This window comes from Aporhodopirellula aestuarii (assembly GCF_023701485.1).
GTDB lineage: Bacteria > Planctomycetota > Planctomycetia > Pirellulales > Pirellulaceae > Rhodopirellula > Rhodopirellula aestuarii.
The window spans coordinates 57,672-106,202 of record NZ_JAMQBK010000017.1; the positions used below are offsets into that span (position 1 = coordinate 57,672).

A 48,531-nucleotide genomic window follows, 5' to 3' on the forward strand; every position below is an offset into this window, starting at 1 on the left:
AAAGTTTACTAGACAGAAGACATGGCCATGAGGGTTGCTGGAACCGGAGGGCTCGCGCCTTGCCGCGAAAAAACTTAGCGGAACGGCGCGAGCCGTCCGGTGTCACCCTGAGTCTTAAAGTTTACTAGACGGAAGGCATGGCCATGAGGGTTGCTGGAACCGGAGGGCTCGCGTCCTGCCGCGAAAAAACTTAGCGGAACGGCGCGAGCCGTCCGGTGTCACCCTGAGTCTTAAAGTTTACTAGACGGAAGGCATGGCCATGAGGGTTGCTGGAACCGGAGGGCTCGCGTCCTGCCGCTAAAAAACTTAGCGGAACGGCGCGAGCCGTCCGGTTTCACGCCAACTTTTTACGTTGAACACGACTAGAACGTGACTGGGAATTCGTATGCGAGTGCGGCGGTGTAGTAGGCGCGGGCGACGAAGTATTCGAGCTTAGCGTCGACCAGATCGCTGGCCGCTTCAATCGCGATCTGTTCTCTCAGGAAAACGGCCAACAAATCGCTCTCGCCGAGCTCGAACTTTCGCCGTTCGATCTGAGCCAAGTTGTTAGAGATTTGGACGGCATCGGCAATTTGATTGACGCGTCGATAGGCGGCGTCGATCGCGGCAACCGCGGTTTGAACTTCGACCGCGATCTTCTCGATCGTGAAATCGCGTTTGACCGTGATCTGGTTCAATTTAGCCCGAGCCGACCGCATTTTGCCGAACCCTTTGCGTCTCTGGACCGGCATTTCGAACTCGAATCCGAGTTCGAGTTCGAGTTCTGATTTGTCACGTTTGGAACTGGTCGGTTCCCCGACATCTTGTGACACGTTCGAGAACGCATCAAGGACCGGCAATGTCTGATTGCATGCCTCGGCATAGTCGACTTGGACGCGTCTGTATTCGGTGTTGAGGGCCGTCAATTCCGGGCGCATTCTAGCTGCGTACTGGATGTCCGCGTTGAGCTGCGACAGCTCATAGGGAACGACTTCAGGAAAGTTTGGCAATTCGTTGTCGGAGGGGATGCGTGGCTCGGACATCCCGTCTCGCAGGAACAGCGAAAGCTTGGCAGCGGTTTGTGTTCGCTTCCGCGTTAGGTCGATCAGTTTGCCTTGACGCTGCATGATCGCGCGTTGGTTATCGGCGAGGTCGGGATCGCCGAGATCACCTTCCTCGACGCGACGTGCGACTTGGCGGTTGCGGCGTTCGGCGAGTTGTAACGCAGATTCTCCGATTTGAACTTGGTTGCCGGCGGCGACCCATACCCAATATGCGATCGTCGCGTCGCGGATAGTTTCGATGACGGCCGAGCGGATTCTGGGTTCGGCGAGTTGGCGATCGTAGGTGGCTCGCCATAGTTCCGCCCGCCGAGCGTCAATCTCTCTGTCACGCAGGAGAGGCAATTGAAATCCCGCCTTGAATTCTCCTCCTTCGTTGGTTTGTCGCTCGCCATACCAGGGTTCAAAAACACCACGACCGATCCGATAACCACTGTAAACCTCGCCGCCCCGGTACAACGGTTGGTTCACACCGGCAGCGTTTTGATAGTTTTCGTAGTAGCCGAGTGGTTGGCTTTCGGAACGCGCCTTGAGCTTGGTGTCGAACTCTCCCCAGGCGGCGAGTTGATCTCCCGAGGTGCGGTCTCGCTCGAGGTAGGCAACCTGCACCGTGGGGAAGTAGCTCTGCACGGATCCGACGACATCCTGTAGTGGCAACCCCGACGTGATTTCAACGGCTGCCGGAAGTGCTGGCTGCAGAGGTGGCGCGGTCGATTGCACAGAGCCGTCATTGTCGGTCGCTCGCGGATCCGCGGGATTTTCCGGTGTTGCATTCGAGCCGGAAACGGCGGGGGCATCGAGATCGGTGGACTCACTCCGGGCCGATACCAGGCGAACGACGCTCGTGTCCGACGCTGTGGCGAGTTCTTCGGCCGAGCCCGGTTCGATCGCGGTCGCAGGCGCGGCGACCGAAACCGCTTCGCTCTTGGGGACATTCGAATCCGCCATCCGCAAGCGTCCATCGGTGGCGCAGCCTAATGCGACGACGCCACCGAGGCAAATGATCCACCCACGGGAAATCATCTTGAGCTCCGTTTCTGCCGTTCGGTGTTGCCGGAATGGTCGTTGCTGACGTTGCATACTCGAGTCAATTGGTTTCTCACGATTCTGTCACCGGACGCGGGGAAGACGCACCAAGTGATGAGGACGGGTGCGGATGACCCGCATGGCCCTCACGCTCGTCATGTTCGCGGCGTCCGGAAGCACGGGGATCCGTGTTGCAACCGGTACAACTGGCTTCGGCTGAATCGTGCAAGAAATTGCAGTTTGCTCCCGCGTTTACCGCCGACTACGTATCTTGCAGACGGGTTTTACAGCTGGTGCGGGCTGGGTAATTCTAAAAAGGTCTACCGATTAGCTAGGGAATTACTTACTATTTCGACTTGTCCGCCCGATACATGAGGGTAAAGTAAGTAATGTAATTCACGACATTTACTTCGTGAGAAAAGTTGCAGACACCAGTGTGAGAAGGCCAAAGCCGCTGATGCGGTACGCAAGATGCTCTCCCGCATGGGCTTATTAGGTTGCCTGACGCGGTTGCGAGCGGTGAATGAGTTACTTGAGGCCAGATTCGGGTCGGTATATTGGACGTGGACAAAAGAACAGAGTCTTCTAGGAATCGGTACCACACATGATCACTCCTGACGATCGGGCGACGCCACCGATTGGTCCGGCTGCCCAGCAAAGGCTCGCCGGTGAAGGGGCCGCTACGTTGGAACGTTTGGTCCGTGACCGCGTGAAGATGGAGCGGACGACTGTTCTTCGCACCTTTCATCTAACTCTTGAGAGCCACGAGGGAACGCTCCCTGATCAGTGGTGGCAGATTTTCACTGACGCCGCGTCTGGGTTGCAGCTGCGACCCGCTGTGCTGGATTGTTCAGTGGATCAGGTGGTCCGTCTGATTTCCGACGGCGCCGACGTGGTTGCGTTCTCACGCGGAAAGTTGGAGCCGTTGTCTGCGGACGTCACCGCGGAGGGGCAGGCATCGTGCGTCGAATTTCCGCGATGGTTCCTGATTCATCAAAATGCGAAGTCTCGGACCGTTATTTGGGAATCGAATCACGATAAGGAAGAAACCGTCTCCGAACGCGAACTCAGGCGGCGTCTCGAACCGTTAGCGGAGGATGAGCGGATCCGCTGCATCGCGTTTGATTGGCGCGAGTTATCGATTTCGGGCGGGGAACATGGCTCAGCGGCACCGATGAAGCCGCTCACTCGGTTGGTGCATTTGGTCCGTCCGGAATGGACTGACATTTGGCTGGTGATCGTCTTCGCCTTCGTCGTCGGCTTGTTCACGTTGGCGACACCGATTGCGGTGGAGGCGTTGGTGAATACGGTTGCCTTCGGGCGGTTTGTGCAACCGATCGTGGTGCTGGCGTTGATCTTATTGTTCTTTCTAAGCGTTTCCGCCGCGATGCTGGCGTTACAAACGTACATCGTCGAAATCATCCAGCAACGATTGTTTGCGCGTGTAGCCGGGGATCTCGCTCACCGGTTGCCGCGAGTTTCGACTGAGGGTGTCGAGGATCAATATTTGCCTGAGTTGACCAATCGTTTCTTCGACGTGGTCACGGTGCAGAAGGCGACCGCGTCCATCTTGCTTGACGGCATCGCGCTGGTGATGAGTGCCGCGATTGGGATGATCGTGCTCGGCTTTTACCACCCATTCCTATTGGGGTTCGACGCGCTCCTGGTAGCCTCGATTGTGTTTCTGATCATCGTCCTGGGACGCGGCGCGGTGAAGACCGCGGTGAAAGAATCCAAGAGCAAGTACTACATGGCGGCTTGGTTAGAGGATGTTTCGCGGTGCCATACGACTTTTCAATCCGCCGCCGGTAAACGTCTTTCGGCAAGTCGTTCGGATCGGTTGGTGTATGACTACCTGGTCAATCGAAAGCGGCATTTCCGTGTGCTGTTGCGGCAAATCTTGTTTGCCCTTGGGTTGCAAGCGATCGCGAGCACGGCATTGCTGGGTTTGGGCGGATATCTTGTCATTGCCGGTGAACTCACGCTCGGGCAGTTGGTGGCCGCCGAGTTGATCGTGGCGGTCATCGTCGGTGCGTTCGCAAAGATGGGCAAGCACCTCGAAGGATTTTACGACTTACTTGCGTCCGTCGATAAACTGGGCGTGCTCTTTGATCTTCCCATGGCTCGGCAAGGCACCGGGCTGCACATGACATCGGACGAACCGGTTGCCGTTGAACTCGATAACGTTACTTACCATCGTGCGGGGACCAAGAACATCTTCGCACCGGTGACGGCGCACCTGCCCGCGGGCAGTTCCACGGCCGTCGTCGGACGTTCGGGGGCGGGTAAATCGACAATGCTCGACCTGATCCACGGCGTACGCAGGCCCACTGCGGGAATCGTTTTAGTCGATTCGTCGCAGCCCAGCGATTTTCAATCCGATGATTTTTGGAATCGTGTCGAATTGGTTCGTGATGGAGAGGTGTTTTCGGCGAGCGTGGAGGAGAACGTGCACGTGCAGCGTACTGACGTTTCCGGTCAAGATGTCGAGGATGCTTTGCAGGCGGTTGGAATTGCCGATACCCTGAATGCGTTGCCCGACGGGATGCAGACGCATCTGGCTAGCAGCGGAGCACCATTGGCTTCCAACCAGGTTCGCTTGGTGTTGCTCGCACGGGCGATCGCGAGTCGTCCGAATCTGATGTTGATTGATGGTTTGCTCGATTCATTGAGCGACGAGGAGGCGGAACGAATCCTCAACCATTTGCTCGCCCCGGAGCGGCCTTGGACGATTATCATCGCGACCGGGCGACAATGGATTGCAAATCGATGTGATCATACGATTGAGTTACGTTCTTCGCGGATCGGAAAACAGCTCGATACCTACGCAAGCACAACGGCGGAGAAGGTCTGATGAACACCATTACAGATTCACAACCGAAGCCCGCTGATTCACCCGAAACCACGACTCGGAAATCGTCTGTTCAAGCAGATCCGAAACGGCGCCGTCGTCGGGCAATGATTTTGCCGGAAGCGTATGACGAGCGCGCTATGCCGTCGTTGAAACTGACGCGTTCGTCTAAGAAGGCGCGAATGATCGGACGCACGTTGGTGGTTCTGATCGTGATCGGCTTTATCGTTGTCGCGATTGCGCCGTGGCAACAATCGGTGAAAGGTAGCGGATCGGTGATCGCCTTTTCGCCACGTGATCGAACGCAGACGATTGAGTCACCGACGAAAGGGCGAATCGTGTCGTTCGGGGAAGGCATCTACGAGAACGCCCACGTCACCGAGGGCGAAGTGATTGTCGAGATTCGAGATCTCGATGAGTCGTATTACGGCCGCTTGCAATCGCAGCTCAATGCCGGTCAAGAACAAATCAGGTCGCTCGAGAGCGTCGTCGCGGCGGGACGTCGGAACCTGGTCAACGCCGAAACCATGGTCGAGACGCTGCAAGCACAACTGCGTTCCTACGAGAGCGTGAAAGAGCAGATCATCGCATCGGCCGACGCGAGTGTTGAAGCGTCGATAGCCAAGGTTGTTTCACAGGAACAAAAGCTCGCCGAAGTGAAGGCGACACTGACTCAGGCACGCGCCGACTATGAGCGTCAGCGAACGTTGTTCAACGAACGGATCGCGTCCGAGTTGAAGTTTCAAACTTCGGAACAAAAATTCCGTGAAGCCGAAGCCAAACTCGCTCAAGCCGAAGCCGACTTGGACGCCGCTAAGGCAGCTTTGGACGAGAAGCGTCGGGATCGCAATGCAAAGGAACAGAAGGCACAAGCTGATATCGAATACGCCCGCTCGACGCTGAATAAGGCGCAAAGCGACGTCTCCAAGGCTGAAAGCGACATCGCAAAAGCAACTTCGGAACTGAACAAGTCGCAGAAGGACTTGCTCGATATCGAGACCAAACTCGCTCGACAATCCAATCAAACTATCCGTGCCCCGTTTGACGGATATTTGACGCAAATTGTTCCCAATCTAGGAAGTGCGGTACTCAAGGAAGGCGATCCGATTTGTGTGATCGTTCCCGACACCGCCGATCGTGCGGTGCAAATTTGGTTGGACGGTAACGACGCTCCGTTGGTCAGTCCGGGCCGGCACGTGCGATTGCAGTTCGAAGGCTGGCCGGCGGTTCAATTCGCGGGTTGGCCTAGCGTCGCAGTCGGCACCTTTGGCGGCGAAGTCGTCTCGGTGGATGCGACCGATAACGGCAAAGGAAAATTCCGAGTCTTGGTCCGGCCCGAGGATATGAACAGTTGGCCCGAAGACCGTTATCTGCGTCAGGGCGTTCGCGCTAACGCTTGGGTGCTAATCAACCGCGTGCCGCTGTGGTTCGAAATCTGGCGGAACATGAATGGGTTCCCACCAATGATTGACGATCAAGCGAAAGAGACGACCAAATCAAAACCGCCGAAGGTAAAGATCTAAATAGGTTGGCAGGAATCATTGAGCAGAATCCTGCCGGCCGTTTGGGCGTCTCATTCTTTGCTATGGCGTGGAAACTGAAGTAACCAAGTTTCGTTTCGGTTCTTAGTCGTGATGGGACGTTGATTGCTTTAGTGCTACTTTTAGTGGAACGGCGCAAGCCGTCCCGGTCCCGCGTTAATGGATGGCTTGCACTGTTCCTTTACGCCGTTTAGCAGAAGGACGCGAGTCCTCCGGTTTGGGCAACCCAACATTTTTGGTTAGATGATGCGCTAGCCCAGGTTTGACCTCTCAACCGTGGTTAATGCCAAACGGCTAATATCCCGCAAGACTTTCTTCGACTTGCTCAACGCTCGGGGCGTCATGCGATTGCGGATTCCATCTGCTCACGACGAATCATCAACCCGTTGTCAGATGAACAGCGGATACCGCGTGAGGTCGCCGCGCCGGTCAAAACGATAAACCTCGCTCTTGGTTCGTAACGACACATCCCGTCCATCGCTCGATCGATCGGGCGTTGGTGAGTATCGATGCGTCCGAGAGCACGTGCGCATCGTCGTTAATTTGGTTGAGCAGAACGTGGTCAATGGTCAATCCTGCTGATGCAGCGGCTCGAACGCAGGCGACGCAGTCGTGGATGACGCCCAAGCGATTCGGAGCGACCAAGACAACTCGCATTTCGGGCAGCCTTTCGCGAAGTCGAAGGGCGTAATCGATATTCAACATCGACTCCGATAGTGGGCTAAAAAGCCCGCCGGCGCCTTCAACGATCAACAGGTCTGGCGCGTAATCGATCCAAGGTTCGATGCCGGCCAGGAGTTGATCTTCATCAACCGTCGTGTTCTGCGTTTTGGCCGCTTCGGGTGGCGCGAGTGCTGCCTCGAATCGTTGGGGGCACACGGTGTGCAGGGTTAACGGACCGCCGGCGGATTCCCACAGCATTTTGGCATCGGGAGCCACCATCTCGCCGTCATCCCCGATCGCACAACCGCTGGCCACCGGTTTGTAGACTCCGACGCGGCGGCCCTGTGCAAGACTCGTTTGCGCCAATCGAGACGCACAGTATGTTTTACCGACGTCAGTGCCGGTTCCCGTAAAAAAATAGACATCCATCGCCATGAAATTTCCCACTGTCCAATTATCGCTCGTTCAAATGCGCGACGCTGGCTCGAAAACCGCGTCGATCGCCGCCGCCACTCAATGGATCGAAAAGGCCGCTGCGGAAGGCGGCCAAGTGATTTGTTTGCAAGAACTTTTTGCAACGTGCTATCCCTGTCAGGCGGAAGATCACTGCATGTTCGATCTTGCTGAATCGATTCCCGGCCCGACCACGGACGCCATGTCGGCGCTCGCTCGTCGTTTGCAAGTCGTGATCGTGTGCCCGATTTTCGAAAAACGGGCAGCGGGCGTCTATCACAATACCGTCGCAGTGCTCGATGCCGATGGATCAATCGCCGGCGTGTATCGAAAAATGCACATTCCCGACGACCCGTTGTACTACGAAAAGTTCTATTTCACACCCGGTGATGTCGCGCAGCCCTCGGCTGCCGTCCCAGCGGATCGACCCAATGGTTTCAACGTCATCAAGACGCGATACGCGAAACTCGGCGTTGGGATTTGTTGGGATCAGTGGTACCCGGAAGCGGCTCGTCTCTTTGCCCTCGCCGGAGCGGACATTTTGTTGTACCCGACCGCAATCGGTTGGATCGACGAAGAAAAAGACGAGTTTGGCGCCGGGCAGCTCGACGCGTGGATGACCAGCATGCGGGCGCACGCGATCGCGAACGGCATCTTTGTCGGAGCCCCAAACCGGGTGGGAGTGGAAGGGCGTGTGGAGTTCTGGGGAAATTCCTTCATCGCTTCGCCTCGCGGCGAATTGCTCAGTCGTGCGGACGATCACACCGACGGGGTGATCACCGCCGAATGCTCACTCGAGGAAATGGACGTTGTCCGCACGCATTGGCCGTTCTTGCGAGATCGCCGCGTCGACGCGTACGGGGATCTGACACGACGTTTTATCGATTAAGCGTTGGGGGATCGCCTGATCAGACCACTTCCAGTGTGACGTCCATCCCGAGTTCGTTACCGAGCTGACGGATGCGTTCGTTTGGACGTTCTCCGCAGAGTCCTGAGATGGATTCAGGGATCGAGAGGATGACGGCACCGGCGTCATCCTTTCGCAGAGTTAGTTTCGAGATCACCCCGGGCATGGTGGCGGAAAAGAGATACAGGACGCGGAACATTGCCGCCAACACGCGAGCTTTTTTCTGGACCGCCGGTGATGCGAGTGCGGCGATCGCGGGCGGATTGACTTTGGATCCCAAACCGGTGTAGCGGTAGTAGTTTGCCATTGCGAGGTAGGCGCGGCCCTCGTGAGTGATTCCCACAAATCCCGCGTTGCCGATGATGCCGATGTATTGCTGCGCCCTGAAGTCGGGGTGCGCCCGCCACGCGATGTCTGCGAGGTAACACGATGCGGTGCGATGACGCCGATCGTCTTCGGATTCTTCAATCCCCAACGTCGCGAACGCGGCATCGGTCCATGTTGCCAATTCGAGGCAGTGTTCCGGGTTTCGCGATCGCAGCGTCGAGAGGTCCTGACACGCTTCCAATAGCGAGTCGCCGGACTGCTCTTCCGGTGATAGCATCGAGTACAGCACACCTTCGCGGAGGCCGACCGATGACATGACCACGCGGTCAGCCTTCAATGCGCGAAGCGTTTCTCGCATGACGACTGCACCGATCGGCAGCAGATCACGACGGTTCCTCGAAACCGCTTCGATCCCGGTGACCTTTGACAGATCATCGGTCGCGATCGACTTGCAGAAGTCCATCATTTCGGTGGCCGATAACTCGTAATCATGTACGAGCGGAAGCGGATAGTTCTTGTTGGCGATATGCAGTTTTGCGAGCGACCGCCATGTTCCGCCGATCGCGTAGAAGTTTCGTTCAATGCCCGGCCAATTGAGTGAAACCTCTTTCAGCTTTGCCCGCGCAAGTTTCTTCGCAACGCTCAGCGACCCGCCCGACAATTCTGCCAATTTCAAACCACCGAGTGGCAGCGTGATCCCTTCACCGAGTTCTTTTTCGACGGTGATCAGTTCGAGTGATCCGCCTCCGATATCACCGGCGATACCGGTGGGGCGATGAAATCCACATTGGATACCCATCGCCGAATACCTCGCCTCCATCGGTCCGGTGAGCACTTCAACTTGGCACCCGGTAATCCGCGTGACGGCTTCGATGAACTCTTCGCCGTTCTCCGCATCACGGACCGCAGCGGTCGCGATCACATGGGTTTTTGCAACGTTCAGTTGGTTGGCCAGAGCGCGGAAACGCTTGAGTGCCAAAAACGTTCGTTCGACCCCGCTTTCGTTGAGGCGATTGCTCTTCACCATTCCCCGTCCCAACCCGCAGAGAACCTTCTCGTTGAAGAGAACCGAGGGGGCTGGCGTCAGGCCTTCGTAAATTACCTGACGGACCGAGTTGGAGCCGATATCGATCACGGCAATCGGAACGAGCGTTTGAAGACGTCCTTGGCCGAGTTCCAATGGCGGTGAAGAAGAATCGATCGTTGTCACGCTTTCTACAACATGAAATGGACGACGGGCCCATCGACAAATCGGCCCGACCGGAGTCGAGCCAAAAGCCTAGTGAATCCGTGGCCAAGTGACAACGGTCGTGATTGCACGGAACATCACATCAGGCGTGCGAACGTCACGGCGTGCGAACAACCCGCCCGGAGTGAGATCATCGATCACGCCGCGTAAGAGACGCGACGTCAGAACGCGTCGCGGATCTCCGCGAGACTGACGCCGAGCAAACGTTGCGCGATCGGATCGAGCTGGGATTCAGGGCCTTGGATGTGCCAAGTTCGCTGGACATGCTTCATCGTTTCTCCGGGCTGCAAAGCGGCCGCGGGCGACGACGACTCGAGTTCGTAAAACGGACCAAGTGGTGGCTCGCCCGGCGCCGGTGAACCGTCGTTGTACGAATTCACGACATCGCCCGAGTAAGGATCGTCTTGATGTTCCCACATCGAGTTGACGAAGCCGTTGGGAGCATCCTGAACGTTGTAGGTGAGAATCGTCAGCACTTGACCGTCAGCGTCGTAGCTGCCCGCAATGCCCTTGGACCGTGCCGGGCTGATGCCGATCTTTCCACGTCGGGTTCCATCGCCCTTGAAGAACAGGACGTCCTCTTCGACCTTCAGGTATTCCGCGGGGACTTTGCCAAAATAGGTGTCGTTCACCTTGGGACCGAGTTCCGCCTCATCGCCAGCTTTAAAAGGGATCACCACGGTTGTGTTGGGCGATGGGTTGTACATTCCGAGCATCCAAATGGATAGCAAGCCTTTTTCGGGCGTCCAAGCATCTTCGCCACGATTCGTGATTCGGTTGTCGGTTTCGTAACCGACGAAACGCAGTTCATCGGCCAAGTCTCCGCCGACCAGCGAAGTCGCTGCATCGCGTCCGAGCATCTTGACGGTACGGTGAATCCCCACGTCAAACTGAGTGCCACTAAAATTGACGAGTTCGGCCGTGTGTTCGAAGCTTGCCGTGTCTTCGGAGTTTTCGACGACGCGAAACGCTTCGGTGTCGATGGCAGGCGGCGTCGTCCAGTCTTCGAATTCAAACTTCGACCCTGGTTTGAAGAAGATTGCAAACTGGCCGCCTTCGGGGCCGAGCCAAAAACGTTCCTCTCCGCCGAAGATGTAAATGTGCTCTTCGAGTCGTCCCGCGCGTTCTTCGTCTGACAGTAATCCCTTCTCGATCACAGGCCGGTTGATCCATCCAAAGCTCGGACCGTTTTTCTGATCGAAGGTGCTTGTCATCACGCGTCCCTGATAGGCCGGGGCCACCGCGATTGCGGCATCGCCCTGGCGAAGGATCAAAAGATCGGTGTGAGATTCCATGAATGCCACATCGTCCGCAAAGGGAACGACCTTGGTGGGAGCATCCGTTTCTTGGGCCGACGATTTTCCGGTGATGGTCATAAGCAACAGGAGCGAGATCGCCCACCTTGTGTTAGAAGAAATGGTGCTGTCGTGAAATCTGGGAAGGTTCGTCGTCATCAGTTTCGTTATCTCGTTGTGCGTGAAGCTTGGTGGGGCAACATCAGGCGGTGGGGCGTGGACGCTCGTTTCGTCTGCAGCACGCTGGTCGTGACAATTCATGACACTTTTACCGCACGGTCGCAGGCAAAACACAATCGTGGTAACCGAACGCCGCACTTCCCATCCACGAGCCATCTTTCAGATTGTGATCCTATCACAATAATTTTGGATGCGGGTTGGGCAATGCGATAATGCGGCATTAAGTTGACGTTTTGCGGCAGGTTGAGCCCCGTAAATGCATTTTTGGCGGGTGAACGACTCAGCCGTTTTGCACGCGTGCGAATTCCCGCGACGTTGATTGCGGATGACAAAAAACTTGCTTGTCTGTGCTATCGCAGTTCGATACCCAGCGGCAGTGAGTCTCCAAAGATCGCTTCTTGTTCCTCGTGATCGAATTGTCCGCCTTCCGCTACCAACCGTAAAAAATGGGCCGGTGCGTCGAGGTCCTCAAGTTGCCTTAACACTCGCTGGCGATCCGAGTCGTCGAGGTCGCGGAAACGATCATGACAACGCCGCGAAAGTTGTGTCAATGCGAGCGCCGCGGTCGATCGAATTTGCTCGGGATGCCCCGTCTGTTTGGATGACGTCGCTGCGGGGGTATGGACCGCCGGGCAAGTCAGCAATTTTTGCAGGATGTTCGACGCATCACGCGTCCCAATGACGAGGTTGATTGGACCGTAGGCAGGGATGCGCGTCGCCATGCGCCCGATCGCCCAAAGCAAAGCGGGATAAAGCGCACGGGCGTTCTTGCGTTCGAGCTGTCGCAGCGCCGCGCGGGTCAGGTCGAGCTTGTCCGCGATCGGCAAACGCTCGAGCGATCCCGCCAATCGCCAAGCTTCGAGTGCTTCCGCGGATTCGGGGCGGAGCGTGCCCGACATCAGGTTGCGTTTTAAAACGCTTGCCAATTGAGCTTGCTGACCGTCGGTCAGGCCCCCGGCGATTCGTCGCCACAAGATCAAAGTCTCGGCTCGGGTTTGCGGATCGTCGTGGGCGATTTTACCAAACAGCAACCGCCACGTTTGACTGGTTCGCCAATCGTCGACCGCGACGCCGTAACCCGGACGCAGAGAATAGCCGAGCAGGTTGAGCCAGCGGGATTCGTGAGCGGGAGAACGCCGACGTTGGGGCTCAACTCGCACGAGCGATTCCCAAATGCCTCGCAGCAAGACGGGTGGCCAGTCGTCGCGTTTGAGTTCCAAGCTCGACTGCAATCGTTTCACCAGCTTGGCCGGTTTTTCATCTCCTCGAACGAACACCGATTCGATTTCACGCTCGCACGCTTCGAGCGTTTCTTCATCGACGATCCCTGACGCTTCCCCGCCACCCTGGTGTGCATCACGATCGGTTTCCAAGGTCGCACGGATATCAAAATCGAGTTTCCACCGTCGCTTGCGCTGAGACGGTTTGGCCGAACCATCGGATTCGCCAGTCTCGGTTTTAGACACGCCATCGCCTGCTGCGACACAGTAAACTCCGATCGTCCCGATTTCCGAGAGCTGCGTTTCGATCACAATTTTGAGCGTCGTTTGAGCCTTGCGATTGCGATCTCGCAGCGCGGTATGAATCGGCGGCAACGCGGTCATTTCGGAAGCGTCGATGTCGACCACGTCGCCGGGGCGATCGGCGAGCCGCGTGCTGCTCACCCAGAGAGGGAAACTGACCGGAACCCCAACACGCAGTTCCATTGGCAAGGAATCGATTCGGTAAGTTTGTCCGGCTTGAGCGTCCGCGGGAATCATGCAGACGGCGCGGGGCGGCGACTGCGAAATCTGCATGAAATAGGTGCGTGCGAGGTTGGCAGCGATTCGCACGCCTTCGCCTCGGCGTACCAATGCGTAGTAAGCGGCACCTTGGGCGACGGCCAGGTCCAACCGCGGCGACTGCAACGTCTCGGGACGCCAATGAGAGTCTTCGCCACCAAACCACTTCGCCAAACAGTCGACCAGCCGGTCCTGAATGGCGCCCGATCGCAACACTCCACCGTTAAACAGCACCAGGTCAACGCGGCGTGAGTCGACCGCGTCATCATCGACTCCGGTGTCGCGGTGCGCCCTCAGGAATTCGGCGAGGTGTTTGGTGATGGCAGGGTCAGCGGCGTAAGGCAGCCCGAGTTCTTGGAACCCGCTCTGACCGCCGATGACCGACGCATCCAACGGAACCTCCGGGAAGAACCCGTCCAACAACACCCGATCGACCTGCTCCGCCGTCACCGTCAGTGAGATCGAATCTCCGATCAACGAGGAGCCTTCGCCGGATAGGTGAATCGTCGTCTCGGACGGCCGGCCCGGAGAAAGCATCATCTCTTTGACGCCACGAGCGGCGGCGACGAGTCGTTGCCATCGTCTCGCCGGTAACGCCGAATCGAGTCGCGACTCGGCGTCTTTGGCGATCGCCAAGTCGAGATTGTCTCCGCCTAAGATTAAATGCTTACCCACTGCGATGCGGTGGAACTGCACCGCACCACTTTTTACTTCCACGTCACCCTCTTCACCGCTTTGGCGCGTCGCGGCGGGGCGGACACGGATCAGCGTTAAGTCCGTTGTCCCGCCGCCGATGTCGCAAACCAAAATCAATTGACCAACACGCACCCGGTCGGTCCAGTCGTCGGTGTGACGATCGAGCCAGGCGTAGAACGCGGCTTGGGGCTCTTCGATCAATTGGATCCTAGGTAACCCCGCTTGGGCGGCCGCCGCGACGGTCAACTCCCGTGCGACTTCGTCAAACGAGGCGGGCAGTGTGATCACCACGTCTTGCTGCGCCATCGGATGTTCGGGATGGACTGCATCCCAGGCCGAACGGAGATGAGCGAGATAGGCAGCCGAAGCGGCCATCGGGGACTTCTTAGTGACATCGCCATCGCCGTGCCACGGCAGCAGATCGCTGGATCGATCGACGCCCTCGTGCGACAGCCAGCTTTTTGCTGAGGCGATCAGGCGGCCGGGATGAGAGGATCCGGCGACTCTCGCGTGCTCCCCAACCCGCTCGTTTAAAGGGTCCACCAAAAAATGGGCGAGCTGTCGGTTGGACTTCGCTGCCTCAGCCGCCTTGATTTCCGAATCGGTCAACGTGTAGTGGAACGATGGCAGCGTCGTACGCGATTCGAGGATATCGAGATCCACCCACTGTGGGACCGAAAAAACCTCGACGCGGCGAGATTCCGCGTCCGTGTCGACGTACGCGAGCACACAGTTGGTGGTGCCCAAATCGATGCCGACGCAGTACCGCGGGGGACTGTCGATATCTGTCGAGGAGGAGGTTTCAGGAGAAGACTGGTCAGGTGAAGACATGCAAATTTGCTAGCTGGTGTGAATGATCGAATCCGCATTTTAGACCGAGGCGATCGTCGCCCCCAGAGGGCCAACCGTGCCGCGTGCGGGAGTCTGGCTCGGATTCAAGGAATCTCGGACGACGACGGAGCCCTTGGCGCTAATACGACTTGGACCAACTCGCGACCATCGACCAATCCGTTTCGAGTTGGATGCCGTCGAGATCCTGATAAAGCGTGGGGACAAACTCGACATTCAACAGATGTCCGTTGATCAGCGCGGCGCCGCCGATTCCGAGGTTGAGCCAATATCCGCCGCGGAAACTCTCGACGTTCGTGCTGATTCCCATGTCAGGAGTCATCGGGTCTTCTCCGCCGTAGTTGTTACGCCACAAGTTTTCTACTCGGAGGCTAGTGGAAAGATGGTCTGTGATCAGATGACTGTACCAGTGATTGAGCCGGAACTCATCGCTGACACTGTAGTTGCGATAGTTTCGTCCGATCGGTAGATCCGTTTGAAGCTGCGTGCCAAAAGATCCAAATTCCCAGTAGTGCTTCCACGTTAGTCCCGGCCGCGCGTTGAACGTTCCCGATCCGAGGCGCATCGGATAAGGAAACGCCTGTGATGTCGTACCACCGCTCGGGATTGTCGTTGTCCGAAAAATGTCTCCCGTTGGGATCGAACCTGCGAGATTCAAGATCCAGTCGTCATTCTCGTCGGTGTACAGACGCATGAGGGCGCCCAGGGTTGTGTCACCAAATCCGCTGTTGTGAGTCGTGAACTCGGTGCCCGCTGCGGGGCCAGCCGCTGGCCCGCGAAGATGGTCCATCGTCACGCTCGGCAACATGATCATCGTATAGATGGTGATGTTTTCCGTCATGCCGCGCATGATGTGCAGCATATGCATTTCGTGCGTCATTTGCGTTGGCGTTGCCATCCGATTGGTGACCGGATCGCTGGTGGCACCGTAGGTGATTGCGGCAGCATCAGAGACGGTTTGTGAGCCGATGCGGTTGTCTTCCATGTACATGTTCATGTACTTGTACTCCACCATCCAATCGCCGGGAGCGTGGATGTGGTCGCCCATGAGAAACGCCGGAGCATGCTTGTCCGCTCGTGAACGAACCCCACCGTCGGCCTGCACCGAAGTTGCGCAAAGACACGCACTCAACGCAACCAAGACTGCAACCTGTTTTTGCAACATTTCTTTTTCCGTAAAGTTTTCGACCTTGCGGAATCCCGCTCCTCACGCAAACGGTATCGGAAGCACCATGGCAACAGCGTGGTGAAATGCATTGAAAAAGAGCACGCAGGTTTTATCCAGTTCGCAAAACCGTCATCTCTTCCATAGCCCGCACGGTCATTGACAATCGTCGAAAACTCGCGCGAGTTCCGCGGTTTCAGTGTTGCTGGCGGATACAATGCAAAGCATCAGTTGCTGATGGCGATCGCAAACGTCCGCTGTGCCATTTTCGCTGAAAGTTTCCCCACGCCTATACCTGTCCTTCCATGAACCACGCTCATTCGCAACGGCCCGAATCGACACTTCCCAAACGTGGGCAGCCCATCGCTCCCGATTTTTTTCGGTACATCGCCGAATGCACTTATGACTGGGAAAGTTGGTTGGGTGTCGACGGGAAATTGCTGTGGGTGAACGCGGCGGTCGAGCGATTCACCGGATATTCGGCGGCCGAGTGCATGCAGATGGATGACTACCCGTTCCCTTTGATCGCCTCCGAAGAGCATCCGCGACTGATGGGCTTTATCAAACAGATGTCTGGCGGCAGCACGGCCAATAATGTCGAATTCGAGGCCATTCACCGCGATGGATCACAGCGCTGGATTGCAATGTCTTGGCAACCGATGGTTGACGAGACAGGTAAGTCGCTCGGCGTGCGTGTCAGTGCGCGTGACATTGCCGACAAACGGGCGATGCGCGAACAACTTCGTTTGCACAACGAACATCTCGAACAGATGGTTCAGGAGCGGACCGCTCGGCTTGCAGAGTTGGAACGACACCGCGCGAAGATGGAACAGCTCGCCGCGCTCGGTGAACTCGCCGCAGGAGTGGCTCATGAGATTAACAATCCGCTCGCCGGAATCCGAAACGCACTTTTGCTGATCAAACGTCACCTTCCACCGGAGGTGAAACACTACAACAAATTTGAATTGATCGACCGTGAGATCGATCGGATGAGCGCGATCACCCACCAGATGTATCAGCTCTACCGGCCCAGCCAGCAGAAGGCAGCTTTGTTTTCGATCCGTCGCACGATCGACGAGGTCGTCTCGCTCTCGCTGCCGTTGTCACGCAAGACCAAAGTGAATGTGGAAACACATTTCGGCTCGACGCAAACAAACAACGAGCTACGACCTGACGAAGTCGTCTTGCGGGAAGGGGAATTGAAACAGGTGTTGCTGAATTTGGTTCATAACGCGATGCAGGCGTCCCGGTCGGGCTCTTCCATTCAGATCTCCGCGAACACGGACGATCGCTCTTTGACGCTGCGAGTCGCCGATCAGGGACATGGGATTTCCGAAGGACACCTTCGGCAAGTCTTTGATCCGTTCTTCAGTACCAAAGCATTAGCGGTCGGACAAGGCATGGGACTGGGGCTTTCGGTCAGTCGCAGTCTGGTTGAGGCGATGAAGGGAACGATCGAAGTGAAAAGCGAAGTCGGGGTTGGTACCGAGTTCACGGTGCGATTGCCACGGCGTTTGGAACCGATCGAATAGTTCGAGTTTGCGATCACCGTCATCCGTTTGAGCGGAAGGATTACGCGAACATTTGGGTGACGGTAAGATGTTGATATGAATGACAAAGCACTCCGTATCTTGATCGCCGACGATGAACCGCTGTATCGAAACACCACGGCTGAATTGCTCCGTGACGAAGGATACGAGTGCATTTGCGTCGAAGACGCTCACGATGCGACCGCGGTGCTTCAGGAGCATCCGGTCGATTTGATTCTGACCGATCTCAACATGCCCGGTAATTTGAGGTTGGAACTGCTCAAGGAGGGACGTGCCAAGTACTCACACATCCCAATGATCGTTGTGACGGGCGTTCCATCGGTCCCGACCGCGATCGAAAGCGTTCGGTTGGGAATCGCCGATTATTTGCTCAAACCAGTGAAGTTCGAAGAATTGTTGATCGCCGTCGAGCGTGCGACTCGACCATCGACAAAGATCACTCAGGAGGAACGCGATCAGAAGCCTCCGTCAGATCTACGAACCAAGTACCCCGAAATCATCGGTGAAAGTCCGCCGATGCTGAGCCTGCTCGAAATCGTCGATCGTGTTGCCGCGAGCGACACCAACGTGTTGATTACCGGAGAAAGCGGCACGGGAAAAGAGGTGGTCGCTAAAGCGATTCACCGTCAAAGCCCACGCAGAGAGAATGCGTTTCAGATCATCGATTGCACCGCCATTCCGGAAATGCTGTTCGAATCCGTTCTGTTTGGGCATGTGAAGGGAGCCTTCACGGGGGCGTTGCGAGATCAGAAAGGACTGCTCGAAAGCTGTGATGGTGGCACCGCGTTCCTAGACGAAATTGGTGAACTCCCCGCGGCGGCGCAAGCGAAATTATTACGAGCCATTCAGGAGCAAACCTTCACGCCGGTGGGGGCAACCAAATCGGTAAGCATTGACACCCGTTTCGTCTGCGCGACCAATCGAAATCTGCAATCGGAAGTCGAGTCGGGGCGTTTTCGCCAAGACTTGTTCTATCGCCTTGCCGTGATCCATATCGAGTTGGCTCCGCTTCGCGAACGTGGCGACGATATCCAATTGTTGGCGGAATCGTTTCTTGATCGTCTGCGCACGAAGGAATCCCGCATCACCGGGTTTCGGCCTGAAGTGATCGAGTGTTTTCGACGCTATCGCTGGCCGGGTAACATCCGTGAACTTCGCAATGTGATTGAACGGGCAATTACTCTGGCACAAGGCAACGAGATCGACGTCGTCGATTTGCCGCAGCAACTGTGTGAACCGGAGTCGCGGGCGACAAACGGGCATTCGCTCGCCGAAATATCGAGGGACCAAGCTCTCGATCATGCTGACCGGGAGTATCTCAACGCGCTGTTGCAAAAACACGAGGGCGTCATCGCGTCAGCAGCCCGCCAAGCCGGAATGTCTCGACAGGGGCTCAACAAGTTACTCAGGAGGCACGGTATCAACGCGGACGATTTCCGTTAATCACGCGGCGGAGGACACGTGACCGTTCGGAGTATCCTCGGCAGCCTAGTCCTCCGAGTCAGTCGTCCCCTCGCTGAGGATGACTCCAGGCGAGATGAAGGAAATGCCCTGCTGGCCTTTCGTATCGATCATGACCGTTTCGACGATGGGTTGGTTGACTTCCGTGCCGGCTCGCCACTCGACGATAAAACTCGCGCCGCTGCCTCCGGATTTGTCTTCGCGTTCGATGACAAATTCGGTCGCGGCCAAGGGAGCAAGTTTCAACGGTTTCTTCAACATCGAACGCAGTTCCTTGCCGCCGGTGTCGAAGTAACGCACTGAAGTGACGACAATTTCATCATCCACATCGGTGTTGCGAATGTGGAGGGTGACGGTCAAAAGATGCGGGTCGCCTTCCCGGTGGTAAACATGCGAATAGGCGGGCACGTACAACCGTTGCCCGTCAACCGGATGCCATGGCATGACATCGATTTCCATGCGGGCTTCGTCACGAATACTCGGTTCTTGTGGCGGTACGGCGGCTTCGAAGGAGCGAAATCGAAATTCGATGAAGAGCACCAGCAGGATGATCGGGACGATGACGAACAGAAAGATCAGCAGTTTGAATTGGCGGTACATCAAATCGGTTTGTTCTTCCGGATTTTCGTTCGACATGAGCGGTTTGACTGCGGTGAGAGGGGGCGACCTTCGGTGGCTGACGACATGGTTACGCATTTCTCAGTTTGGGCAAGTCCCGCGGATGCGAAATTGCTGGAGCGAGCGCCGTCTGTGAGTCCGCCCCGCGGATCGTGATCAAAGTAGGCCAGTTTTTAAGTCCAAAATGAAGTAACAGATCGCGGTGATCAGGACGGCACCAGCGAGGTTGAGCACAAATCCGGTTCGAGCCATTTCGCGTACCGTGATTTTTTCGGAGCCGAAAATGATCGCGTTGGGAGGCGTGGCGACGGGCAACATGAAGGCACAGCTCGCCGACAGGGCAGCGGGAATCATCAGTATCGCAGCATCGTAGCCGGCCCCAGCGGATGCTGCGCCGAGTATCGGCATGAGCAGCGTCGTGGTGGCGGTATTGGACGTGAACTCGGTCAGGAACGTCACGGTCAAGCAAACGATCCCGATCAAAAGCACCGGATGAAGGCTGTTGAGGAGTGTCAACTGAAGACCGATCCGTTCTGAAAGTCCAGACAATTCGGCCGCACGGGCTATCGCCAGTCCGCCGCCAAACAGAATCAGGATACCCCAGGGAATGTCGCGGGCGGCTGCCCAATCAAGCAACGTTTCGCCGTGTCCCTTTTCATCAACCTCACCACTGGGAATCAAAAACATCATCACCACGGCGCCCAGCCCGACCGTTGCGTCGTGGACCATGGGGACGTTTAACCAACTGGACCAGCCGCCGAACGGACCCGTGCGGGTAATCCACAGAAACGCGGTTGCCCCAATGATGGCGAGCACGCGACGCTGCGCCGGTGTCCAAGGGCCAAGACTTTGGATCTGAAAGTCCGCCGACCCGCCCAAACCACGTGTTAACCAATAGCCGGTGACCACCAACATGGCGGCCGTGATGGGAACCCCGATTTTGAGCCAGGAGAGAAAGTCAACGGTTTGCGACGTTTGCAGTTCGTAGATCGAGACAAAAACGCCGTTGGGCGGCGTTCCGATGATCGTGGCCATCCCTCCAATACTGGATCCATACGCAACCGCCAGTAGCAAAGGGACATGCAGCTTGGAGTCGCTTTTTTCCTGTAGCAACGCGATCGCGACGGGCAACATGATTAACGCCGTCGCGGTGTTCGATATCCACATGCTGCAGAACGCAGGCGCGAGCATGAATCCGAGCACGATGCGCCGCTGTGAATGGGTACCAAGTATCCGCATCATCCCGTGAGAAACTCGCAGGTGCGTGGACGATTTCTCGGCCGCCCGCGAAATCATGAATCCGGCGAGAAACAGCAATACAAATTTGTCGCCGTAGGCGCCCGCTAACTGAGTATGGTCGAGCACGCCGGTGAATGGAAACAGCACGAACGGAACCAGAGACGTCACCGGAATGGGGACCGCCTCGGTACACCACCACACCCCGCACAGGCAGATCACCGCTGCCGTTACCGATGCCTCGTGAGCGAGCGAGAAACCGAACAGACACACGCCATACATGAAGAGTGCGAGGGCGATTCCGATCGTGATGGAAAGCGCACGGAATTCGGAAAACAAAGCAATGGTCCAATCGGATCGGGCGAATCGGAGTTCGAAAACGCCGATTCTACCCGCTCCGATCGGAGGTGTGTCGACCTGTGCGTTGCGTGACAGAAAATTACCATTGGTACGATTTCTCGATCACGGAACGATGCCTCCTCACAGGTTCAACACGCCGCAACGTTCGGGTTGGAATGAGATGTTCTCAACGCGTTTTTCGGTATCACGGTTGAGGACCCGCAATCGCACAAAGTCCCCCACGCGGCGTCCGAGTAACTCGGCACCGAGCGGCGAAAGAATCGAGAGTTTCCCTTCGGCGATGCAGGCTTCGTCGGGATACACCAACGTGAACGTCTCCGCTTCCTTGCGTGGTACGTCGAGTAGTTTGAACGTCGTGTTCATGGTGATGACTTCGGGCAACATGTCTTTTGAGTCAACCACAGTGGCTCGTTCGATCCGCTCCTTGAGTTCGGTCAGATGAAAACGGCCATTACTGATCGCCTGCGTGAAATTGCTTTCGAGCAGACTCAACAAGCGATCACGATCGAGACGGGTGACATACAGATTTTGGAACATGGTTCGACTGTTGGTGATCATGTTTTGAAAACGGAAAGAGAAGGAGATTGGGGACAGCGTGGTTTTTGTTAGCGGAATGGCGCAAGCCGTCCGGTTTCACATCACGTTCGAATACCGGCTAATCAGTTGTGTATTGCGAAGTATTGATTTGAGTGGGCTCGAACCGGAGGGCTCGCGCCCTGCTGCTAAAAGACTTATCGGAACGGCGCAAGCCGTCCGGTTCCACGTCGGGTTTGAATACCGGCTAATCAGTTGCGTTTTGCGAAGTATTGATTTGAGTGGGCTTGAACCGGAGGGCTTGCGCCCTGCCGCTATCAGGCTTTGCGGAACGGCGCGAGCCCCAAGTTTGAACGCCGTCAACTCGCATTCAAAAATTCACCGAGTCATTTCGGTGACCTGTTTAGTTAAGTGATCGCAATAGCACGGCGATGATGAAACACATGATCAACACGATCTGACCGAGTAGCGTTTCACGCGGGGTGCGAGACTGAACAGGTTCGGCGATTCGCTTTTGGACGTCTTGATCGACGAAGCATTCAGGATTGCGCATCAACATGATCGGGTTCCTTTCAAATCTGGAGTGTTTGGATTCCCCGGGCAGACTTTCAATGAAATCGAAAAGACCATCCAAGCAAACAAGATGCCACCTACATCCATGCGTCGTGAACTGACGGTAGACACGCCTTTTCTGCACCACTCCGTCGGAAAACCGTCGCCCACATCACCTGGACTTCGTCAACGCGGGTTTCCCTTGGTAACCCGCGTTGACACCCGGACGGTGTCGAAACTCATGCGAAACACGACGCGGAGTCACTCGGACCAGAACTTGCTGCGTTATTCCATTCAACAACAGGCTCGCCGCCCTGAAACTTCGGCCCCACCTTATGCCTATGGAAATCAATGCAAACCCTAACCCGTCCCGACGAACAGACGTCGCGCTCCGACGACGCCATCATACCCTTGCTACCTGAACAACCGGTCGATCGGATACTTCGGCCGCTTGCGAGGTTCCTCCACATCGAAGCCGGCGGTGGGATCGTTCTTGTCGTCTGCACGATCATCGCACTCGTTTGTGCCAATTCGTCGCTCGCGGGTGCCTATCTGGCGTTTTGGGAAACCGACGTCGTGTTGGGTTTCGGTGGCTTCGTTTTTCACCACTCGCTGCACCACGTCATCAATGACGGATTAATGGCGATCTTCTTTTTCGTGATCGGATTGGAAGTCAAACGCGAGATCGTGCATGGTTCACTTTCGGATTGGAAGCGTGCTTCATTGCCCATCGCTGCGGCCATCGGGGGCATGGTCATTCCCGCGACGTTGTATCTCTCGCTGCAGTACGGCGAGGCGGGAATGAACGGTTGGGGCATTCCGATGGCAACCGATATCGCGTTCGTGGTCGGATGTTTGGCGTTGCTCGGTCCAAGAGTTCCGAACAGCCTCCGTGTGCTGCTGTTGTCGCTGGCGATTGTCGATGACATCGGCGCGATTTTGGTGATCGCGATCGGATACACCGAATCACTGGACTATGAGTTCCTGATGATGGCGGTCGTTTGCATCGTGATGGTGCAAGTGCTCTCGCGTATCGGTGTCCGCCGTTTCCCACCGTATATCGCTGTGGGGGCATTGGCGTGGTTGATGCTGCACGAATCAGGGGTTCACGCGACGCTGATCGGCGTCATCCTCGGATTGCAAACTCCCGCCCGAGCGGTGCTGGTTCCCGAACGATTCCGTGAGTATCTCAGCCGTCTGAAAGACGTCTTTGAAAACTCGCGGTGGTCGCAGCAACGACATCGCACCAGAGCGGTTCATGAAGTTCAACGGTTGACCCGGGAATTGGTTTCGCCACTCGAGCGTCTTGAGATCTCGCTGCACCCATGGACTGCCTACGTGATCATGCCTTTGTTCGCACTCGCCAATGCCGGTGTGGCGATTGAACTGGCAAACCTAAACGACTCGGTTGCGATCGCTGTCGTGTTAGGGCTTGTCGTTGGCAAACCGCTCGGGATCGTCGCCTTCAGCTGGCTAGCGATCCGGCTTGGTTGGGCGAAACTTCCCGAGGGCATCGGGTGGCCGGTCCTGATCAGCGGCAGTTGCCTAGCGGGGATCGGTTTCACGATGGCCTTGTTCATCGATGGGCTGGCCTTTGGTAGCGACGGCCTGGCAACGGCCAAGACAGGCGTCCTGGTCGGTTCGGCGATGAGTGCGTTACTCGGAATGTCACTACTGATGTGGATCCTGCCGAAGAACCCAACGCAGACCCGATCGACCCAATGATGCGTCATTGGGGCGGTCGGATTGCAAGCGGCAAGCCACGACTGAAAACGCGCTAGACGATTTCTTTGATCGGATCGCCATCGTGGGCGATCGTAAACGGACGTCCGCTTGGTGAGTAGAACTCTTTGCGAATCGGCAAGCCCAACGCGGTGCCGATGGTGGCGTTGAAGTCCTCGACGCTGACGGGATCGCGGTCTGGGTAGAACGCATCGCTATCGGTTTCACCGTAGACTTGTCCCGCTTTGATTCCACCTCCGGCCATAACGCATGAGTAGGCGGCCGGGTGGTGATCGCGTCCGGCGCGCTCGTTCATCTTGGGTTTCCTGCCAAACTCGGTACCGACGACCACGAGGGTGTCCTCGAGCAAGCCACGCTGTTCCAGGTCTTCTAGCAACGCGCTGAGGGCTTGATCGAGCGCGGCTCCACGTTCGCTCATGTTTTGAGCGAGTTCGTTGTGGTGGTCCCAGCTTCCGTAGCCGACTTCGACAAACCGCACACCGTGTTCGATTAATCGGCGGGCCAGCAGGCAGCCCCGGCCGAGTTTGGATTTGCCGTATTTCTCTCGTATCGCTTCAGGCTCCGCCGTGATATCGAACGCGGCAAGATCTTCACTCCGCAGCAGCCCGATCGCCTCGCTATAAAGCTCATCGTAGCCAGAGACCTCGATGTTGCCTGACGTGCGTGCGCGAAACGATTTGTCAAAGACATTGGCCAATTTCATGCGTCGGTCGAACAATGAGTCCGTGACATAAGAGGGCGACTTCGTGTTTTCAATCCCTTTGTCAGGATCGCCGACAGGAACCGGAGCGTACGCGGTGCCCAGGTAGCCCGGACCTTGGCCACCACCAACGTGGACGCTGGCTGGCAGCGAATGGTGGATGCGGCCATGGATCATGTGCATCCAAGATCCCCAACCGGGATGCACCGTCGAAGCGATTTCGCGGTAGTTCGTCCGCATCAGATATTGGCCGGGGCCGTGAGCACCGGTGGAGGAATTCATTGAGCGGATGACCGCCAACTTGTCTGCGGCGGCAGCGAGTTTGGGGAGGTGTTCGCTGAACTGCACCCCAGGGAGCCGCGTTTGAATCACCCCCGTCGGTCCCTGAACGTCGCTATCAGGTTTGGGATCGAACGTGTCGAGTTGGCTCATCGCGCCGTTCATGAACAGATAGATCATCCGTTTGTTGCCCTTGCCGGATCCGCTCGCGGAAGCCGCCATCGCGACTTGATCGAGTCCGCTCAGCAAGGTCACGCCGAGACATGATTTGGCAACCGACTGCATAAAAGCACGTCGGCATTGATCTTCGTTGGTTTGGAATTTCATGGAGGTGTTCCGTAATCGGTTTAGTGAAACCGTGGCGAACGCAAAGGGAAAAACGTGAGGTCCCGAGAAAAGGCTCGGCTATTGCACAAACAAAAACTCGCGGGTGTTGAGCAGCGACCAGATGATGTTTCCATAACCGGCTGTTCTGGATTCACGAATCTCGCTCAACGCGACGGACATTTCCTCCGAGGTCGGCATCCGGCCGAGAACACTGAGGAAGATGATGCGGATCCGATTTGAAATCCCGTCCGCCTGTTCGACTTCGGTGTAGATCACCGATCCGGCTTCGAGCATCATGTGCGTGATCGGACCGTTAAAGAGAGCGAGCAATTGGGGAACTGTGCCTTCGGTCGATCCTTCGGAAATGATCTCGCGATCGCTCTGGCCAAACTGCCGCAAGAAGTGAGCCGCCGGCAACGGTTGAGGAAGTTCGGATGCACGACGCAGGGTCACGCTCTGATACCGCTGGCCGGACTCGGCGACCCGCATCGCTTTTTGAGCTTCGGGGACTTTCGTCAAGAGCGCGAGGATCTCGTCCTGGCTCGCACTGCCATCAAGGTCTAGGGCTTCGATGTATTCCGAGTCATCGGGACGAAGGTACGCTTCAGGCGCCTTGATGCTCAGCGTCAGCAGTGAATCCCAGACTTGTTCGGCGGTCATCCGGCGAAGCACAGGGCCGGGGAAGTAGTACGGCTCGGCGGGGTCGTAGCCGCCATAGGAAACTTGCCGCTGATAGGTACGTGTGTGGTAAATGATTCTCACGAACTCCTTCAGGTCGAAGTCCAGGCGTTTCATCTCCGACTCGAGGAAATCCATCAACTCTTGATTCGACGGCTCCGTGTCGTCAGTGATATTGTCAACCTCATCGATGACGCCGACGCCCATGGTTCGCTTCCACATGCGGTTTGCGATCGTCAACGCGAACCTCGGGTTATCCTTGGACGTTAGCCACAATGCGAACGCTTCCCGGCGTGATTGTCCGGGTTCGAGATCGGGCATCTCGCCGAAGATCACGTTTGCCTTGGCGATTTCGCCCGCCTCCGCGTTGCTGTACGCGTAGTCGAACGGGTATTTCAATTTGGCCTTGGGGTTTTCGTAAACTTGATGTCGGTTCGCACTGACAAATTGACGAAGGCGTTGGCCTTCTTGGGGACTGAGACTTTCTCTCAACGTGTTGATCAATTTGTTGTCAGGAACGTTTTTCGCATTGGGCGGCGCCCCGGTTCGAACGCCGCCTTCGAACGCAGCCAACTCGTAGAACTCTTGCTGAGTCCAACGGTCGAACGGATGGTCGTGGCACTGGGCGCATCCGATTTGAGTCCCCAGGAAGTTTCGAACCGTGTTGTTCAAGTTATCCAGCGGCATGCCGCGGTCGCGGAGTTTGTAACCGACCGCGGGGTTCTCCCACGTCTTACCTTCCGCGGTCAGCATCTCGAACACCATTTGGTCGAACGCCACGTTGTCCTGGAAGCATTCCTTTAACCAATCCCCGTAGGGACGCAGGTACAGACGGTTCGATCCGGTATCGTTGAGCCGTAGGATGCTGGCCCAATAGTTGAACATGTGGCTCGCGTAGCCCGGTTGATTGAGGAGGTGGTCAATCAACAGAGAACGTTTTTCAGGCATCTTGGACGCGAGAAACGTCCACGCTCGGCGTCCTCGGGGAACGCGTCCGGTGATGTCCAAATACACCCGACGCATGAATTGTTCATTACTGGCAGGCGGGTTGGGTTCGATACCGCGTCGGGCGAGATCGGCTTCGATGATCGCGTCGATCTTGGCCGCCGATTTGAGCACATCGGCTTTCGTGTTCGGGTTGACCGGTGCGATCGTGATTTCGACTTCGGGAATCTCTCGCTCGTTTGTCTTGGCGATCTGATTGTTCCTCGCCCGCTCTGCCGCCCGTGCGGCTTCGCGTGCCTTGCGTTCGTTTTCCCGCTTGATCGCTTGTTGGCGTTTGGTCAGTTGCGGACCAACGGCCTGAGCATCGATGCCCCATCCGATGAGAAAGACGCCCAGAAAGAGCCAAATCACGAATCGCTTCATAGATCGTTCGCCTAACGAATGGAAATGAAAACCGCGTTGGTGGTGCGTCAAAATACACCCCCAATGTTACAACGCGTCAGCGGCAGTTATGAACCCACAGGGCTTGCATTAAAGCTGGAGGGCCACCCTTAAGTTAGCAGCGTGCCGCGAATACCGCAAATTCGGGAAGTCTGCGATAAATGAGCGTCACCCGGTCGAGAGTTCGTCAGGGTGCGATTAAGCAGGATAGGCATGAGTCTTCTGGGACGATCGCCTGCCGTCGCCATCGTGACTAAGGCGCGACCAGGTGTCGAAGCGAAACTTGCGCCGTCTCGATTCCGACGTCCTAGCAAAGATGGAGCGGCCCCGACCAACGCCCAAAAGGCAAGTAGGATGCTGCACCGTCATTCCTGCCTAGCGGTTTAGAGACCGGCGTCTTTCATCAGCAATTGCAGATCCGCCCAGGCGGCTTTCTTGGCGTCAGGGTTTCGCAGTAAGTACGCGGGGTGATAGATCACCAACACTTTGCTGCCGTGGTAATCGTGGAACGATTGACGCAATCGCCCAATCGAAAGCTTTGTCTGCAGGAGTGCCTGCGAGCTGACGGCGCCGAGGCAAATGATGTACTCGGGGCGTAGGATGTCGAGTTGAGTCTCAAAGTACTCGCGACAATTGGCGACTTCACCGGGTTCGGGGTTGCGGTTCCCGGGGGGACGACATTTCACCGTGTTGAGGATGTAAACCTCCTCGCGTTTGAGGCGGATCGCTTCGATCATTTTCGTCAGCAATTGCCCCGCCTTGCCGACGAACGGGCGTCCGGTCTTGTCCTCGTCCGCTCCGGGGCCTTCACCGAAAAAGACGAACCGAGGTGCCGGGTTGCCTTCGCCGAAAACGGTTTGCGTCCGGCAACTCGCCAGAGCCTTGCATCGGGTGCATCCGGCGACGGTTTGCGCCATCGCTTCCAATTGAGCGACCCGATCGGCGATCGGCAGCGATTCGCCCCCGTAGGGAGTCGACGTTGCCGACAACGCCCCGGTCGGCATCGCCGCGCGAGGGGGTGGGGAGGCCGGAGGTGCGCTCGTTGTCTCGGTCGACGGTGCGTTCGCCGCTACCGTCGCCGCAGGGGGTGCGGCTGCCTCCGCGACGGCCGCCTGTTCAGGTTCGCTGGCGTCGGTGAACGATTCCGACCACTCCGCCACTCCTGCTTCACTGGGTTGAGGCACAAACCGGATTCCGCTGCGTTGCAGATGGGCGAGTAGTTCGCCCGCGGCCTCAACGATCTCGTCAGTGGAGTGGAACACACCAGGGTGATCGGGGGGGAGGGAGTCGTCGGGGCTGGAATGGCTCAAATTGCTGTTCAAAAGCGAGTTTTCGTCACGTTCGTGCCGCCATGGCATTCTGAAAATGGAGCGCAGAGTCTACCATGTCGCATTGCCGAGTGTCGACTCAAGTGCTCGCGCCACACTCGCCTCTTTCCGAACTCCTCGCTCCTTAGCTCCTCACCCCATGCCCGTTCCTCAAGTTGCCATCGTCGGCCGGCCAAACGTCGGCAAAAGCAGTCTATTTAACTGGTTGGCACGACGCCGTTTAGCAATCGTTGATAATTACGAGGGGGTAACGCGCGACCGGATGACGACGCTGATCGAAACCGATGACCGGTATTTCGAACTGGTCGATACCGGAGGCGTGGGCGTCGTCGACGCGGACGACTTGACCGCCGACGTCAAACGCCAAATCGAGATGGCGATCAACTCGGCCGACGTGATCTTGCTGGTCGTCGATATCAAAACCGGGGTGATGCCTTTGGACACCGAAGTCGTCGAACGATTACGCGGGGTGGAAAGACCCGTGATTTTGGTCGTCAACAAAGCGGACGAGGCTCACCAAGAAATTCATGCGGAAGAATTCCGCTCGCTCGGCCGTGGGATGTTGATTCCGGTCAGCACGATGCAAAACCGCGGTCGGGATGATCTGATGCAGGCGATCGTGGATCGGTTGCCCGCCGATGATGAAACCCTCGCACCCGAATCGGCGATGAAGATCACCATCGTCGGCCGTCGAAACGTCGGTAAAAGCACGTTTGTCAACACGCTCGCCGAATCCGAACGGATGATCGTCAGCGAAGTTGCGGGGACGACGCGGGACAGTGTCGACGTGAACTTTGAGGTCGACGGTCAGACCTTCACCGCGATCGACACTCCGGGATTGCGGAAACGAAAGAGCGTGCGGACCGACTTGGAATGGTATTCCACGCACCGTGCCGCACGCAGCGTTCGACGTGCCGACGTTGTGTTGATGTTCTTCGACGCCACGCAAAAAACGAGCAAAGTCGACAAACAACTCGTCGGCTACGTGATGGAGCATCACAAACCCGTGATCTTTGTCGTTAACAAGTGGGATCTGTATTCGGGCCAGGTACCGACCGAACAGTGGGTGAAGTATCTGCGACACCAATTCACCACGCTTTCTTACGCACCGATCGCGTTCATCACCGGACAATCCGGGAAAAACGTGAAGACGCTGCTCAACCACGCCGCGATGTTGCACAAACAAGCCAAATCACGCGTCTCGACCGGAGAGCTTAATCGCGTGCTCCGCGCGGCGGTCGATCTCCATCCGCCACCGCTGTACCAAAACCGTCGGGCCAAAATTTTCTTCGCAACTCAGGTCTCGACGGAGCCGCCAACCATCGTGCTGATGTGTACCGATCCGAACGCGTTTGGACACGACTATCAGCGTTACATCCTCGGTTGGTTCCGCGATCACCTGCCCTTTGGCGAGGTTCCGATCAAGCTGTACTTCCAAAAACGCACTCGCGCCGAAGAGGAAGCTCAGGAAGGCAAGTCGAAATCACGTTGAGCGGCATGGGCGTTCCGCGTCTAACCCTGTAGAGGCGATTCGTCTTGACCTAGGTTGCCCAGATAGACTATTTGCCAATGCGTCGGGATTCGGATGATCACTCCTTCCTGCTCATTTTACTCATCGAATCGGACTGGCAGTCGCCACCGTGGCGGTGAATGATCTCTGGCGTGTGATTGCGATTTTGCAGCAATGATTGGTTAGGAAGTCAATACAATGCCATGGGCGGCAACATGAGGTCGACTCGATTCGTCACGGTTACGGCGGTACTCAGCCTGGTTTGTTTCACAGGGGCAACGCCGTGGGGCACCAGCGTTCTCGCGCAGGAGGGCGTGGACGTCCAGCCATCGACCAGCCGTCTGCAAGAAAAGAGCGAATATGTCGCTAGCGAACTGCGAATCGCGATGCTGCAGGAGGAGCAGGCCAAACCCTCTGGCTCTTCTGACGGCGAGCCCGAGAATGCATCCAACGCGGACGTCGCCCCCCGCGAAACCACTCAGTCCAATGTTGATTTGCTGAAGCAGATCGATGTTGTGATCGCACAACAAAAGACAGCCAACGCGACACTTCAGGACTTGCAGGCGAGCACCCTCGAACTCGAAGCCAAGCTGAATCGGCTCGACCTCGAAGGTGTGGAGGAAGGTCCCCCGTATTCGATCACGTTGCTAGATGAAATCGGCGACGCGTTAGCGGCATCAAAGGGCAAACGGGATGCGTTGGAGGCCACCATTCTCGCCGCCCGCGAAACCGTCGAACGGGCAAAGCAGCGTGTGGACGCGGCGGAAAAGTCGCGGCGTCAATGGAAGGAATCGGGCGGCACCGATCTTGATCCCAACGCGAGATCGTACGAGCTCGAAGTGCAGCTCGCCAAAGAGACACTTGTTCTCAGTCGCCAGCAACTCGCCATCGAACAGGCATCCGAGAAGAAATTAGCTGTCCAAACGCGAATTGATGAAAAGCGATGGGAATTAGTTCGTCCGCAGGTGCTCTTTTCCAAGCAAACGCTTGACGCCAAGATCGCGGAGTTGAACGTCAAGGAAAAGGAACTCAAGCAACGCTTGGCGTTGATCGCATCCGAGTTGGAGCATGCAAAGCAACGACGTTTTACCGCTCGCCAAGAACTCGATGGTACCTTGGATCCTTCCATGGACCTCGTCGAACGGGTCGAAGCGTTAACCGTTGTCGAACGAACGGTCCAGGTCGAGCAGACGATTGTCAATCAGCGTTTGCAACGATTGCCGATGATCCGAACATCGTGGCAACGACGGTACTTCATCGCGACCGGCCAAGCGAAACGGGACGAAGAGCGGCAATGGCTCGAGGAAGTCAACGAGCAGTTGCAAGAGGTCGCTCGGGAAAAGCAAACCAAGCTGCTCAAGCTGCTCGAAACCCGCGAAACGCAAAGTGCCGTCGCCGCGAGAATTGATGCGCTCGGTAATGGTGATGCCGGGGTGCGACGATGGCTCGACACGAACTATCAATCGTTGTCCAAGCAAGTCGAGTTCTACAACAGCGCCATGCTCGGACTCGACAGTGCGGCGCGTACGCTCGGTCGATTGCGGTTTGATATTGAAGGCGCGCCGTCACGCAGTTTGGGTGAATGGGTCAGCGATGGTTGGGCATGGCTTGGTCGCATCTGGACGTATGAACTCACCAACATCGATGACACATCGATCACGGTCGGCAAGATTGCCAGCAGTTTATTGTTCATCTTGTTCGGCTATTTCGCCGCACGGGTGATCAGCAGTTTGCTGGGCAACCGCCTGCCCAAGTTCGGGGTTGCTGAGGCCGGAGCGGATGCGATCGAGTCGCTCGCGTTCTATTCCTTAATGACGCTCTTTGCGCTCGCGGCGCTCAAATATGCCAACGTTCCGCTGACCGTGTTCACCTTCCTCGGGGGTGCCATTGCGATCGGTGTCGGATTCGGCAGCCAAAACATTTTGAATAATTTTATTAGCGGGCTGATCTTGCTCGCCGAACGTCCGATCCGAGCCGGTGACCTGATCCTGGTCGACGACACCTACGGCAATGTCAAAACGATCGGAGCACGGAGTACCACGATTCGCACGGGCGAGAACCTGGACATCATCATTCCGAACAGCAAGTTTCTCGAAAATAATGTCATCAACCTCACCCGCCGCGACGATCGGCTACGCACCTCGATCAGCGTTGGTGTCGCGTACGGTTCGCCGTTGGAGGAAGTGATGCGGTTGCTTGAATTGGCAGCGGCTGAAAACGACGACGTCAACGATCGCCCCAAGCCGTTCGTTTGGTTCAACGATTTCGGCGACAACGCGCTCGCGTTCCAGTTGCATTTCTGGATCAACGCGAGAACGGTGTCTCAGATGCGTAAGATCGAAACCGAAGTGCGGCTTTCGATCGATCGACTGTTCCGCGAACATGATATCGTGATCGCGTTCCCGCAGCGCGATCTGCATCTGCGATCCCAAAGCCCGATCGAGTTCAAGCTGGTGGGAGATTCCGCGAAGTCGAAATAGCGGATCAGGCCTTGCGAATAAACTCGGCCGCGTAGCTGCGTACTTCGCTGCCGTTGAGTACGTGAACCATCCGCAATTGCTGCACCTCTTGGTCGCTGAACGACGTCAAAGGGACATGAATCAATTGTTTCTTGAAGCGTCGGGCGAGCCGTCTCCACCCGGCCCCCGGAGGCAATCCGCTCATCAACGCGATTTGACGTCCGCGGGAATGCATGCACGCCGCAGCGATCAGACGTTCTTCGAGCGTTTCGGTGAAATTGAGACGCCGGTCCATCCAAATGTCAGGGATTGGAACCGGCGGGTAGAGGAACATGGCACCGCCATAAGTGCCGAGCCCGATCCCCGGTCCTACCATCTCTTTGGTGAAATCGCTGGCGTAGAACGCGAGCGTTGACTCCCACTGATGTTCAGCAAACCATGTCGTTCGCCATGGATAGTCGCGAGGATCCGCTGGTGAATCGAACAGCATCAAACACGCATCGAGTTTACCACGGCTTGGCGGAATGACGCGCACGTAGATCTGTTTCTCGTACCAGTGTCGCAGCGTATCGCGAATGTCGATTCCGTCCTTGACGCTGGTGGTGAACTTTTCCGTTCGCGCGAGGTCTTGGCCCATGATCGCCTGCGCTCGCTCGCAGACCCGGTTGCGAAGCATTTCGATGCGTTCGTCTTCCGGTGGATAACTGCACTGCGAATAGGGATTCCAACTGTATTCCCAACGTTCCCGTTCGTCTTTCGTCGGTCGACGCTGCAACGACAACGTGTGCCACGTCAAAGGCGGTCCCGGCAATCGGCTGACCAAGGAAACGATCTCGCCATCGGGCAATCTTCCCTGGTCAATTCCGAGTGTCACCGTGGGATCTTGGTCGTATTCCCAACTTTCGAATCCAGACGCGCCGTCGGCGTCGGAGGCAAACGGACTATGTTCTTCGTTTGACGCTCCACCATCCGGTATCGCCGTGTCAGTCAACTGTTCGTGGAAAGGGATTTGCGACGAGTCCGTGATCGGACCATTTTCGAGTGGATCGAGTTCCTTGGTAAACGCTGAGGGCTTCAGCGGATACCGGCTCGCTGTTTCCGCCACGTGCAGCGCGTATTGATCACCAAGAATTTGTTGGCACGCGGTGACGATCGTCACCATGTCTGGCGTCATGCGTCGATGCACGAGCGACAAGTTGCGGATGTACTTGAGGCACTTCGACAATAACAGCGGAGTGACTTTCCGGGCGCGGTTCTTAAACTCCTTCATGTAGCTTTGCTTAGCTGCGATCAAGAGTTCTTTGACGCCGTCGATCTGTAGGTTGGAATCCTCCTCGAGTTCACGACGGGCCCGTTCATACAACGCCGTGATAAACGGCAATTCACCGAACAAAAACAGCAACGTTTTGGGGTCGACCGAATACGTTTGGGGAACGGTAACATGATCGTGTTCGAAGGAATGAAGATCAGCGCCTTTGCCTTCCTTGAGCAGCCGGTGGGCTTCGCGAATCCAGGGCCAATCCAGAACACTCGTGACCAGCAACGTCTGATCGTACGTTTGGCTCAGTTCGACAAGCCGCGCCGCCATGTAGGCCATCCGCTCACGCGTTTGCTCGTCGCTTGGTCTGGGAATACTCGGCAACACCGCGGCGGCGAACTTCTCGCACTGAACTTGTCGGACCGCATACGGGTCTGGCATCACGGTAGAGAAGGGTTGAAACCGGTTGGTTTCTAGATCGATGAAAGCACGCGGGATGTGCTCTCCCATCGCCGCCCGGATCGCCATGATGACGCCTTGGCAGGGATCGATCGGAACATAACTCGCTGCGATCTCGTCGAGATCGTCGTCAAAATCATCCGCATCGGATTCGTCGTAACTGCCTTTGAAATCATGCTCGGCGTCGTAGGTGGAGTCAAACGACGGCGCCGGACGTTGAATCACGATCGATGGCTTGGGGAGTTCCAAAACCGCTTGTTCGACCGCTTCGCGGAATGATTCGGGCAATGACACCGCGACGCAATCAAAGCGATGTTCGAGCAAAAACCGACGGGTTAACCACGCAAACTGGCCGCTGCCGTGGATGATCGGGAGGATCGTCGTGTGATCATCGAGCCGCAAGAGCGGCGGGACGTCGGTTTGAGCCGGATTCATGACGTTAAGCTCGGTTCATCACTCGCAGATGCGATCACTTCGGTCGCGTCGCAACAGAGGTAACTTCGCGCGGCGGTTTCGATCGCCTCGATGTCCACACGTCGGTAAGCATCGAGTAGGTCATCGGTGGACAGATACTCTTGGCAGGACAGCCAATGACTTCCCAGTCCGAATAGACGCTGCGATGGACGTTCGGAGGACATGATCACGCCGGCAACGGTTCGGTTGATGACTTGGTCGAGTTCGTCCTGTTTGACGCCTTCGCGGACGACGAGATCGATCGCTTCGTTCATCAATCGGATGTTGGAATCCATTTCATCCGGGGTGCAAACCAGATACGAGAACAGGGCTCCGGTATCGGCGTACTCCTGGGCCCACAACGTGGCAATCTCGGCTCGTCCGGTGTCGATCAGGTCCCAAAACAGACGACTGCCACCGTCGTCACCAATGATCGACGCGAGCAAACGCGTCGCAAACCGGTCAGGGGAGGCCATGGAGGGACCGCCCGAGAGCGTGACCCGATAGGCTTGCGTGGCGTCTGGGATTTCCAACCGCGGGTTCAAATCAACTCCGGCGGGCAAAACGTCTTTGTTATCGGCGGCAAACGCAGACGGAACCGGAAGATCGCTCCACGTCGCGGTGGCTTCGCCAGCCTGTTCGACGAGGTCATCAAAGTTAACATTGCCCGACGCGGCGAGCACCATGTTTTCGGGACGATAACGGGCACTGAAGTAGTCTCGCATCGTGTCGACGTGCATGTTCTCAATCGACTGCGTGGTTCCAAGCACGCGACGACCGAGACCGCGAGGTCCGTAGCAACATTCCATCACGCGTTCAAACGCGCCAAACGGTGGTTGATCTTCGTACTTGGCGATCTCCTCGAGAATCACGCCCCGTTCGGTTTCGAACTCATCCGCATCGAGACGCGGACGCATCATGTCCGAGAGCAGATCGACCATGCGGCGTTGATACTTGGGCAGGACTGCGGCGTAATAAACCGTTTGCTCTTCGCTCGTGTACGCGTTGCTTTGTCCGCCGAGTTCATCGAGTTCGCGGTTGACGTCCGCGGCGCTGCGGGTCGCGGTGCCTTTGAACATCATGTGTTCGAGAAAGTGACTCAGGCCGGATTGGGCATCGTTTTCATCACGCGCTCCCGCCCGAACAAAGTAACCGATCGCGGCCGAGTAGCCTCGGTTATCGATATCTGCGACGACCTGCAATCCGTTTGGCAAGGTGACCGATCGAAACTCACTCATGATTGCTTCCCTCCACGTTGTTGGCTGAATCGTCAAACACGCTGCCACCGGCGAGCGGTTCGGGACCGATCGTCACGATCCGGAACGACTCCGGAGTATGAGATTGGAAATAGTCTTTGATCTGGTCGAGCGTGATCGATTCAATGATTTGTTCGAGTTCTTCGGTCGGCATGACGCGTCCGATCTGAAACATGTCCGAGGCGATCGATCCGGCCCGTGAATTCGCGGATTCCTGTTCCATGATCAGGCTGCTTTGGATGCGAACCTTCCACCGTTCGAGCTCGGATTCCTCCAGGTCATCACAGAGATGTTTGATTTCGTGGAGCGTCAAGTCGAGCGTTTGTTGGGCTCGTTGTGGCGTGGTGCCCGCGTATCCGAAAACGGCTCCTACCGCGGGGATCCGGTTGCCCTCGCGATCCGTGCTTGCCGGGACCGAATGCGTGTTTGCCCACACGCTGTAACACAGCCCGTGCTTCTCGCGAACGCGGTCGAACAAACGGCTGCTCATTCCGTCACTGAGAATACCAATCCCGGCACGCATCACAAAATATTCAGGGTGCCCGTATGGGATGTTGTCGTATGAGAAGCCGATGTGCGTTTGGCTGCTCGGCAACTCGATGTGTTCGTGTCCATCGATCGGGTCGGGAGTCGGCAGTCCGTCCCATGTTCCCGATTTCCAGTCGCCAAATGCGGCGTCGATCGCGTCGTTGATTTGCGATTCGTCGAAGTTACCCGCAATCGCCAAAATACTCTGACCGGCGTGATAGTGCTCGGTGTAGAAGTTGCGAACGTCTTCCATCGTCAGCGATTCCAGACTCAACGGGCTGGCCACACCACTGCGGCCGAGCGCCATGCCGTATTGCCGTTCCCGAAGTCGACGGATCAAACGCTGAGTCGGCTCGTCTTGGTTGGCGAGCATCTCCTGACGGAGCATCATTTTCGCGTCTTCGAACTGGTCGATCGGCAAGTGCGGTCGACGAACGAGATCGGCGAGCAAACCGATCGCGGGCGCGAGCGAGCCGGCGGGCATGGCCGCAGAGAAACCCGTGATGCTGGTCGATGACGACCCGTTGGAGTCGATGCCGAGGTTGTCTTCGGCAGCGACAAATTGACGGCTGCTGTACGGACCCGCACCCCGCTGAACCATTTCGACCGTCAGCGATGCCAATCCACAGCGAGACACCGGATCAACGTCGGACGACAAACCCATGATTTCCGCTGAAATGCCACCGGGCATCCACATCGTGTAGGACGCGGTACGCAACCATGGCATCGGTTGCCAAACCACGGTCATGCCGTTGGTGAGCCGGCGGGTTTGTACGGGCGGGGTCTCGATGGAAAGCATATGGACTGGCGGAACAGGGGGAGAGAGTGTGGGCTGGCCGACAACGAAGGGTGAATGCGCGGCCGTGGAGACTTGCGTCGAAAAAGGATTTCAACAATCGCGACCGGCGGCTGAGTTCTTTTACCGTCGCCATCGTACGGAGTCTTCGCATCATGCGATCACGAGTGAGGCGATCTCCAACTCGTGAGAATGAAACTGTCGGCGAGTTAGAGTCCGATCGACACGAGCTCGACGGTGCGAACGCGTCCGATCAATGTGTGACTGCTGACTTGGTCAACATAGATGTCGAGCAACTGACCCGCTTGTCGGCGGTTGCCGTCAAATACCACGATACGGTCGCAGTGGGTCCGTCCGGTCATTTGAACAACCGCCGCATCAGGGTCCGAAGTGTCGGCCTTCTTGCTCGGTCCTTCGACGAGTACTTCGACAGTCGATCCGATCAGTTTCTCGTTGTCCTCTTTCGAGATCGCGTCTTGGACGGCCAACAATTCATTGTTGCGGGCCGCCTTCACTTCGCGTGGCACGTCGTCGACGAGCCGTTCGGCTGCCTTCGTCCCGCCCCTGACGCTGTACTGGAAGATGAAACTGTTTTTGAAGCGACATCGCTCGATCAGTTTCACCGACTTCTGGAAGTCCTCGTCGGTTTCGCCACAGAAGCCGACGATAAAGTCGCTGCTAACGGCCGCTTCGGGAAGGATCGATTCGATTCGCTCGAACATCTCCATGTACTGGCCGATGGTGTAACCGCGTTTCATCCGCTTGAGCACTTCGTCGCTGCCGCTTTGCGCCGGAACGTGTAGGTAGGGCGAACACTTCGGCAGATCACGCACCGTCGTCAGCAGACGTTCGGTCATGTCCTTGGGATAGTTCGTCACAAACTTCAGCCGGCGGAGGCCTTCGATTTCGTGCAACTGTTCGAGCAACGACGCGAGGTCCGTGTCGCCGTCCTCGCTGCGGTGGCGATAGCTGTTGACGGTTTGGCCCAAGAGCGTGATCTCGAGACAGCCCTGATCGGCGAGCGTGCGAGCTTCGGCGATAATCTCGGCTGGTGATCGACCTTGTTCCGGGCCGCGGGTGTTGGGAACGACGCAGTACGTGCAGAACTTATCGCAGCCGATTTGGATGCGCAGGTAGGCTTGGAACGGCGTCGGCCGCATCGACGGATCACGCAGCGGGTCGAAGGTCTCGTGCGAACGAGCCACCACGGCTTGTTTGCCATCGGTCCGCGACAGAGAAACCGCCATTTGGCGTCCCTCACCGGAATCGATATTCGTGATCAATTGTGGCAACGCGTGCAGTTGGCCCGGACCGACGACCATGTCGACAAACGGGGCACGGCGGAAAATGACTTCTTGGTCTTTCTGGGCCATGCAGCCCAGCACGCCGATTTTCTTGTCGGGATGGCGTGCCTTCGTTTCACGCAGTTTGCCCAACGCACTGTAGGTTTTTTCCTCGGCCTGCTCGCGGATGCTGCATGTGTTGTAGAGCAATAGGTCGGCTTCGGCGGGAGTGTCGACGACGCGGTAGCCGTGACGTTTGAGGTCAGCGATGACCATTTCGCTGTCCAGAACGTTCATCTGACAGCCGACGGTTTTGATGTAAACGGTTTTGGTCATTTCGGAGAATCTTCAATATCCTGGGCGGGTTCGGGCGGCAGGTTGGCGTCCGTCGTCTTTTTAACGTGGCTGCGTAGCAATTCGGTCAATCGGTTCTGGCGACGCCCCATCGCTGCGAGAATGAAATACGCGGCCACGATGGCTCCAGCGACCCACAACCAATTGATGGATGAGAAGATGCCCTGAGCGAACAGGTTGTGGGCGAAAAGGGAAGGCTTCGGGAATCCGTTCATCGTCATAGAATAACCGGCCGGGAGGGGTTTCCGAAAGGCATCTCCCGACAAGTCGCCGATGCTGTTCGGGCGGAAAAAGCGTCTACCCCAGCAGGTGGAGTAACAATTCGCGGGTTTCGACTTGAATCCCCTTCGCATTGCTCTCCCGAGGACCGGCCACATTGAGCACCGTGGGGCGGATTTCAGCCAACCACGCGGCAATTTCCTCCGCACACTCGTCTCCATCGACGACTGACACGCTCAGCGACGGTTTGTTGGCCTTGCGGCAAATCCGCAACGTGAGCTTCGTGCCGCCCGTGATTTTGCCCCGATAGAGCAACAGCGTCGCGTCCGAATCGATCACGTTTTGTTCCGTTCGGTCCGGATAATAACGCGATTCCAGCTCGTCGAGCTGGTATTTCGAGGGCACCCGACCGTCCTCCGCCAATCGGCCCGCCGGGCACCAGCCACCGTGAGCGATCCCGAGCATGATCGCCGCATCGAGGGCGCCCCGGTCGACTCCCGTCTGGCCGCCCGACACAATTTTTTCGGGAACAAATCGCTCGGGCGGTGGGTGAATGCCGGCAAACAGATCGGGTGATTGCATGGTCGCAATATAACTTCCCGCCGACGCGTGGGGAATCGCGAGCGGCCAGCCACCAGCCTCTTTGCCTGCGTGCAACCGAATGGGCGAAAGCGACTTTGACGAAGAGGCAGTCTGCATTGATATTTCGACGCGAAACTCGCTGCGACCCGTTGTCTCCCAGCTTGACGCGGGCACGCGGGCACATGAAAACCATGACCCATGGAAACCTGCAAAAACATTCTCGGAATCGTTGGCTTGGTCGGTGCATTGCTGGCCTGCACACACGCGAGTTCGTCCGCAGCCGACGGCTCTCGACGATTTGCCCACTCGGACAGCGACAAGCGGTATCTCCACCACATCGATCTATACGATCTCAACAACCGCAAGATCACGCCGGATTCCGATCAACCGTATTCGCCGAAGAACACGTGTGGCCGCTGCCACGATTTTGAGACGATCTCGCACGGTTGGCACTTCAACGCCTTTCGCAGCCACACACTTCGCGCAAACGCCGAGGATTCTGCAACCGCCAAATCCGATGATGATTTGGAACACGCGCACAACGAAACGGTTTTCGATGGACGCCCTGGTGAGCCGTGGATTTGGACGGATGAGCGAACCGGCACGCAACTTCCGCTGAGCTATCGCGTCTGGCCTGGCCGATTCAACCCAGAGTCGGTTGGGATCTCCGAATTGGAAATGGTTCGCCAGTTCGGCGGGCGACTGCCCGGTGGCGGAGCCGGTTCACGCGACGAACGCCCCCAGGCTGCCGAGCCGAGCGACGACGCGGCGCCGTCACGGTGGGAATTGACCGGTGATCTCGAAGTCGATTGCATGATCTGCCACGCCGTGTCAGGAGCCTACGATTTCGAATTGCGACGCGATACGATCGGTTCCGAAAACTTTGCGTGGGCACCCACAGCCGCCCTGCGATTGGGTGAAATTGAAGGTGCGATCGCGAGATTGAAAGAGGGCACGGATCCTGACGATCCGAAGATCCAATCGAAGCTCCCCAAAGTCAAATACGACGCCACGCGTTTCGGACCCGACGGCACGGTCTTCATGGACCTTGTCCGTCACGTCGAAAACAATGCCTGTTACCAATGTCATAGTCAACGAACCGTGACCGATGGTGTCGGTATCGACGAGCATTTTGTTCACGACACGGACGTTCACTTGCGTGCCGGAATGAAATGCACCGATTGTCACCGCAATGGAATCGATCATCAAATCGTTCGTGGATTCGAAGGTGAACCGCACTCCGAATCATTCGCTTCGATGACGACATTGAACTGCGTCGGCTGTCACTTGGGGACGGATTTCTATCTCGACGAAGAGGAAGCCGAACGGTCGGTAACGCAGCGTGAGATCACGAACCGGCCGGGACGGATGGGTGCACCGATGCCGATGCACGAAGGTCTTCCGCCGCTTCACTTTGAAAAACTGACTTGCACGGCTTGCCACAGCGGCCCGGTGCCGACGACGGCTGCCAAAGGTTTGATGACGTCGCTGTCGCATGGCTTGGGTGACAAAGCTCACCGAACGGGCAGCGAATTGCCATCAATCCGTGGGCCGCTGTTCATTCCCGATCAACCCATGTCCAACGCACACTCGGACGTCGGCGATTCTGATTTGGGCGAAACACACGCGTCGCGAGTCACGGTGGCTCGCGGAATGTGGCCTGCGTATTGGGGTGAGATTCGAGACGGCAAGGTCATACCGCTGTCGCCCGAGAAAGTTTACGCGGCGACTCGACGGACTCTGCGGGTGCGGCGTGGATTCATCGAAGAAATCAGCAAGCCGAAACTCTCGTCCAAACAACTCGTCGAGGCTCTCGGCGATGACCGCGCAAAAATAGATGCCAGCGAGTACACACCCGAGGAAACCGCGAAGGTCGATGCGATGCAGTTTGAGGCGGGCAGTGCGTTGTTTAACGAGCGAGTCTCAGCTTCGCTCGAAGCGATCGAAAAGGAGCTCGGTATCGAGCAAGCGGTTTACGTTTCAACGGGAGCGGTCTACGCCCGAGCGGAACCCAAAGCTGCTGAAGAAAATGCCGAAGACGCTGCGACAACCGATGACGAGGATGCCGCCGATCCGGCGAATTTGCTGCGTGAGATTTCTGTCGACAATCCGGATGCGGTCTCAATGGTTTCCTGGCCGATGGCACACAATGTACGGCCGGCCGGTTGGTCGCTCGGTGCGACTGGGTGTTTGGAGTGTCACGCCAACGACGGTTTGATCTTTGCATCTACGGTGACTCCTCAGGGGCCGGCGCCGAAGGCGGGCGAGGCGGCGTCGATGGCCAGTCTGCAGGGGCTTGCCGAGGGGGACCGACAGGTTTGGAACCAAATGTTTGGGGGACGGAAGTTGTACAAGGCACTCGTTGCCGTTTCGCTCGCGGTGCTCGCATTACTGATGCTCGCCGGATTTGCCACGGCCGTCGGTCGGTCCGGAAACGGTTCGTCGGGTTCGGAATCACCATCAGGGAGGGCCGCGTGATGTTCATTCTCGTTCGCCGAATCTGTCTCGCCGTTGTACTGGTCGCCATCGTTGTCCTAGTCGGCACCTCATTGCCGACTTGGTGGGGCGGTCACTTCGGCGGCTATCGTCTGCTCGCACACATGACCGCCAGTGGGATGGTGGTGGTGGGATTGCCGCTGTATGCCGTTCTCCGGTGGACGGATTGGTTGTCCGCGCCGCTGCCCTCGCGTGCTTCCACGTGGACGTTTTGGGCGTTAGTGTTCACCGGATTCTTGACGATTGCGAGCATGTTTGCTTGCATGCTGCCGTCTACCACGACGCCATGGATGGTGACGCTGATCGATTTCCACGGTTGGATCGGGGCAACGATGGCGGTCGCCGCGATCGCTCACCTGATCACTTGCCGACGCGTGGCTGCCGCGTAAGTTCATACCGGCGATTTCGCTCGGCTCATCTTTTCCGCGTCTTGACGGATGCCCTTGACCATCGTCGGAAAGACGAAAAAGTGCAGCGGCCAGACGGAATACCAATACGCGAGCCCTAGCAATCCGCGTGGGCGAAAGCGTGCCGTTTGCACGAGATGGGAACTGTCATCTCCTCGGGGCCCGACGCGAAATTCAAGCTCGGCTTCACCGGGTAAACGCATTTCAGCCCGCAGACGCAACCATCGGCCGCGTTCGTATCCGCTCACCCGCCAAAAGTCGACCACTTCGCCGTACGAAAGTGTCTCCGGGTGTCGCCGACCCCGACGAAGTCCTGGGCCGCCGATGCACTTGTCCAATACACCACGCATCCACCACAACCAATCCGCACCCCAATACCCATAACTGCCTCCGATCCGCGACAAAGCGGCGAAGGTTTCGTCTGTGCTAGCCCGAATGTCGGCCGATCGAACGTCGTCAAAGACAGTCCCGCCCGACCACTGAGGATCGCCCGGCATTTCCCCCGCCATCGACCACCGCGTTTCGATGTCGCCGTCCTCTAACTTGCCAACCGCCGCGTCGATCGCTTCTCGCACGTCGAAAAGCGGTCCGGGCATTAAGTTCTGAGCGTCATCGTTTCGACAGACAGTCCGGTTTCGAAGTCCTTCGGCGAGCGGCCTTGCGATCCGAGCATTCACCGGCGTGACGAGAGAAATCCAAGCCGAACTTAACCGTGGCGTCAGCACCGGAACCGGCAAAATGATTCGGCGTCGCAACCCCAAGGATTTAGCCATGATCTGCATCAGTTCTTGGTACGAATAGATGTCCAGCCCGCCGATGTCGATCGTACGCCCGGCCGTCTCGGGCACGTCGACGCATTCGACTAGGTATCGCAGCACGTCGCGAATCGCGATCGGTTGGGTTTCCATCTTCACCCACTTCGGCGTCACCATGATCGGTAATCGCTCGACCAAATAACGCAGGATTTCAAACGAGGCCGAACCGGAGCCGATAATCATCGCGGCACGAAAAACTGTCGTGGCACACTCACTCGTGCGAAGAATGTCGGCCACCTCGCCACGGCTGCGAAGATGCAAACTCAGATTGGGGCCGAGTTCGCCGAGCCCTCCGAGATACATGATTCGTTTGCAAGTCGACCCTTTCAGCGCTTCGACAAATGTCGTTGCCAATTCGCGGTCTCGTTTCGCGTAGTCTCCGCCCGCGCTAATCATTGCGTGGACGAGATAGTAGGCCGCATCAGTACCTTCCACCGCCACCCGCACACGCTCGCGATCATCAAGGTTCCCTTGGACAATCTCCAATCGCTCGTGATCACACCAAGGAAACGCACGCAGTTTCTCGGGGCTGCGAACCAGGCAACGGACCACATACCCCTTTTCCAGAAGTTTCGGAACTAGGCGACCACCCACGTAACCGGTAGCGCCGCAAACGAGGATGTGTTTAGTAGGTTCGTGCGACAAGTTCATTCCAAACGAGAAAGGCATCGAGGACCAACACGGCATTGTCCATGCATGGCAACAATAAGGGCCGCGCCGACGCACCCCACGCCCAGTCGAACACGCTGAATCAATCTGCTAAACGGCTTTGCTGGTTGGCAACTTGGATGCCAACAGGCCACGAATGCGGTCCGCATCGTCGGAACGTTTCAGCGTCGTGTCGGGAATCCAGTGAATAATTTGCGGGCCTCGATAAAGTAAAACGCCATCACGAAAAAACACCGCTCTCGTGAACGCAGACCACTTCACTAACGCTTCTTCGATCTCCGATATCGCTCGAAGACCTTCATCAGAGAGTTCCACACTTTGTTCGGTATCGCAGATTGGGGTTTTTCGAAAGCGATATTTCGTCAACCGTTCGTCAAGCGAGCGGATGGATGCTAACACCACCGCAGCCACCAAGAACATGCACGCGCTGATGTAGTTCGCCTGATACAACTCGGAAGCGGCCACGACAAGAAACAAGATGACCATCGGTGTTCGCAAGCGACGCATTCGACGATGAAGCACGTTTTGCGACCGAAAACGAGCGAGAGTGTCGACCAAGTGCTGAGGTGTGAATACGAATCGCGACACAACCGGCTCACCCGTCGTTTCAACGGCAGCGTTCATGGCTGGCGATTTCAAACGTGGCGGCTCATACGGGTTCGTATCTTCTATCGTCGGCATTGACTCACGCTCGCAATCGCATTGATGCCAAGATCGTCTGCAGTGAAAATCCAGTAGCCTCACGCGAGGCCACTCTGGTGGGTGACGCAGTCCTCTTTCAGTCTACCGCTGCGCACGCCGGCATGCTTGCCTTTCGTTGTATTGGCGTGCGATTTCGAAGCCGAGATCCTGTATCTCGCATTTGGTTCGAGTTGCACTCACACATCAATCTGTTCCGGGGCCCGCCACGGATGCGCATTTAAGCGAGTATGAGGGGGCGAAAAGCGACATGAGTCTACCAGCCCCAATCGATCAATGCGAGCAAGTAGACCTCCCGATTGCTGGGGGGAGTCCATGTCGATCCGCTGGATGCGGGTGCGAAAGTTGAAGCCTTCACAGATCCACTCGTTATGATGGAGGGCTTTCCGTGTTCCAACTCCGTTCCCGTGAAACCCTCTCGTCCATTATTGGGAAGTGCATTTGATGATCGTTAGAGTGTTCTTGCCCGCCTTCGCGTTGTTCTCGCTGCTAGTCGGCAGTTTATCGGTGGTAGCGCAAGAGAGCGTGCCTGGCGAGTACCGACATTGGACGACAAGCGACGGTACCCGCAGTACCGTTCGTTTAAAACTGGTCGACGAACGAGACGGTCACGTGCAGCTCCAGCGCGAAGACAACTCAAAACTCGTTGTGATGCCCCTGACACGTTTATCCGTGGCAGATCGTCGATATCTAAGCGAGCGAAACGCTGCTTCGCCCACCCCCACGGCGACCAGCGATTGGCCACAATGGCGAGGTCCAAATCGAGACGGCAAGAGCCCGGCGACGGGATTGCCGACGCAGTGGGACGCCGAAGGACCACGGTTGATTTGGACCATTTCCGGATTGGGGGAAGGATATTCCACGCCCGCGGTCGTCGGGGACACGGTTTACGTTTTGGGGACTCGCGCCAACGAGGAATACATTTTTGCAAGGAATTTCGATGACGGAAATGGGATCTGGGAATCTAGGGTCGGTACGAAATCAGGCGGTGGAGGATTCCCGGGACCAAAGGGGACACCCGCTGTCGAAGATGGACGCATCTATGCGATCGGAAGTGACGGTACGCTGGTTTGTGTGAATCAACGTGACGGCTCACCGGTTTGGAAGAAAAGTTTTAAACGAGACTTTGGCGGTGAACACGGACATTGGGAGTATGCAGAGTCGCCACTTATCGATGGTGACAAAGTGATTTGCACCCCCGGTGGTAATTCTGGCTGCGTCGTTGCGCTGCGAAAGGACAACGGTGCGCCGATTTGGAGTTCTCCAGTCGGTCGAGTGATGGGCGGTGACTTCGCTCGCGCCGGATACGCATCGACGATCGTCGCGACGATTGCTGGCACGAAGCAATACATCGCGTTCTTGCACGGTGGTGTTGTTGGTGTTGACGCCGCGCGAGGAACGCCACTTTGGCATTATGATGCGCCCGCGAACGGCACTGCCAATTGCTCCACTCCAGTCGTTGAAGGTGACAGCGTTTTTGCCGCTAGCGCGTACGGAACAGGCGGCGGTAAAGCACGTGTCGCGAAACGTGGTAGTAGTTGGAACGTCAGCGAAGAGTTTTTCGTGAAGAAAATGGAGAGTCATCACGGTGGTTTCGTGTTGCACGAAGGTTATATCTACGGAACCAACAATAGCGTCTTGATGTGTCTGGACTGGGACACCGGAGCGGTCAAATGGCAAGATCGCTGCGTCGGAAAAGGTTCGATCACCTATGCCGACGGGCACTTGTATGTTCGAGGCGAACGTGGTGAGGTCGCTTTGGTCGAGGCCACGCCAAGCGGCTATCGTGAAAAAGGACGCTTCACCCAGCCTTACCGCAGTGACAAGAACGCATGGGCTCATCCGGTCATCGCCGGCAACCGTCTCTACCTCCACGACCATGACCGGTTGCTGTGTTATGAACTCAAATAGATGCGGGATTCGCAGTTGGTAAAGTCGAGTGGAGCGGATTAGGATCGTCCATCTGTTGAACCGGCTCGCTTGAATCCATTGAACTGAATCAGCGACCGACAATACAACGAGGCTCCTGGAACAGAGTTACACATGCGCTATCATTTTTCCCTTCCTGCCGTTCTGTCGTTGGCTGCGATCGCATGCCTCGGGTGCCAGCCGCAGAGCGAACGCAATTCAGCGATTGCATTTGCCAACGGGCCAGAGCCCACAACGCCAATCGTCCCGAACCCTGAAGTTGCTGAACTCGGGGCCGTGAAGCCGTTGAGGAGTGAGCCGTTCCCGGTCGATTCATCGTCTGTCGAACCGACCTCGGCGGCTTTTGACTCGTCTGAGACGCGGTTTGACACGGGGAGTGCGGCGGAGGACGCTACGGTTCCTCCCGACATGCGACAAACGCATGAAGATCTCGACGCGACGCTGTGGATGCAAACTTCGGCTGAGTATGTCGCGTCCTGTCGGCAAGCGTTTCGTACCGCCGAAGAGCAACTGCTGACTGCGATCAATGTTCCCTCTTGGTCCGCCGATCTCATCCAGCAATCTGAACTCGCCGGACACCCGCCCGAAGCGACTCCGTTGCCAACGGCCGTGATTCTCGATATCGATGAAACGGTGCTCAACAATTCGCCCTATCAAGCACGTTTGATTCAACAGGACGGCGGCTTTCAGCTCAATTCATGGCACGAATGGGTCGAAGAGGCGGCGGCGGAAGCCGTGCCGGGGGCCCTCGAGTTTTTAGAGGCTGCCGAAGATGCAGGCGTGACGGTGTTTTTTGTCACGAACCGACAGAACTCGGTTGAGAACGCAACGCGTCGGAATCTCGAATCGCTTGGGCTGAGCAAGAGGGACGCACCTGATCGAATCCTCAGCAAGCAGGAGCGAGACGAGTGGACGTCGGACAAGTCGTCACGTCGCGCTCACATCGCGAAACGTTATCGCATTTTGCTTTTGATCGGCGACGATCTGAACGATTTTGTTTCGATCGGAAACAAACCGACCGCACAAGCCCGTCGCGAGCTAGCGGTCGAGCATGCGGATTTGTGGGGCGTCAAATGGATCCAATTGCCGAACGCCAGCTACGGCGGGTGGGAGCGTTCGCTCTACGACTGGAACGATGCTGCCGAAGATGCTCTGAAGTTACGTAAAAAGTACGAAGCACTGAGCGACGGACGGTCGGAATAGACTTGGTCCCAACCATCTGAGCAGGTAGTCAGGAATCGTTCGCGATTGGTTAGTCACGGTCGGGAGTCCGTGTATCCAGAAAAACAAACTGATGCGAGACGCTTGGGGCACCGGTTGATTAAGTGCTCTTCTTAGCGGAACGGCGCAAGCGGGCTGTTGTTTTAGTGAGCCGACGGCGCTAGCCGCGGGCCTAACGGCTAGAACGTGCCCGTTGGAGGCCCGCAGCTAGCGCTTAGGTTTAGTCGCATTTTCTTGGCTAGTGTCCGACAAGTCAGTAAAAAGATTTTTGGTTGGGCATGTTAAGCAAGGAAGAGTTTAAGCTGCGAGCTGTGTAAGTTGGATTGGTTGTGGGTATTTGTAGGGGCAATCACGCCTTGGTTT

Annotated in this window: 34 protein-coding genes; 13 read left to right on the top strand and 21 right to left on the bottom strand. The window is 56.9% G+C overall.

Annotation, left to right across the window (positions count from 1 at the left end; all coding sequences use genetic code 11):
• Window positions 1-362 precede the first annotated feature (362 nt).
• Window positions 363-2,063, bottom strand: coding sequence for a TolC family protein (locus NB063_RS05890; RefSeq protein WP_250927827.1), 1,701 nt, complete (start codon window positions 2,061-2,063; stop codon window positions 363-365).
• 607 nt (window positions 2,064-2,670) lie between these two features.
• Between NB063_RS05890 and NB063_RS05895 the strand changes: the two genes are divergently transcribed.
• Window positions 2,671-4,920: a peptidase domain-containing ABC transporter gene (locus NB063_RS05895; protein WP_250927828.1), complete on the top strand. Its 2,250-nt coding sequence runs from the start codon at window positions 2,671-2,673 to the stop codon at window positions 4,918-4,920.
• On the top strand, window positions 4,920-6,440 hold the full coding sequence (locus NB063_RS05900; RefSeq protein WP_250927829.1) for an HlyD family secretion protein: 1,521 nt from the start codon (window positions 4,920-4,922) through the stop codon (window positions 6,438-6,440). The genes NB063_RS05895 and NB063_RS05900 overlap by 1 nt, the downstream gene beginning before the upstream one ends.
• A 447-nt stretch (window positions 6,441-6,887) precedes the next feature.
• On the opposite strand, the gene bioD is transcribed toward NB063_RS05900, so the two are convergent.
• Window positions 6,888-7,556, bottom strand: a complete 669-nt coding sequence (bioD, locus tag NB063_RS05905; RefSeq protein WP_250927830.1) for a dethiobiotin synthase — start codon at window positions 7,554-7,556, stop codon at window positions 6,888-6,890.
• Between bioD and NB063_RS05910 the strand changes: the two genes are divergently transcribed.
• Window positions 7,555-8,463, top strand: coding sequence for a carbon-nitrogen hydrolase (locus tag NB063_RS05910; RefSeq protein ID WP_250927831.1), 909 nt, complete (start codon window positions 7,555-7,557; stop codon window positions 8,461-8,463). The two genes, bioD and NB063_RS05910, sit on opposite strands and share 2 nt — an antisense overlap.
• A gap of 19 nt (window positions 8,464-8,482) precedes the next feature.
• On the opposite strand, the gene NB063_RS05915 is transcribed toward NB063_RS05910, so the two are convergent.
• The 4 genes from NB063_RS05915 to NB063_RS05930 form a co-directional block, all read right to left on the bottom strand.
• Window positions 8,483-10,018 carry a Ppx/GppA phosphatase family protein gene (locus tag NB063_RS05915; RefSeq protein WP_250927832.1) on the bottom strand — a complete coding sequence of 512 codons (1,536 nt, stop codon included), beginning with the start codon at window positions 10,016-10,018 and terminating at the stop codon, window positions 8,483-8,485.
• A gap of 200 nt (window positions 10,019-10,218) precedes the next feature.
• The gene (locus NB063_RS05920) at window positions 10,219-11,433 is read right to left on the bottom strand and encodes a DUF6786 family protein (RefSeq protein WP_250927858.1); all 1,215 of its coding nucleotides are present in this window, start codon (window positions 11,431-11,433) and stop codon (window positions 10,219-10,221) included.
• A 449-nt stretch (window positions 11,434-11,882) separates the two neighbouring features.
• Window positions 11,883-14,840, bottom strand: a complete 2,958-nt coding sequence (locus NB063_RS05925; protein WP_250927833.1) for a hsp70 family protein — start codon at window positions 14,838-14,840, stop codon at window positions 11,883-11,885.
• A 139-nt stretch (window positions 14,841-14,979) separates the two neighbouring features.
• Window positions 14,980-16,023 carry a transporter gene (locus tag NB063_RS05930; RefSeq protein ID WP_322975074.1) on the bottom strand — a complete coding sequence of 348 codons (1,044 nt, stop codon included), beginning with the start codon at window positions 16,021-16,023 and terminating at the stop codon, window positions 14,980-14,982.
• A gap of 305 nt (window positions 16,024-16,328) precedes the next feature.
• Between NB063_RS05930 and NB063_RS05935 the strand changes: the two genes are divergently transcribed.
• The gene (locus NB063_RS05935) at window positions 16,329-17,555 is read left to right on the top strand and encodes a PAS domain-containing sensor histidine kinase (RefSeq protein WP_250927834.1); all 1,227 of its coding nucleotides are present in this window, start codon (window positions 16,329-16,331) and stop codon (window positions 17,553-17,555) included.
• A 75-nt stretch (window positions 17,556-17,630) separates the two neighbouring features.
• Window positions 17,631-19,016 (top strand): sigma-54-dependent transcriptional regulator, encoded by a 1,386-nt coding sequence (locus NB063_RS05940; RefSeq protein WP_250927835.1) that lies wholly within the window; start codon window positions 17,631-17,633, stop codon window positions 19,014-19,016.
• A 45-nt stretch (window positions 19,017-19,061) separates the two neighbouring features.
• On the opposite strand, the gene NB063_RS05945 is transcribed toward NB063_RS05940, so the two are convergent.
• From NB063_RS05945 to NB063_RS05960, 4 genes are all read right to left on the bottom strand, one after another.
• A complete protein-coding gene (locus NB063_RS05945; RefSeq protein WP_250927836.1) occupies window positions 19,062-19,670 on the bottom strand; it encodes a DUF3124 domain-containing protein in 609 nt (202 codons plus the stop codon).
• A 138-nt stretch (window positions 19,671-19,808) separates the two neighbouring features.
• Window positions 19,809-21,227, bottom strand: coding sequence for an SLC13 family permease (locus NB063_RS05950; protein WP_250927837.1), 1,419 nt, complete (start codon window positions 21,225-21,227; stop codon window positions 19,809-19,811).
• 141 nt (window positions 21,228-21,368) lie between these two features.
• Window positions 21,369-21,806: a GreA/GreB family elongation factor gene (locus NB063_RS05955; RefSeq protein ID WP_250927838.1), complete on the bottom strand. Its 438-nt coding sequence runs from the start codon at window positions 21,804-21,806 to the stop codon at window positions 21,369-21,371.
• Window positions 21,807-22,185: 379 nt separating this feature from the next.
• Window positions 22,186-22,341: a hypothetical protein gene (locus tag NB063_RS05960; RefSeq protein ID WP_250927839.1), complete on the bottom strand. Its 156-nt coding sequence runs from the start codon at window positions 22,339-22,341 to the stop codon at window positions 22,186-22,188.
• A gap of 84 nt (window positions 22,342-22,425) precedes the next feature.
• Between NB063_RS05960 and NB063_RS05965 the strand changes: the two genes are divergently transcribed.
• On the top strand, window positions 22,426-22,698 hold the full coding sequence (locus NB063_RS05965) for a hypothetical protein (protein ID WP_250927840.1): 273 nt from the start codon (window positions 22,426-22,428) through the stop codon (window positions 22,696-22,698).
• The gene (nhaA, locus tag NB063_RS05970) at window positions 22,686-24,059 is read left to right on the top strand and encodes a Na+/H+ antiporter NhaA (protein WP_250927841.1); all 1,374 of its coding nucleotides are present in this window, start codon (window positions 22,686-22,688) and stop codon (window positions 24,057-24,059) included. The genes NB063_RS05965 and nhaA overlap by 13 nt, the downstream gene beginning before the upstream one ends.
• A 52-nt stretch (window positions 24,060-24,111) precedes the next feature.
• Here the strand turns inward: nhaA and NB063_RS05975 are convergent, their stop codons facing one another.
• From NB063_RS05975 to NB063_RS05985, 3 genes are all read right to left on the bottom strand, one after another.
• Window positions 24,112-25,383 (bottom strand): DUF1501 domain-containing protein, encoded by a 1,272-nt coding sequence (locus NB063_RS05975; protein WP_250927842.1) that lies wholly within the window; start codon window positions 25,381-25,383, stop codon window positions 24,112-24,114.
• Between the two features lie 78 nt (window positions 25,384-25,461).
• Window positions 25,462-27,417, bottom strand: a complete 1,956-nt coding sequence (locus NB063_RS05980; RefSeq protein ID WP_250927843.1) for a DUF1549 and DUF1553 domain-containing protein — start codon at window positions 27,415-27,417, stop codon at window positions 25,462-25,464.
• Between the two features lie 413 nt (window positions 27,418-27,830).
• Complete coding sequence (locus NB063_RS05985) at window positions 27,831-28,805, bottom strand: uracil-DNA glycosylase (RefSeq protein ID WP_250927844.1); 975 nt, start codon at window positions 28,803-28,805, stop codon at window positions 27,831-27,833.
• Between the two features lie 109 nt (window positions 28,806-28,914).
• On the opposite strand from NB063_RS05985, the gene der reads away from it, so the two are divergent.
• Both der and NB063_RS05995 read left to right on the top strand, forming a co-directional pair.
• A complete protein-coding gene (gene der, locus NB063_RS05990) occupies window positions 28,915-30,267 on the top strand; it encodes a ribosome biogenesis GTPase Der (protein ID WP_250927845.1) in 1,353 nt (450 codons plus the stop codon).
• Window positions 30,268-30,500: 233 nt separating this feature from the next.
• Window positions 30,501-32,765, top strand: coding sequence for a mechanosensitive ion channel domain-containing protein (locus tag NB063_RS05995; RefSeq protein ID WP_250927846.1), 2,265 nt, complete (start codon window positions 30,501-30,503; stop codon window positions 32,763-32,765).
• 4 nt (window positions 32,766-32,769) lie between these two features.
• Here NB063_RS05995 and NB063_RS06000 read toward each other — a convergent pair whose 3' ends face one another.
• From NB063_RS06000 to NB063_RS06025, 6 genes are all read right to left on the bottom strand, one after another.
• Complete coding sequence (locus tag NB063_RS06000) at window positions 32,770-34,896, bottom strand: hypothetical protein (protein ID WP_250927847.1); 2,127 nt, start codon at window positions 34,894-34,896, stop codon at window positions 32,770-32,772.
• The gene (locus NB063_RS06005; protein ID WP_250927848.1) at window positions 34,893-36,152 is read right to left on the bottom strand and encodes a M16 family metallopeptidase; all 1,260 of its coding nucleotides are present in this window, start codon (window positions 36,150-36,152) and stop codon (window positions 34,893-34,895) included. The genes NB063_RS06000 and NB063_RS06005 overlap by 4 nt, the downstream gene beginning before the upstream one ends.
• Complete coding sequence (locus NB063_RS06010; protein ID WP_250927849.1) at window positions 36,145-37,497, bottom strand: M16 family metallopeptidase; 1,353 nt, start codon at window positions 37,495-37,497, stop codon at window positions 36,145-36,147. The genes NB063_RS06005 and NB063_RS06010 overlap by 8 nt, the downstream gene beginning before the upstream one ends.
• 206 nt (window positions 37,498-37,703) lie before the next feature.
• The gene (miaB, locus tag NB063_RS06015; RefSeq protein WP_250927850.1) at window positions 37,704-39,113 is read right to left on the bottom strand and encodes a tRNA (N6-isopentenyl adenosine(37)-C2)-methylthiotransferase MiaB; all 1,410 of its coding nucleotides are present in this window, start codon (window positions 39,111-39,113) and stop codon (window positions 37,704-37,706) included.
• The gene (locus NB063_RS06020) at window positions 39,110-39,346 is read right to left on the bottom strand and encodes a hypothetical protein (RefSeq protein WP_250927851.1); all 237 of its coding nucleotides are present in this window, start codon (window positions 39,344-39,346) and stop codon (window positions 39,110-39,112) included. Before NB063_RS06020 ends, miaB begins: the two co-directional genes overlap by 4 nt.
• A gap of 82 nt (window positions 39,347-39,428) precedes the next feature.
• Entirely contained in the window at window positions 39,429-40,049 is a 621-nt protein-coding gene (locus tag NB063_RS06025; protein WP_250927852.1) for a putative molybdenum carrier protein, read from the bottom strand.
• Between the two features lie 81 nt (window positions 40,050-40,130).
• On the opposite strand from NB063_RS06025, the gene NB063_RS06030 reads away from it, so the two are divergent.
• Both NB063_RS06030 and NB063_RS06035 read left to right on the top strand, forming a co-directional pair.
• Window positions 40,131-42,410, top strand: a complete 2,280-nt coding sequence (locus NB063_RS06030; protein ID WP_250927853.1) for a hypothetical protein — start codon at window positions 40,131-40,133, stop codon at window positions 42,408-42,410.
• Window positions 42,410-42,817 carry a hypothetical protein gene (locus NB063_RS06035; protein ID WP_250927860.1) on the top strand — a complete coding sequence of 136 codons (408 nt, stop codon included), beginning with the start codon at window positions 42,410-42,412 and terminating at the stop codon, window positions 42,815-42,817. The genes NB063_RS06030 and NB063_RS06035 overlap by 1 nt, the downstream gene beginning before the upstream one ends.
• Window positions 42,818-42,819: 2 nt before the next feature.
• Here the strand turns inward: NB063_RS06035 and NB063_RS06040 are convergent, their stop codons facing one another.
• Window positions 42,820-44,301: an SDR family oxidoreductase gene (locus NB063_RS06040; RefSeq protein ID WP_407652555.1), complete on the bottom strand. Its 1,482-nt coding sequence runs from the start codon at window positions 44,299-44,301 to the stop codon at window positions 42,820-42,822.
• A gap of 108 nt (window positions 44,302-44,409) precedes the next feature.
• Complete coding sequence (locus NB063_RS06045; RefSeq protein WP_250927855.1) at window positions 44,410-44,943, bottom strand: YcxB family protein; 534 nt, start codon at window positions 44,941-44,943, stop codon at window positions 44,410-44,412.
• Window positions 44,944-45,462: 519 nt separating this feature from the next.
• On the opposite strand from NB063_RS06045, the gene NB063_RS06050 reads away from it, so the two are divergent.
• Both NB063_RS06050 and NB063_RS06055 read left to right on the top strand, forming a co-directional pair.
• On the top strand, window positions 45,463-46,929 hold the full coding sequence (locus NB063_RS06050; RefSeq protein WP_250927856.1) for a PQQ-like beta-propeller repeat protein: 1,467 nt from the start codon (window positions 45,463-45,465) through the stop codon (window positions 46,927-46,929).
• A gap of 132 nt (window positions 46,930-47,061) precedes the next feature.
• Window positions 47,062-48,150 carry a 5'-nucleotidase, lipoprotein e(P4) family gene (locus NB063_RS06055; RefSeq protein ID WP_250927857.1) on the top strand — a complete coding sequence of 363 codons (1,089 nt, stop codon included), beginning with the start codon at window positions 47,062-47,064 and terminating at the stop codon, window positions 48,148-48,150.
• The last annotated feature ends 381 nt before the right edge of the window (window positions 48,151-48,531 follow it).

Coding starts and splice junctions, on each gene's coding strand:
- NB063_RS05890 (WP_250927827.1), bottom strand. CDS start 2,063: ATGATTTCCCGTGGGTGGATCATTTGCCTCGGTGGCGTCGTCGCATTA.
- NB063_RS05895 (WP_250927828.1), top strand. CDS start 2,671: ATGATCACTCCTGACGATCGGGCGACGCCACCGATTGGTCCGGCTGCC.
- NB063_RS05900 (WP_250927829.1), top strand. CDS start 4,920: ATGAACACCATTACAGATTCACAACCGAAGCCCGCTGATTCACCCGAA.
- NB063_RS05910 (WP_250927831.1), top strand. CDS start 7,555: ATGAAATTTCCCACTGTCCAATTATCGCTCGTTCAAATGCGCGACGCT.
- bioD (WP_250927830.1), bottom strand. CDS start 7,556: ATGGCGATGGATGTCTATTTTTTTACGGGAACCGGCACTGACGTCGGT.
- NB063_RS05920 (WP_250927858.1), bottom strand. CDS start 11,433: ATGACCATCACCGGAAAATCGTCGGCCCAAGAAACGGATGCTCCCACC.
- NB063_RS05925 (WP_250927833.1), bottom strand. CDS start 14,840: ATGTCTTCACCTGACCAGTCTTCTCCTGAAACCTCCTCCTCGACAGAT.
- NB063_RS05930 (WP_322975074.1), bottom strand. CDS start 16,023: ATGTTGCAAAAACAGGTTGCAGTCTTGGTTGCGTTGAGTGCGTGTCTT.
- NB063_RS05935 (WP_250927834.1), top strand. CDS start 16,329: ATGAACCACGCTCATTCGCAACGGCCCGAATCGACACTTCCCAAACGT.
- NB063_RS05940 (WP_250927835.1), top strand. CDS start 17,631: ATGAATGACAAAGCACTCCGTATCTTGATCGCCGACGATGAACCGCTG.
- NB063_RS05945 (WP_250927836.1), bottom strand. CDS start 19,670: ATGTCGAACGAAAATCCGGAAGAACAAACCGATTTGATGTACCGCCAA.
- NB063_RS05955 (WP_250927838.1), bottom strand. CDS start 21,806: ATGATCACCAACAGTCGAACCATGTTCCAAAATCTGTATGTCACCCGT.
- NB063_RS05960 (WP_250927839.1), bottom strand. CDS start 22,341: ATGTTGATGCGCAATCCTGAATGCTTCGTCGATCAAGACGTCCAAAAG.
- NB063_RS05965 (WP_250927840.1), top strand. CDS start 22,426: ATGCCACCTACATCCATGCGTCGTGAACTGACGGTAGACACGCCTTTT.
- nhaA (WP_250927841.1), top strand. CDS start 22,686: ATGCAAACCCTAACCCGTCCCGACGAACAGACGTCGCGCTCCGACGAC.
- NB063_RS05975 (WP_250927842.1), bottom strand. CDS start 25,383: ATGAAATTCCAAACCAACGAAGATCAATGCCGACGTGCTTTTATGCAG.
- NB063_RS05985 (WP_250927844.1), bottom strand. CDS start 28,805: ATGCCATGGCGGCACGAACGTGACGAAAACTCGCTTTTGAACAGCAAT.
- der (WP_250927845.1), top strand. CDS start 28,915: ATGCCCGTTCCTCAAGTTGCCATCGTCGGCCGGCCAAACGTCGGCAAA.
- NB063_RS05995 (WP_250927846.1), top strand. CDS start 30,501: ATGAGGTCGACTCGATTCGTCACGGTTACGGCGGTACTCAGCCTGGTT.
- NB063_RS06000 (WP_250927847.1), bottom strand. CDS start 34,896: ATGAATCCGGCTCAAACCGACGTCCCGCCGCTCTTGCGGCTCGATGAT.
- NB063_RS06005 (WP_250927848.1), bottom strand. CDS start 36,152: ATGAGTGAGTTTCGATCGGTCACCTTGCCAAACGGATTGCAGGTCGTC.
- NB063_RS06010 (WP_250927849.1), bottom strand. CDS start 37,497: ATGCTTTCCATCGAGACCCCGCCCGTACAAACCCGCCGGCTCACCAAC.
- miaB (WP_250927850.1), bottom strand. CDS start 39,113: ATGACCAAAACCGTTTACATCAAAACCGTCGGCTGTCAGATGAACGTT.
- NB063_RS06020 (WP_250927851.1), bottom strand. CDS start 39,346: ATGAACGGATTCCCGAAGCCTTCCCTTTTCGCCCACAACCTGTTCGCT.
- NB063_RS06025 (WP_250927852.1), bottom strand. CDS start 40,049: ATGCAGACTGCCTCTTCGTCAAAGTCGCTTTCGCCCATTCGGTTGCAC.
- NB063_RS06030 (WP_250927853.1), top strand. CDS start 40,131: ATGGAAACCTGCAAAAACATTCTCGGAATCGTTGGCTTGGTCGGTGCA.
- NB063_RS06035 (WP_250927860.1), top strand. CDS start 42,410: ATGTTCATTCTCGTTCGCCGAATCTGTCTCGCCGTTGTACTGGTCGCC.
- NB063_RS06040 (WP_407652555.1), bottom strand. CDS start 44,301: ATGAACTTGTCGCACGAACCTACTAAACACATCCTCGTTTGCGGCGCT.
- NB063_RS06045 (WP_250927855.1), bottom strand. CDS start 44,943: ATGAACGCTGCCGTTGAAACGACGGGTGAGCCGGTTGTGTCGCGATTC.
- NB063_RS06050 (WP_250927856.1), top strand. CDS start 45,463: ATGATCGTTAGAGTGTTCTTGCCCGCCTTCGCGTTGTTCTCGCTGCTA.
- NB063_RS06055 (WP_250927857.1), top strand. CDS start 47,062: ATGCGCTATCATTTTTCCCTTCCTGCCGTTCTGTCGTTGGCTGCGATC.